The sequence below is a fragment of the Yersinia alsatica genome (genome assembly GCF_902170305.1).
Lineage (GTDB): Bacteria > Pseudomonadota > Gammaproteobacteria > Enterobacterales > Enterobacteriaceae > Yersinia > Yersinia alsatica.
Window position 1 is genome coordinate 115,344 of record NZ_CABHWW010000024.1, and the last position, 57,671, is coordinate 173,014.

Sequence of the window (57,671 nt, forward strand, 5' to 3'; positions counted from 1 at the left end):
ATTATCAGCCCTTAGCCTGCAACATCAACAAGCTGAAATCCTGCTGCAACAATACAATCAGCACCGCCACGCCCTATTTGGCGACGACAATGTGACCGAGGCACGTCAGCGACTACGCCAGCAACAGCAGCAAGTAGAATTAGCACAACAGAATGCAGCGACGGCCCTGCAACAAGCTCAATCCCAACTTCACCTGATATCCGGTGAACTGGCAGGTTTAGAGCAGCAGCAGCAGCAAAATCAGCAGCGCGCCGCCACCGCCCAAACTGAATTACAGCAAGCACTGGCAAACAGTGAGTTCATTGATGAAGCAGCCTTAACCGCAGCATTACTAAGCGAAGAAGAAAGGCAACGTTTGCAGCAATGGCAGCAACAATTGAGCGAGCGCCAGCAACAAGCCAATATCCGACTACAACAAGCCAATGAAGCATTGGAGCAATATCTCCAAGCTTGCCCTGCCGGTGTGTCTCAAACCTCTGAATTGACACTATTACAGCAGCAGTCAGAGCAACTACTGGCACAGTTAAAAGCCAATACATTGCGTCAAGGTGAATTACGCAATCAGCTAGAGAGCGACGCCGTTCGTCGTAGCAATCAGCACGCGCTGTTTGAGCAAATTGAACGTAGCCAACAACAATATGATGATTGGAGCTATCTCAATCACTTAATTGGCTCCAAAGAAGGCGATAAATTCCGCAAGTTCGCGCAGGGTCTAACACTCGACCATTTGGTCTATCTGGCAAATAACCAGCTTAGTCGTTTGCATGGCCGCTATCAGCTGCAACGAAAAACCAGTGATGCACTAGAGCTGCAAGTAGTGGATACCTGGCAGGCAGATGCTATACGTGATACCCGCACACTATCTGGGGGAGAGAGCTTTTTGGTCAGTTTGGCCTTAGCTCTGGCACTATCAGATTTGGTCAGCCATAAAACCAGTATTGACTCACTGTTCCTTGATGAAGGTTTTGGTACGTTGGATGCTGAGACACTGGATACCGCACTGGATGCTCTGGATAGCCTGAATGCGTCGGGCAAAACCATCGGGGTTATTAGCCATGTTGAGGCAATGAAAGACCGAATCCCAGTGCAAATTAAAGTGAAAAAAATCAACGGGTTGGGTGTTAGCCGCCTGGATAATATTTTTAGGGTAAATCAAGACTAAGCTAATACAGCTCGCCCTTGTTACCGCCTCAAGACCGCAGGACAAAGATAAGTCCCAAAACCATTGAGGCCACAGCCAGGCAGCAAACGAACGCATCCCGATGAGCTTACTCAAGTCAGTGATTCGGGTAAGTGGGCCTAGCTAACACCATCGTGCTCTCAAAATGCAGGGTAAGAAATTACCCAAAGCCATTGGCGTTACAGCTAGGCAGCAAACGAACAAATCCCGATAAACTTACTCAAGTCAGTGATTCAGGTGAGTGGGCCTAGCCAACACTCTCGGGTTCTCAAAACGCAGGGTAAATAAATTACCCAAAGTCATTGGCGTTACAGCTAGGCAGCAAACGAACGCATCCCGATGAGCTTACTCAAGTCAGTGATTCGGGTGAGTGGGCCTAGCTAACACCATCGTGCTCTCAAAACGCAGGGTAAGAAACTACCCAAAGTCATTCAGGCCACAGCCAGGCAGCAAACGAACGCATCCCGATGAACTTACTCAAGTCAGTGATTCGGGTAAGTGGGCCTAGCCAACACTCTCGGGCTCTCAAAACGAAGGGTAAGAAATTACCCAAAGTCATTGGCGTTACAGCTAGGCAGCAAACGAACGCATCCCGATGAGCTTACTCAAGTAAGTGATTCGGGTAAGTGAGTGCAGCTAACAACGCTGTAGCGTCAAGGACGAAGGGTAATTGCAGGCCATAGCCAGGCGGCGCCACGCACCCCACTCGAATCCCCATGCAATGCTTTACGGATTGGCGTTTCGCACTCACCACCAAAGACCCAAGGGCTGATTAACCTCGGTAATGTTTTATACAATCGGTCGACATTACTCATCCCTCCGCCCAATACCACCACATCAGGATCAAACAGATTTATTACATGGGCCAGTGATTTTGCCAACCGCTGTTCATAATTGCTAATAGCTTGTTCAGCTACCGCATCACCTTGCTCAACCAAGGTTATAATTTCATGACCTTTAAGAGGTTTACCACTCAGGCGGAAGTAATCGGTGGCGAAGCCAGTGCCGGAAACGAAGGTTTCAATACAGCCTTTTTTACCGCAATAACAAGCAACTTCTTGCTGATACTGCCGCTCTTCATCATTTTGCCACGGTAACGGATTATGCCCCCACTCACCGGCGATGCCGTTACCACCAGCATGTACGCGCCCATCAATAGCAATACCAGACCCACAGCCGGTGCCAATAATAGCCGCAAACACCAGATGTTTTCCGGCTCCGGCACCATCGGTGGCCTCCGATACAGCCAAACAGTTAGCATCATTTGCCAGACGCACCGGACGAGAGAGTAACTCTGACAAATCTTTATCTAGCACCTGACCATTCAACCATACAGAATTGGCATTTTTTACCTTGCCGGTAAAAGGAGAAAGCGTGCCTGGAATCCCGACACCAACACTGCCCTGCTCCCCAATGGCTTGTTCAGCATCCATAACCAAATCCGCAATCGCCAGTAAAGTTTGTTGATAATCATGGCGCGGAGTATCGACCCGCTTGCGGAAAAGCTCTGTCCCGTCATTAGCTAAAGCAATGACTTCAATTTTGGTGCCACCTAAATCTATACCAATGCGCATAGCGCCTCACCTCATTGACAGGGTTGATCTCTGTTTTATAGACAGAAAATTTATCGGCAAATATATTTTTGACAGAAGATTCTATCAATTAGGGTTTTTGGCACTAATACAAATCCTCTCACTCAGTTTGGACAATACCTCGCTGCGACACAATCTTTGTCACCCGCATTTTTGCATTCTGTGGCGTTTGAATCTCTTCAGATAGCAATAATGTTCAATGAATTGCTAGCTGGCTCCCTTTTTTTCTTATTCTTTTTACTAGGGGCCGACGCCTCAATTCGTTATCATGCCGCCCTGCGTTTGATTAACTCGCGCGCTCCAGGCGCGCCCGAGTCAGGGATAACACTATGCTGTGGTTTAAGAATTTAATGGTTTACCGTTTGAGCCGGGAAGTTTCACTGTCTGCGGACGAAATGGAAAAACAGTTAAGCGCCCTGAGCTTCACGCCATGCGGCAGTCAGGATATGGCTAAAACCGGTTGGGTATCACCGATGGGGTCACACAGCGATGCATTAACTCATACGGTTAATGGTCAAATCGTCATTTGTGCGCGCAAAGAAGAGAAAATCTTGCCATCACCAGTGATTAAGCAAGAATTGCAGGCAAAAATTGAACGGCTGGAAGGTGAACAACATCGCAAGCTGAAAAAAACTGAAAAAGACTCATTAAAAGATGAAGTTCTGCACAGTTTATTGCCACGGGCATTCAGTCGCTTTAATCAGACATTCTTGTGGATTGATACTGTCAACGACCTAATTATGGTCGATGCAGCCAGTGCCAAACGGGCCGAAGATACTTTGGCTTTACTGCGTAAAAGCTTGGGTTCATTGCCAGTTGTGCCGCTGACATTAGAAAATCCTATCGAGCTGACCCTGACCGAGTGGGTACGCAGCAAAGAATTGCCTGCAGGTTTTACCTTAATGGATGAAGCTGAATTAAAGGCCATTCTGGAAGAGGGCGGCGTGATCCGCTGTAAGAAGCAGGATCTGTTCAGCGATGAAATTGCAGTGCACATTGAAGCCGGTAAGTTGGTCACCAAATTAGCGCTGGATTGGCAAGAGCGCATCCAATTAGTGCTGTCCGATGATGGCTCACTGAAACGCCTGAAATTCTCAGACACTCTGCGTGAACAGAATGAAGATATTGATCGGGAAGATTTTGCTCAGCGCTTTGATGCCGATTTTATTCTGATGACCAGTGAATTGGCCGCTCTGATTAAAAACCTGATTGAAGCCTTAGGTGGCGAAGCGCAGCATTAACACACTGTCGCTTAAAGAGATATATCGCCCTCTCTGGCATGGAGAGGGCAAAATTCAAGGAAGCAATTAGCTCAAATATTTACACAAATACGAAGATGCCTCAGCAACTTGCAGGTTAAATTCACTTTCCCCAGGGATGTAGAAAGTTTCGCCTGGCTTAAAGACTTCCCAACCTGATGAACCAGGAATCAGTACTTTTAGGCTACCGGTGATCACTGTCATCTCTTCCGCTTTAGCCGTACTGAATGTGTACTCGCCCTTTTCCATCACCCCAACGCTAGCTTGCCCAATGCTGTCACTGTCAAAACCAATAGATTTCACTTTCCCGGTAAAATACTCATTAAATTTCAGCATAGTTTTTGCACCCGCGTCTTAATCAAGATTGAGCTTTCATATTAGAGTCACTGTAAACGCTCTGTCACTGATTATTATGGTGAATTGGGATCATAACCGGATTCACCGGTAAAGTTGCCGAGAAAGCGTACGATTTTCAGGCAACGGACAGATTTCTCAACCCAGAAAAGAGACTATTCGGGTAAAACCATCAATAGCAAACACCTTCACAACACAGGTGAAGGTTCATGGGCAAGAAGCGAATAAGGGGAATTAGAGGTTACGTAAAATATACAGCGCCAGCGACGTTTCAAAAACCACAATCAAAATTGACCAGAAAGCAGGCATAAAATTGGTGTGTTGGTGGATAAATAATTTGAAGGTTTTCATCGGCCCGCCTTAAATGGCCTTGCCTTGAGGGGCATGAGTCAACGTAAATGATTTACGTCAAAATGATTACGTAGGTTATCATTATACGCTTCGTACAATTATCGGGCAATCAGATGGGCTAATGATTCATCCTACAAATAGAAACACCCCGCTACTTCACTTTCTCATCAGATAAAATCTGCAAAATATGTTCAACCACCTCTTCTGGTGACTGAGTTGCATCCAATACATGGTGAGCAACCTCTTGATATAACGCCTCTCGGCTCGCCAACACGTCCAGCATTTCCTCAACAATAGGTTTGCCAGTAAGGCTTGGCCGCTGGGCATCTTCTGGATCTTCTGCTAACCGCCCAGCCAGCACATTGGCAGAGGCCCGCAGATAAATAACCAGCCCATGATTGCGCATAAAAATACGATTATCTTGAGACAATACTGCGCCACCACCGGTTGCAACCACAGTTTTAGCGGCAGTTACGGTCTGTAGGGCCATACTTTCCCGCAAGCGAAAACCATCCCATCCCTCACGGGCGACAAGCTCAGCAACACTGGACTGCAAGGTTTGCTGCATAAATAGGTCGGTATCAATAAACCGATACCTCAACGCTTGCGCCAACGCTTTCCCTATTGTTGTCTTACCCGCACCGCGCGCACCTACCATGAAGATAGTCTGTGTCATTACTTGAAAGTCCTTTCGCATCAACTTCTGAGGATAAATTCTCGCCATCAAGAAACCGGCCACCCTTGTTGACCGGTTAAACAGGATTAACTTCCAGCTCCAGGCTGTAGATGCAAATCATACCTATAATTGAGAGTAGTGCAAACTTTACAGTTATGTAAAATTAACTATACACCAAGTATGAATGATATTGCATCACCATCCGACTCACGGCATTAATCAGTATCGATTGATAACCCTAATTAGAAATCGACACTAGCCCGCAGAACAAACTGTCGAGGTTCTCCAACAGCAACCCGTAAATTGCCACCACTAGAAGGATAATAGGTTTTATCAAAGATATTTTTCACATTGAGCTGCCATTTTACCCGATAATTATTAATGGGTAATGAATATGAGATGAAAGCATCAGCTACGGTGTAATCATCTAAGGTAAAACTATTAGCAGCATCACCCGCACGCCGCCCGACATATCGTGCACCAGCGCCAACGCGCAAATCATCACCGCCCTGCCACCCCGTAGAGCCCAATGCCTGCGCCAGGAATAATGATGCGCTATTTCGGGCGACATTAGCCATTTGATTACCTTTATTATCAGGATCTTCCGTCACTCTGGCATCGGTATAAGCATAGGTCGCTATTGCACTTAAGCTGTCAGTCAATTGCCCAGCCACATCAAATTCTACCCCTTGCGAACGTACTCGACCCGCAGTTCGAGTCACGGTTTCACCGTTAACTAACTCATTCACCATGACATTACGCTTAGCAATATCAAACAGTGCCAGTGTGCCGGTAACCCCATTGACTAACTCGACCTTACTACCCATTTCCCAAGATTGCCCCTGTTCCGGTGGCAATGAATCTATCTGTGTGGCGATAGAGGAATTAGGTTTGAAGGACTCACTGTAGCTGGCGTAAAGAGAGACTTCTGGCGTCAGTTTATAAACCACGCCAGTTCGTGGAATCAATTTGCTGTCAGAGCTATCGGTATTAGTGATGAAAGGCCGGCCTTTACCCGCGAAAACATCAAAATGATCGTAACGTAAACCTGCCAGTACAATCCATTTATCCGTCAACTCAACAGAATCTTGCATAAACCAGCCATAACTTTTCAGGTTTTCGCGCTGGTCGCTGTCTTTGGCACTGACTGCGGTCGAGGTTGGCATCAAACCGTATATCGGATGGTAGATATTGAAATTTGAGTTCTTTTTACCACGAATCATATCGCCACGATATGTACGGTTATCTTCATAATCGAAACCAAACAGCATCTGATGGCCCATTCCTGCCAAATCAAGGTCGCCATTCAGTGTCATCTGCACCGCCTGGGCCCGGCTAACAGCACTGGCTGTCGAGTCAGCCTGTCGACTCAATACGCCGGTAATGGGATCAAGTAACAACGCGCGGGCCTGATTATCACTATAACGATTGCGGTTGTACGCATAGGTCAGTGAGCTCTTCCAGTTATCGTTAAGTACCTGATCCACTTGCAGCGTGATATTGTCCTGATCACCCCGAGTCGCGTTATAGGGCTCATCGAAACGGCGATCTCGTGGAGTATCAACTGGCTTACCCGTGCGGCTATCAATAATTGTGCCGCGATCGAAGGGAGTGAGATACTCCATATGCTCATAAGCCAGCCGCACAGTGGTCGTTTCACCAAACCACATAACCGAGGGCGCGACTACCGTTTGGCGGTTACGACCAAAGTTGCGCCAGTAATCGGTTTCATCATGATCAACAATCATTCGATAAGCAAAGCCGGATTGGCCGAGCGGGCCGGTGACATCCAACTGACCGCCGCCCCCTTTAAAACTGCTGCCCCAACCTTCAATATGAGTTTGCTGCACTAGCTGTGGTTTCTTGGTAATCATGTTGATTACCCCACCCGGTTCCCCCATGCCATATAGCATCGATGCCGGGCCTTTAAGAACTTCAACCCGCTCCGTGGTTGGCGTAAAATTACGTGCCTGCGCCGAGCGAACACCATCACGCAGAATGGAACCATCGCGGTTATCACCAAATCCACGTTTTATAATGGCATCCTGAGTGCCGCCTAATGTATTCGACTGTGTAATCCCACTGACGTTATATAAGGCTTCGTCAATATTTCTAACCGCCTGATCGCGCAGTACTTGCCGTGGCACAACATTGACTGCCTGCGGTACATTCAACAGATTGGTATTAGTGCGAGTGCCGGTCACCGAAGTTGTCGGCTGATAGCTTTGGGTATCGGCTTCGCGCTGCTGACCCACGACCACGATTTTGGTTTTTTCTTCGCTATTTTTATCTGCTGTAAGATCGTCTGCGCCATGGGCGACCGACCCCATTGCAAGCATAGGCAGGCTGTACCAGTAAGCATGCTGGCGCTTAATTATTTTCATTCTTGAACTGACTCCAATAAATCCCTGAGAAAGGTAACGGCAAAAAATGTTGATATAATTGTTGGAATGTTTGTTGGGGATTGATGTCGGCAAAGAGCTGTGGATAAAACGCCTTGGCAAACATTTCTACTGCTACGACGTGATAAGGGCTAAGGTAAAAGTTGTGCCAAATACTGTAGGCACGCCCTTGAGCCACCGCGTCGAGGTGAGAAAGAATAGGTTGGTCTGATAACAGTTGCTGAAAGCTGCGCTGTGCTTGTTCAGCATTAACTAATGGCCCCAGCTGTAAGCTGGAAAAACGCTTGCCTGTTGGCCCCGCCATGCCAGTGGCAATATAGATATCCGGATTTGCTTGCAGCACGTTTTCAGGATTCAGCTCACCATAAACACTGTTAATACGTGAAGCAGCAATATTATCGCCACCAGCAAAAGCAATTAGATCGCCAAGATTGCCTTTGGAGGCCGTGGTACAGCAGCTCTCCCGTCGCCCAAGGTGTAGATGCAGCATAACGGTCGGTTTTCGCCCTTGATGCTGTGCCAGGCGTTGTTGAATTAGCTGCATATGTTGCTGATAAAAATTAATAAATTGCTCAGCACGATCCTGACGATTAAGCACTTCGCCTAATAGTTTAATACTGGGGACCGTGTGATTTAGCAAATCGATCCGCAGATCCACATAGATAACCGGAATACCCGCTTTAGTTAAACCCGCCAGTGTTCCATCATCCCCTTCAGCACGGGCAAATCGTGGCAAAATAATCAGATCGGGTTGCAACTGGATCAGTCGCTCAACGTTTATCTGACGAATATTTCCACTGCCAATTATTGGGATTTGAGCGATTTCAGGAAATTGCTGTGTATAAAGCTGCCAGCTTTGTGCATCGAAACGCTCAAGATCTGCGGGCCAACCAATCACGCGCTGTGCTGGATTTCCAGGCTCCAATAATGCCAGCGTATATAACATCCGGCTTTCACCCAAAATAATACGTTGTGGGTTATCCGGTACGTTGACCTGACGCCCCAGAATATCGGTAACAGTTTTTGTCAGCCCATCGAATGAGACAATCAGCAGACAGAAAACCAATAGAGCTTGAAAATGGCGCATTCACTTCACACAATCAGAAAAAAACAATCGCGCATGATAATCATTATCATTGGTATTTTCAATTTAATTGGTTATGTGTTTGGATAAGTCAGAAGAATTTCTGAAAGAGGCCGCCAAGCTTGTCTGGGATAGATACTGAGCTAATAAGCCTCTGGTAAACCAGAGGTTATAGCACAGCGAACAGAAGTGTATTGAGCCTTAACGAGGCTGACAAATATAGACTAATGCTGGAGGGAAATTGCGCACCACCCGTATTTTTTTCCATGTAAAATAGCGGGATAATAAGGGTTCGGAAAGGTGGCTGTATTGGAACAGGACCAAAACCCCATGGTTTGCACGTAAGCGCTGCTGGGCCTGTTGTAATATCTTGATGCTGATCTTGGTTGGGATCGACAACAGTGGTAGGCAACAAAATACGGCATCGTAATCTTGATCCAACTGCTCAGCTGACCGGAACGCGACCTGCAAGCGCGAGTCGTTTATCTGGTGTAATGCGTGTGCGAAATGTGGCTGAATCTCATACGCCTGTAAGCGGGAGTTCTCCGACATATGTGACAAAATACGCTTTGTCAGCACCCCATCAGCAGCACCTAACTCAGCAATATTAAGGTCTTGTCTCCAATCGACCTGATTTAACATCGCCTGACACAACCAAGGCGAAGAAGGAGCCAATGTGCCAACAGTACGGGGGGAGGCAATAAAGCGCTGCAAATAAGAGAACTGACTTTTAAAATTACGCCGGACAGTGTTTAGCATAGCCGCTCCTCGGAAACCCGGATGGACTACAATAACACCTTATATTCCTGAAGTTATCATTAAGATTGCTCTAAGAGTTAATTATTTTCGGCAGATAAATAGAAAAAAACTGACTGTATGGATATGAACAATATTGAAATAAGCAAGCGCAATATAACAATGACGCGCTATTGTCATATTGCGCTAGTGATCAATATTAATACTGTATCTAACTATTTCATTAATTATCACTTATTGTGACAAATCAATGATAAATCTCAGCACTGGCACTGTAGTCACTGGAGTCTCCAGGGTTACTCATGCCAATAATCCGGTAGTGGCCTGCGCCATCAGCGGTAGCTTTCGCGTTAAGTGCTGATTCCACATCCATCGGAGAACCACTGATATTGGAAAGAGAAATCACACCCATACTTTGTAACTTAGTTGCTTGTTCTGGGCTGACTTCTTGTGCAGCCATAGTGGCGAATGAAGCAGTAGCAATAAGTGCAGCAGCGATGACAGGTAATAGTTTCATAATGTGCTCCAACTGACAGGTTATATGTAATGTCTTTGTGAAGTTAATTATGGGTGGGGCAATGCAAGGGGACGTAATGCTGTGTAAAGAAAATCAATCATTGTGGATGGAATAAGGAGGAAATAAATATATTTATGTCACAAGAAAAATGAACAGAAAATATTAAAGTGTGGACGGATGTATATTACCAACACCGCCCACATTAATAAATACTCAGTTACGCTTTGCAACAATCATCATAATATCGCTGGTAAATGAACCATCAGCTTGAATCTCATAATGATTAATCACACTATCAGAGGCTAATTTTTGCAGTTCACGGATCGCGATAGCGAAATATTCTGGTGTGCGCATTCTGGCAATCCAACTACTGAACTCCAAATGCAGTCTATCGGAGGTCACTTCATTAATGACCAACCCAGCATCAGTAAACAGCGCTAGCCATTCACCCGGGGCGTAATTTCGTACATGTGAGGTATCACGTAAAACTTCCACCGTCTGTAGATAAATATCTAACACTGGATGACCGGGGGAGACCACATCCATAAAAATAACTTTGCCGCCGGGACGTAATACCCGCTTAACTTCGCGTAAAGCCTGACCAACATCGTGCCAGTGATGAGCAGAGTACCGGCTAATGACAATATCAAAACTCTGATCATCAAACGGCAATGACTCAGCGAGGCCTTGTTTCACCTCTATATTAGTCAGTTTTTTATCCGCTGCCGCTTGGCTAACCACTTGCAGCATTTGCGCTGAAAGATCATAAGAAACTACTGACTTAACCACCGCCGCCGCAGTAAAACTGGCATGTCCGGCACCACATCCGAGATCGAGTAAACGGGCATCGCCATGAGGTTGCAGTAGTGTTGTCAGGCGCTGTAAATCCTTACCCTGAGCATGGACCGCACTGGTTAAATAAGCATTGGCCTGATCACCAAACTGCCTTTCAACTGCATCTTTATGGCTATTTTGTGTTGTCATTACATCCCCGTTTATAGTTAACCTTATGATTTACTTTATGTATCTTATTTCCTGCAAAACGTTAATATGTTTATCTTGAACTCAATTCACTATATACCCAAATTCATTGAAGTTATAGATAGACTGAAATATCTCAATAGTGCAATTTTATTAAGGAAAATATCATGGTAACACTCCGAGCAATGTGTTCTGAGGAGCTCGCCGATTATCGGAATTTATTTATCGCAGAATATGCACAGGATTTATCATCCAATAGTGGTTATAGCCACGAGCAAGCCGAGGAGCATGCGACACACAGCTTTGATGGCTATCTACCGCAAGGTATTAATAGCCCAAATGACCACTTATATTGTATCGAAAATAAAGCCGACTCGGGCCAAGAGCAACGGGTTGGTTATTTATGGTATGGCTTGGCTGAAAATGACAGTGCAGCCTTTATTAAAGATTTCTACGTGTTACCACAGTATCAGCGCAAAGGTTATGGTTCATCCTGTTTACAGGAATTGGAAAAGCGGTTGGTTGAACAGGGTATATTTGAGATAAAACTGCGAGTTGCGGCTGATAATCCACAAGCCAAAAGATTGTATGAGCAAATGGCATTTGTCGTGACGGGGTTTAATATGTCCAAATCGTTCAAGCCGACGGACAAATCATCATAGAGATAAAAGCAATATTCGGAAGGCGCTTACAGAGTTGCAAACGAAAAGAAACAAAAGGCTGAAAATCGGACGAACAGTTCATCAGGTACTATTCCTGCTGTTCCTCTGATAAATCAGGCTAATCGGCGTGTTAGTTTTGGCTTAAACCATTTTATCATCGCCCATCTGTTGCAGTTGATCTTTATAGGATTTCACTTTCTGGCGTTTCTTCATCCAGATAGAAAATGACACCACAAAAATCCCACCAGCCAAGGTTAATACACCCAATTCATGCTGATAAAACAACATAATAACAAAATAGACAGCAGAAATAATTGCTACCCATTTAGCCGTATGACCAATAGAGTTTTTCTCATCAGTCAAACGGCGGATACTCTCTTCTTCGCTGATCCCCATACTTAATCCTCCTTAGTGACAAGCTTATAATATTGGGGCAGTTGCATGATAATTCAACATATTTTTCAGCTTTTATTTTGTTCAGTCCAGATAGCGCTGATTGACTATCCATTTTATTTCACATTGCGGCGATGATCGCCGCTGTAGTAGCAATAATGAGTATCAATAAAATTAGGATATACCTTCAAAGATTACAGGCTGTCTTGAAATTTTCTCGCTTTGGCTGTTTGCTGCTTTTCCAGTTCAAAGATGGCACGCTGCAATCCCTTTTCTTGGATTGGGCTTAAACGAGGAAATTTAAAACTCAAGCGCTGCACGGTAAGCGTTTCACCTTTGTTATTCACAACCTGCTTATCGATCGCCCGGATAAACTGCAAATCCAGTTTAAAAATACCAAAACCACATAAATCAACCGCGACATCACGCAGAATGCCACACCCCTGGACCGGGAATTCACTGCCTTTTACTGCATACAACCCCATTCCGCCCAAAGAGACATCAGCCAAGGTATAGGAAAATTTACTGCCATCTGCGAATTTCCCTGAGCAGTAATAAGCTGGCCACTGAGGGATATTTACGCGGAAATACTCTCGACGTTGGATGAAGTAAAGGTTTTCTGGAATAGCGGTGCTAAAGGCGGGTAATGATAAATATTTTATCTCTTTCAGATGATTACAGGTGAACTCGATTTTTGCACCGGTAGGTTCTGCAATAACAGTCAGTTGGTTGGCAGCAAGAGCCGAGATATTCTCATGAGCTACGCTACCAAAATCAAAAATAAACTGATTAGTTTCAGGTACGACATCCAAGATACGGCTAATAAATTGCCCACGGGCATGAATCACCATCACTGCGGTATCGTTCTTCTTTAAATCACGAAGAATTGCACAGATCGCTAATTTATTGGTTTTTACAAAATTCTCTTTAGACGCTTCGCTCACCTGCCATTCCCCATCTTTAATTTATTGCTCTGGCTAGCCAGACTATTATTAAAAAGCATATAAATATCAGACATTGTTATCGGCAGGTGGCGACAATACTTTAATTATTCTTTTATAAACTGTGCGTCTAACTCACCGCTACAGACCAGAGCGGTGTTTAGTCAAAGCTAGTTCAGCGTCCAATAGGATTTATTAGCCTCGATTAGATCATCTAAAATCAACTTTGCAACTTTTGCACTCGGAATGGTTTTAGATAATGTCAGTGCTTGCCACAGCTTTTGGTAAGATTTTTCAACCCAAGCATCAACAACCAACTTTTCTACCGCATGTTGCTGATACAGCAACCCACGCTGGAAGGTAGGAATATCGCCAATAGCTAATGGCTCAACCCCTTCAGTTCCAACCAAACAAGGCACTTCAACCATAGCATCGTCATCAAAGTTACTGATAGCGCCTTTATTAGGCACAATCAGCAACATACGGCGCTTAGTATTAAATGCAATGGCCTGTGCTAAATCAACAATATAAGACGCATGCTCATCAATCTTAAGTTGAGTATTTACCGCACTGCCCTCCGCAATAATTTTACGACACTCATCAAAAACAAATTTTTCCCGGCCTTCCATCACTTCATTTGCTCGTGAGTGATCCGGTGAGGCATGCGCCACCATATCATCGCCATACAGATAATATTGCAAATAGGTATTCGGGAAGCTACTGGGATCTAATGCGAAGCTATCACGGGCTTTGGCAAAAGTTTCACTCCAGCTTATTTCCTCTTTACCTTCACCTTGCTCATCAGCATAACCATATTGCCGTACATGTTCTGCCAGTCGCGGCATTAAATCCTCGCCGGTGACCTTATCACGCACAGAATTCCACCAACCAAAATGGTTAAGGCCGTAATAGCGGGTTTCCAAATCTGCCGCCGAAGGATAGTGCAGTATTTTTGCCATTGCCTCTTCAATACTGATAGGCATATCACAAATATGATAAATACGTGCTGTTGGCCGTAAGCGCCGTGTTGCTTCAGCAACAATAGCCGCCGGGTTAGAGTAATTTAGCATCCAAGCCTTTGGCGAATATTCCGTCATATAATCAAGAATCTCCAGCACTCCGCCAATGGATCGCATGCCATAAGCAATCCCACCAGCCCCACAGGTTTCCTGCCCAACACAGCCATATTTCATTGGGATTTTTTCGTCTTTTTCACGCATCGGCAGTTTACCTTGCCGAATATGCGCCATCACGAAATCAACACCACTAAAAGCGACTTTAGGGTCTGTGGTATAGGAGAATTTTATTCCGCTGGATTGTTCACGCAGAATAATTTCACAGGCTTTAGCCACAACTTCCTGTCGCGGCCCGTCATTGTCATACAGTTTTATTTCCGAAATAGGGAAACGATGTAAATTATCCAACAGCATAAGAATAATGCCATGGGTATAGGTTGAACCACCACCAGCAATCAAAATGGATGATTTCTTCATCTAAAAAACTCCTTAATTCATCAACTCTGCAAATTGTTCATAAATATGCGTCACATTGTTGCCAACAATCACCTGCACATCATTGCCATTTTTATAAACTTCAATCGCGGAATAGGCCTTAAATGCTGTGCTCGGTTGAACTCGGCTAATATCTTTTACAACTAATCTTAAGCGGGTAAAGCAGTGGGTGAAGCTGGCGATATTGTCTTTCCCACCAGCAGCCTCTAAATAAGCGCTGGCGCGTTGTTGGAATTCATTCCCTTGATTGTCACCTTTTTGTTTGTAGTCTTGCTTTGAATAAAGCTTGAGATCGCTATCTTCGCGGCCCAAGGTTTTGAAGTTAAATTTGAGAATTAAAATACGGAATATCAGGAAATAGACACCACTGAATATGAGACCGACAATAATCTGAGTAATCATCACATTGGCATGGTTACTGAACATTGGAATCCAGTTTTGCGTCGCCCACTCAAGAATCCCGGAACCAAAGTTCCCCACCACACCCAAGCTATACATGACGACTGTCATGGTGGCGGAAAGCATGGCATGAACCACAAACAGTGCCGGAGCAATAAATAGGAAGGTGAAATCTAGCGGCTCAGTAATACCGATAAACATGCTGGTAATGGTTGCAGGGATCAGTAACCCGGCAACTTTGGCTTTATTTTCCGGTTTCGCCGTACTGTATATCGCCAAGGCCATACCTAAACCACCAAATACCGCCCCATTCCCCTGCATAGCAAAACCACCGGCTGGGAAAAGTTGTTTTAGCGGCTCAGTGGATTGACTAAATTCTTGTAAATGAGTCAACCAGTACAATGTAGTGCCGCCGGGTACCGCAACATCGGTATATTGGAAAGGACTATAAACAAAATGGTGCAGACCTGTAGGTAATAAGATCTTTTCCAAGAAGATATAGCACCAGATACCCAAATTACCGGCATGCAAAATAAAGCCTTGTAATGAAATCATACCTAACTGCACTTTTGGCCATAACATCAGTGTAATGAAGGCCAGCGGCAACATAACAATGAAGCCGAGGATATTAACGAAAGCGGCTCCCTGAAAAATACTAATATAGTCAGGTAGTTTGGTGGAGTAATAGCGGTTGTGTATCCAAGTGACCAAACTGCCACATAAGATGGCGCCAATCACACTGGTATCCAGTGTCTTAATCCCGCCAATGGTTGCCAACCCGCTGGTACCACCAGTTTCTTGCGCAAAATTAACGCCCCAATGTGCACCCCATACTTCACACATTGCACCAAGAAAGGCATTAAAGGTCAGGTAAGTAATTAAAGAAACCAGACAAGCAGAAGCCGGTGCTTTATTGGCTAATTTTATCGGTAAGCCGACAGCAAATAGTAGTCCCATATTGTTAAATACAGTCCAACCGCCGGATTCAATAATTTTCATTAATTGGAAAAATAAACTATCTGGACTGGCAAAGGTGGGATTTTGCAACACCAGCGATATGCCAACGACCATCCCAGCAAAAGGGAAAAGTAGCACCGCACCGAGCATTGCCCCGCCAAATCTATTAAACGAACTAAACATGATCGTTTCCCTCGTGAGTATCAACAATCATCACTCTATGGAATCGCCCGTTTATGACCTGACGATTGATAAAAATTTGTGATCGGGACTGCATTAAATCGCCAAACAGATTTGTATATTATTCAGGCAAAAATTAGACATTTAAGCTATTTTTTATACTAGGCAAATTTTAACAATTAATTATCAATAGATTAAAAAATTGTTCGTGATAAACATCACTCTCAAAATAGGTATAAAAATGGTATATAAAAATCTAGTCACCAATATCCGAAAGTTAATAAATCATCAGGATATTTCTGTTGGTGACTGCTTACCGTCTGAAATTCAGCTAGCTGAGCGTTTTGGCGCATCACGAATGACGGTCAGAAAAGCATTGGATGTCTTAATTCAGGATGGCTTACTGGAACGACAGCAAGGTCGGGGAACATTTATTATCGGAAAAGATCTTAAACATGATAATAATCATCTGAACAGTTTTACCGAACATATGAAAATGCTGGGTAAAACCCCTCATACTGAAGTATCTGAATTCAAAATTATCAGAGCACCGCAAGCGATAGCCAGCCAGTTGAATATTCAACCAGATGACAAAACTTATTATATCAAGCGATTACGCTACGCTGATAAACAGATTATTCAGATAGAGGAGAGTTATCTACCGGTCGCTCTGATGCCCGATTTAACTTACCATCACCTTGAATCATCAAAGTATGACTTTATTGAGAAACACGCTCATTACCAAATAGAAGGTTGCCGACAGACATTTTTACCTATTGTGGCCAGCCAAGAGTTCGCCCTACAACTTCATTGCGACCCGCGTACCCTATTGCTGCAATTATTAGCCGTATCCAATACAACTGATGGGGTGATTGTGGATTTTTCGGTGATTACCTTTAATCCGGTAGATTACAAAATTAGTTACTATCTTAAGCGCCACCCTCTCGATTAAATGATGGGGTGGTGCATTAATCTCTATCTCGCCGGATTAATGCACCAGAGCTATATTGTACTGATTAAATTGCTATTAATCCTAGCCAGGCAGTAAGCTCCCTAAGCCAATAAACAGACCAGCAATAGTGGCGCTCATCAGATTAGATAATGTTGCCGCCAGTAATGCACGGAACCCTAAGCGAGCAATTTCAGATGCCCTTTCTGGTGCCACAGCACTGAATGCCCCGACCACAACAGCAATTGAGCCAAAGTTGGCAAAACCGCACAGTGCAAAAGAGATAACTGCAATGGTTTTGACATCCAATGTGCCAATTGTCTCTTTCAAATAAGGGGAGAAACTCAGATAAGCGACGAATTCATTAATGGCTAGCTTCTGGCCGATAAAGCCGCCTGCCAGTGAGGCATGCTCCCAAGACACGCCCATAATATAAGCCAGAGGTGAGAACACATAACCAAGGATGCTTTCCAGACTCAGATGCTCAAAACCAAATAGGCCGCCGATGCCACCAATAATACCGTTAATTAATGCAATTAATGCCACAAAGGCCATCACTACAGTGGCTACCCCTACCGCTATTTTCAACCCCAACATCGCGCCATTCGCCGCCGCTTCGATAATACTGGCAGGACGTTTATCACTGAAGGTCATTTCATTAAATTCTACTTTTGACTCTTCCGTTGCAGGGCTGATAATTCGCGCAAATAGTATCCCGCCAGGGATCGCCATCAATGACGCGGCCAACAAATATTCAATAGGCACCCCAAGGCCAGCATATCCCACTAGCATAGAGCCGGCGATGGATGCCATACCGCTACAAATCACGGTGAATAACTCATTGCTGTTCATCTTATTAATAAAGGGCTTTACCACTGCGGGTATTTCATTCTGACCCAGAAAAATGGTTGTTACTGCCGCAAATGATTCTACCTTGCTGATACCCAGTAATTTTTGAAATATAGAACCAAGAATATTTATCAACCAGCCCATAATGCCAAGATAATAAAGAATAGAAATTAGCGAAGTGATGAAAATAATGGCAGGTAATACATGGAAAGCGAAAACAAATCCTGCACCATCAAATAGCTCATTCATTTTTGGGCTAACTAAGCCACCAAAAATAAATGCGCTACCTGCATCACTATAAGAAATAACTCGATTCACAGCATTAGCAATAGATGAGATAAACCACTTGCCCGCAGGGACATAGAGCATGACCGCACCTAGAGTGATTTGCAGCAATAACGCTGCCCCTACCGTTCTTAATCTTATTTTTCTTTTGTTTACCGAGAAAATATAGGCGATAAGCAATAAAATGCACATCCCCGCCAAACTACGCAATAAATCCATAAATCCCCCGAAGTATTTATAATAAGCCCATGCTCGAAAAGGTGCCCCTTGGACAACAAATGTGTCAGGGCACCTCAAGGATATGAGCTATTATTTAGCAACTGTAATAAGGACACTATTTAAGGCGTATTACCGTTCTACAAATTAAATAATACTCTGGTATGAACAGGCGATTTTCGCTGCTAATTTCGCATTATTAAATACCAGTTGGATATTGGCATTTAAACTGTCGCCACCGGTTAATTCAGCAACTCGGGCCAGCAAGAATGGTGTACTTTCCTTGCCGATAATCCCTTGCTCTTCTGATTCTCTAACTGCCTGTTCAATAGCGGCATTGATCATATTTTCTGATAGTGCATATTGTTCAGGAATTGGGTTGGCAACCACCATTCCTCCGCGTAGCCCCATACCCCATTTGGCATTCATTGCCGCCGCAATTTGTTCAGCACTGTCTAATGTAATACTGACCTCAAATGGACTGGTTCGGCAAAAGAATGCCGGTAGTGAGCGAGTTTGATAGCCAATGACTGGAACACCGTTGGTTTCCAGATATTCAGTGGTTAAGCCTAAATCTAGAATAGATTTCGCGCCCGCACATACGACGGTGACATTGGTTTTTGCCAGTTCCTGTAGATCCGCGGAAATATCAAAGGTGGTTGCTGCACCACGGTGCACCCCGCCAATACCGCCGGTGGCAAAGACCTTAATCTTGGCCATTTCCGCAATAATCATGGTAGAAGCCACTGTTGTTGCACCATGCTGTCCATTAGCAACCACAAAAGGTAAATCGCGGCGGCTAACTTTCATAATGCTGTGGCCTTCTTTGCCCAGCAATTCTATTTCATCTCTCGATAAGCCCGCTTTCATCCGGCCATTTATAACCGCAATAGTGGCAGGAACTGCGCCATTTTCACGAATTTTCTGTTCAACCAGTAAGGCTGTTTCTACGTTTTGTGGATAAGGCATCCCATGAGAAATAATGGTAGATTCCAATGCCACCACGGCTTTATTTTGCGCCAAGGCCTGCGCAACTTCCGGTGAAATATCTAAGTAAGATTGTGCCATTGCATTATTTGTCATGGTTGTAATTCCAATAGTTTTTTAACACTGCCATTTGACAGATTAGGGTTATTGGTCAGTTCCGAAGAGAGTGTTAATGCTGAACAGCCTTGAGCAAAACGAATACTCTCAGCAAATTCCATATCATCCAGCCAGCAACTTGCCAGCCCTGACATCATGGCGTCTCCGGCACCGGTCACATTTACAATGTTGATATTCAGTGGCAGCGACCAGCCAGTCTGTCCGTCAACTTCGCTGAAATAAACGCCATCTTTCCCCATACTTAGCGCCAGGCGTTGGACACCCTGCTGATGGAACCAGCTCGCGACTGCCGGAATATCATCGTGGCTGTTAATCTTCATGCCACTGAGTATTTCCGCCTCCAGACGATTAGGTTTCAAGGTATGAATATGAGATAGCCAATTTTTAATTCTGGGGGCTTTAAATGCTGAGACAGTATCTACGAATACCGGGACATTACCGGCATTGGTAAATATCCATGAAAGGGACTCTTCCGTTAAATTACAATCAACCACTAATATTCCAGCGTGCTGAATTAATTCCTTGGTGGTGGCCAATAATGAGGGTGTGAGTTTTTCTAAAATGCGCATGTCATTAATTGCCACCAACATTTCACCACTATTATCCAGTAATGAAACATAGGTTGAGGTGTTTTCCCCATGCAGGCTGTGGCAGTTACTGACATTGACACCAGCCCGCTTGGCTTCATCAATCAGGGTAGCACCATAAAAATCATCACCGACAACAGAGATCAAATGACATTCTTTGCCCAATAACGCGATATTCTCGGCAATATTTCGCCCTACACCACCCGGCGTACATTTTATTTTTCCCGGATTAGAGTCTTCATAAATAAGCTTACTGGCGGCATAACCACAAACATCCATATTGACCGAACCAATCACCACCACGTAGCTGTGCTCAGATAATATATATCCTTTCCCTTTGATATAGCCTTTCTGCATCAGATTCATAATGTGACCGGCAACACCCGAGCGACTAATGCCTAGAATATCGGCAATTTCTTGCTGGGGGATCAATGGATCTCGTCTCAGAAGCTGCAATATTTGTTTTTCTCGGCTGGTCATAATGGACACTTGTTTGTTTTTAAACATGTGTCTGTTTTATTATTTTGATTAAATAGAGTAAAGCGTATTTTATTAATCTGTTTCAAAGTTGGGATAGCGATCGTAAGCGTGTTTTCAAGCAGTTACAGTGCATTTTTTGTGAGGTCACTCAAGGAATCTCTCTAATTAAAATGTGTTTAAATAGTAAGATTCCTAATGGCAAGATATTGAGCTAAAAATAAAGATAGAGAATCAACGAGATAACAGTCTAGAAGGAAATAACCAAACAAGTGTTGGGTTGTCTATTTTTCAGGAACTAAAATGATGAATGAGGATAAAGGCGTTTCATCGAATAATGATCTATTTCACACTTAATTAGATTTATTTCATTACTTTTTATGTGGGAAAGTGATGCATAAAAAAAATAAAGCGACATTAGCGCAGAGCCAATGTCGCTTTAATATGCCTATTTCGATACCCAGTAGGTATTTCAATAAGGTGGGTTAGCTAGCTGCGCACTAAATCATCGCCATAGCCAATCCACTTATAAGTCGTCAATGCATCTAGCCCCATTGGGCCACGGGCATGGAGTTTTTGCGTACTGACCGCCACTTCTGCACCCAAGCCAAATTGGCCGCCATCGGTGAAACGCGTGCTGGCATTAACATAAACCGCCGACGAATCAACCGCGCGGACAAAATGCTCGGCGCTACTGAGTGAGCGAGTCAGAATGGCGTCAGAATGGCTGGTACTATGTGCGCGGATATGACCAATGGCGGCATCAATATCGGCAACAATATCTACATTAAGATCCAGCGATAGCCATTCATCATCATAATCAGCCGCTTCTACTGCCACGACTTTAGCTTTACCTTCCGCTAAGTACGGCATCGCTTGTGGGCTGGCATGCAGTGTCACACCAAGGGCGTACATTTTAGCACTCAACACGGGCAAGAACTGCTCGGCGATGGCCTGATGAACCAGTAATGTTTCCAGTGAGTTACAGGCACTTGGCCGCTGAACTTTAGCATTTTCAATGACCAATAGTGCCTTTTCAAAATCAGCACTTTCATCGACAAAAGTATGACAAACACCGATACCGCCAGTAATGACCGGGATCGTTGATTGCTCGCGACACAGTTTATGTAAGCCAGCTCCGCCCCGGGGAATCAACATATCAACGTAGTTGTCCATCCGCAGTAATTGATTCACCAACTCGCGATCCGGGCTTTCAATCGCCTGCACTGCCGCTGCGGGTAAACCGCACTGTTCCAGTGCCTGTTGAATCACTTTCACTGTTGCCTGATTGGTATGGTGAGTCTCTTTACCACCACGCAAAATAACGGCGTTGCCGGTCTTAAGACATAGGCTAGCCACATCAATCGTTACATTAGGGCGGGCTTCATAAATGACACCAATCACTCCCAAGGGAACACGGCGGCGTTCCAATTTTAAGCCGCTGTCGAGCAGGCTCCCATCAATCACCCGGCCTACCGGGTCATTCAGGCGGCATACCTGACGCACATCATGAGCAATCGCCGCCAGACGTGCCGGGCTAAGCAACAGCCGATCAAGCAGCGCTTCACTCATACCACTGTCACGCGCGACCTTCATATCTTGTTCATTAGCCTGCAAAATAGTCTGACTTTCAGACTCCAGCAGATTAGCCATCACGGCCAGCGCCTGATTTTTCTTCGCGGTGCTCAGCATCGCCAATTGCCAGGAAGCCTGTTTGGCGGCTTTCCCCATCTGTTCCAACATGTTCATGCTTGCTCCTTAGCTGACAATCATATCGTCACGATGGACTGCCACCGGGCCATATTCATATCCGAGGATTTCACTGATTTGTTGCGAATGGTGCCCCGCCAGCAGGCGTAAGGCATCACTATTGTAGCGCGACACACCATGGGCCAGGTCGCGCCCACTGAGATTGCGAATACGGATCACTTCGCCGCGCGAGAAATTCCCTTTTACATCACGGATGCCTTTTGGCAACAGCGAGCTACCCCGCTCCATAATAGCGGCAACCGCACCATCATCGACGGTAATTTCACCGGCTGGCGGAGCACCGAAAATCCAGCGTTTGCGGTTTTCTAGTGGTGTTTCCAGTGCATGGAATCGAGTGCCTACTGGCGTTCCCTCAATGACATCAGCAATGACACCCACTTGACTGCCTGCGGCGATGACCACATCAATACCCGCACGGCACGCGACATCCGCGGCTTGCAATTTGGTCGCCATGCCGCCAGTACCAAGGCCAGAAACACTGTCGCCCGCAATCTCGCGCAAAGCATCATCAATACCATGCACTTCACGGATTAATTCAGCTTCAGGATTATTTCGCGGATCGGCGGTGTATAAACCCGCCTGATCAGTCAGTAATAGCAGCTTATCAGCACCGGCAAGGATCGCCGCCAGTGCCGAAAGATTATCGTTATCGCCGACTTTTATTTCGGCGGTAGCCACAGCATCATTTTCATTGATAACCGGGACGATGCGGTTATCCAACAAAGCATTCATAGTGTCGCGGGCGTTGAGGAACCGTTCACGATCTTCTAAATCAGCGCGAGTCAGCAGCATCTGCCCCACATGGATGCCATAGATAGAAAACAGTTGTTCCCAAAGCTGAATCAGCCGACTTTGCCCGACTGCCGCTAATAGCTGCTTCGAGGCTATGGTGGCGGGTAATTCAGGGTAACCCAAGTGTTCACGCCCAGCGGCAATCGCCCCGGAGGTAACAATAACAATACGATGACCTTTTGCGTGTTGCTGGGCACATTGACGCACCAGTTCAACAATATGGGCACGGTTAAGACGACGGGAGCCGCCAGTCAGAACACTCGTTCCCAATTTCACAACCAATGTCTGGCTGCCACTCATAATTTTTCTGCCATTGAGATGAATAAAAGAAATGATTCAGGGATCGTTTTAGCAGGCGCGAGGCATTATGCCAACAGGCATGACAAGAAATTCCCCTTTTTATTGTGCTAAAGGGGAATTTCTCTTCTTATATTGCTTATTAATAAATATATTTTAGGCGGATAGCTTAACAGGTTGGTCGCTAAAGTCCTGCGCGGGCTCCAGCCTCATTTCGATCGATGTCAGCATATCGGCAAGGCGCTTATGGAAACCACGCAAAGTGGTCTCCAGCTTCTCTTGTACTTCAGGATCTTTAATCTTTTCCGCTTTCCAGTTGCCATCTTTATTAAACAGGCCGAGCTGGTAAACATAGGTGAAATGGTCAGTCGCTGGTTCCAGCTCTATCCACCATCCCCAGAACTCACGCTTCTCTGGAGCCAGCTTCACATTGACGCACACAGCTAAACAATCAAAAAAGAACCGGTCGTTCTGGCACTGCCCTTCACGCAGGTATGGCCCTAAAGCTGCAAAACGTTTCATAAGCTTGCTTTTAGGATGAGCACTGGTTGACGTCATTCTTAAATCTCCTTATGTAGACGCACCTTTTTAGCAAACTGTTAAAAATTAGCAACTCATTAACGCATTTTATCTTCTAACCACTGGCTGGTTTGCAATAATGCACGATGGAAATTGTCATACAGTGGTGTTGATGGTATAGCCAACAGTTTGCCGTCAGCAGAAGAAGAAGAAATCAGCTTGGATTCTTCTTTCGGGCTAAAAGGATCATTTTCCCAGAAACCTGCCAGCATCGGTGTTTGGCAACGCCGCCCCAACAACCCCTGAGTTTTCAGCGAGTAACGGTTCATTTCTGCTCTAAGGATTTCATCTGATGCATCTGCCATACCCAAGCGACTAGCCATCACATCCATATACATATCCGGCACTTTGCGCTGGCTATCTGCATTACACAAAAGATGATGAACAATCGGCCCAAGGCAAGCAACAGCTCGCACACGCTGCGGCTCCAGATACCCCAAACGTACCGCAACATTGGCACCAAAACGGAAACCAAACGCACTGACGCGTTGATGGTCTACCCACGGAATATCCGGCAGCGCATGTAGCACCTGCTGATGGAGGAAGCTGGTGTCCTGGGTGAGTTTCCAACGAGAAGAGGCCCCAACAGAGGGCATGTCGATGGTCAACATAGCTATCCCTTTAGGTGCCAGATAGTCACGGAACAGACGATGATAATCACTTTGTAAGGTATCCAGCCCACCGCAAATCAGTACCGTTGGGAACGGTGCACTGCCCTCTGTTGGCATATGCAGGAACCCCGAGAGAGTACCGCCATCTGAAAGAGTAAAATTCAGTTCTTTTAAGGTATAAGCCAGATGATGAGCAGCCTCTTCATAAGCCCGGTTAGACAACACCTCGACTTGCTCGGCCAACTCATCCCCTTTTAGGTGTGGGTAGCCAGCAATACTGTATAAATTGGCCGCATTCAGCCAATACTGACCGGCATTCATTGGGTCGGCTTCTTCCATGGCTTTTTTCTGCCATTGCATCCCCTGCTGGGCCCACTCATAAATCCAGTTACCATTGCGGTAGCCCACCACGGTATCCAGCAATTCGTTATCACTATGTTCTGCTTTCGAGCAGGCAATACGTGACAATACCTCTTCGATTTCCAATGGATCGACACCGCGCCAAGTCCAGATTAAGCGGTTGATCATACGATACCAATGGCTGGCGGTGTCGCCATCCAGTGCCGAGTGAACACTCATAGGATGGTTACAATGAGCATGCCGCACTAAAGTTGAGGTTTCAGGGTGCTTGAATTTTGGTTTAAACAGAATTTCAGAAAGGTTGGCTTGTGCCATGATAACAATAGCCTCCATAAGCCGTCGGGCCCGTCAAGGGCTGATCAGATGGGGACAAGTGTACTCATACTGCGGGGAAAATGAAACGCCCGGTGTCATTGAGGTACATCGGGCGCTCTAAAGTTTGCTAGATTACTTGCTGCTCAGTGGGGCAACGAAAGTTACCGCCATATCCCATGGCTGTTCAATCCATGTGTTCTGAGGAATATCAACTACATAGTCATCAACTAATGGGCGACCAGCAGGTTTAGCAAAAATTGTGACAAAATGTGCTTTCGGATACATATCGCGAATCGCTTTCGCGGTGCCACCGGTATCAACCAGATCATCAATCACGATAAAACCTTCACCGTCGCCTTCTGCGCGCTTTAAGACTTTAAGATCACGTTGATTATCATGGTCATAGCTAGAGATGCAAACGGTGTCTACATAACGAATACCCAGCTCACGCGCCAGAATACCAGCCGGTACCAACCCACCACGGCTCACCGCGATGATACCTTTCCATTGCTCGGCTGGCAGTAAACGCTGTGCCAGTTTGCGGGCGTGAATTTGCAACATATCCCAGGTAACGACGTATTTTTCGCTCATAAAGTGTAATCCCAGCCAGTATAGAAGTGGCTTGCCATGTATCAGAAGGGGAAAAAAGGTTGCGCGAGATTATAGAGAGCCAGCCGGATAAAAACCAGCAATTATCTGGCTAATTAATCAGGTTAGACGCAGTAATTGTGCTGCGGTACGCGCGTAACGCTAATGAAAGTGATATTCTCAAACTATCTCGCCATCTTGATGGCGGTTTGTCACTACCCCTAAAATCTTTAGTCATCAACCCAATAGCATCTTTGACAGCTCATTTGTGAGTTGCCGGTATAGGAATGCTATTACAGGAGACTTACAGTGTCTGAACTGTCTCAACTTTCGCCTCAGCCGTTGTGGGATATTTTCGCAAAAATCTGCTCTATCCCTCATCCGTCTTACCATGAAGAAGCGCTAGCACAACATATTATGACGTGGGCCAAAGAAAAAGGCCTGCATGCCGAGCGTGACCAGGTCGGTAATATCCTGCTGCGTAAGCCTGCTACCAAGGGGATGGAAAACCGTAAGCCCGTGGCACTGCAAGCCCATCTGGATATGGTTCCGCAGAAGAATAATGATACGGTACATGACTTTACCAAAGATCCGATTCAACCATATATCGATGGTGAATGGGTTAAAGCCCGTGGCACCACATTAGGTGCGGATAACGGCATTGGTATGGCTTCCGCGCTGGCAGTGTTGTCTGACGATAGCGTCGAGCACGGCCCGTTGGAAGTGCTGCTGACCATGACCGAAGAAGCGGGCATGGACGGCGCATTCGGCCTGCAACCTAATTGGTTAAAAGCCGATATTCTGATTAACACCGACTCCGAGCAGGAGGGTGAGATCTATATGGGTTGTGCCGGTGGTATTGATTTTATCACCCGTATGGCACTGCAGCGGGAAGCTATCCCTGCGGGTTACCAGACGTTGAAACTGACCATTAAAGGCCTGAAAGGCGGTCACTCTGGTGCTGATATTCATCTGGGATTAGGCAATGCCAATAAACTGCTGGCCCGCTTCCTGTTTGAACAAGCCAAAGATTTAGACCTGCGGGTATTGGATCTGAATGGCGGTACGCTGCGTAATGCTATCCCACGCGAAGGTTCGGTTACTCTGGCGATTGCCGCAGATAAAGTCGATCAGTTGAAAAGCTTGAGCCAAGATTATCTGGCAACACTGAAAAACGAACTGTCCGCCGTCGAAAAGAATCTGACCATCGTGCTTGAGCCTGTTTCTACCGAAGCAAAAGCACTGACCAAAGAGACTCAGCAGCGCTTGGTAGCATTATTGAATGCGACGCCAAATGGCGTGATCCGCATGAGCGATGCAGTAAAAGGCGTGGTTGAAACCTCACTGAATGTGGGTGTGGTTACCATGAATGAAAACGAAGCAGAAATCATTTGCCTGATTCGTTCTCTGATCGACAGCGGTAAAGATTACGTGGTGAGCATGCTGACAGCGATTGGTCAGTTGGCTGGCGCTGAAACTTCACCCAAAGGCGGCTACCCAGGCTGGCAACCGGACCCTAGCTCACCCGTGATGGCGCTAGTGCGGGAAACCTACGAGAAGTTATTTAACAAAACGCCAAATATCATGGTTATCCATGCCGGTCTGGAATGTGGTTTGTTCAAAAAACCTTATCCAGATATGGATATGGTCTCCATTGGGCCAACCATGACCGGGCCACATTCACCGGATGAACAAGTTCATATCGAGAGTGTGGGTCAATATTGGCAGTTGCTGACCGCGCTGCTGAAAGCGATTCCTGAGCGTCAATAATACTCGTCATACTTCCAGCCGCTCGAATGATTTAGAGTATGGCCGTAGTAATGATGGTGGGTCTGACTGACCCACCATTTTTTATCTCATTGTGCGGCTATTCCCAACTCAGCAGCAATTGCCGCTCAAGTTGTGGGTCGAGCAAAGTGACATGCAGCCCTACTAGCCGCACACCTCGCCCGGCGCGCCGCTCATTCCATGCCGTGCGTGCAACTTGCAGTAAATCGTCTTTATTCAGCTTCGGCCAAACATGCTCTTGTGTGGTTTGCTGGAAGTCATGAAATTTCAGTTTTACCCCCTGCCGGGCAATATGCAGATCGGGCCTTACCTTGCGCAAGCGGGTTTCCAGCTCCGTGTATAGCTGCTCAATCAAGGATTCACAGCTTTGCCAATCATGAATATCCTCGGCCAAGGTTCTCTCGACGCCCACTGATTTGCGCAAACGATCTGGCGAAACCTCGCGCTCATCAATACCGTGGCTACGCTCCCACAGCACATGGCCAAACTTACCAAAACGCTTTAATAGTTCAGCCTGTGAGAAATTTTGTACATCACTACAGGTTAGCAATCCTAACTCTTGCAGTTTGCTGGCGGTCACTTTACCCACCCCCGGAATTTTACTCAGCGGCAAATCGTGCAGGAAGGGCAAAACCTTGTCTGGGGTTATCACATACTGACCATTGGGCTTATTTAAATCAGAGGCTATCTTGGCCAAAAACTTGATGGGGGCAACACCGGCAGAGGCCGTTAAATTAAGCTCAGTAGCAATGGATTGGCGGATTTCCTGTGCAATTAAGGTGGCAGAGCCACTGCATGCCGGACAGTCAGACACATCCAGATAAGCTTCATCTAGCGACAGCGGTTCAATCAAAGGAGTATAGCGAGCAAAGATCTCGCGGATATGCAGCGAAGCTTCTTTATAGGCCGCCATTCGCCCGGGGATCACTTTTAGCTGTGGACACAGTTTAAGCGCCATGGCTGTCGGCATCGCGCTGCGCACACCATAGCGCCGCGCCGGATAGTTCGCCGTGCTGATCACTCCACGCCGATCCCGGCTCCCGCCAATCGCAATGGGAATATCACGCAAGCTGGGATCGTCGCGCATTTCGACTGCCGCGAAGAAGCAGTCCATATCGACATGAATAATTTTTCGCATATTCCCCCCAACCAACCACTGTATAAGTATACAGTCTGATTGGAGGAATTCAAGATTATCCTAATTTGTAGCTATGGTCATGTCGCTATATCGAAAAGCTAAGCGGATAACAGAGCCACAGCTTCAATTTCTAAGGCTAAACCATAATGCAAGGCAGGCACTGGCACCACGCAACGTGCCGGTTGGTGTGGCCCCAGCCAGTCAGCATAAAGCGCATTAAAATCTGGCCATAATGCCACATCACATAAATAGACCCGCACCTGAATCAAGCTGGTTTTACTGCACCCACAGTCAGCCAAAACGCCCTCGATATTGGCAAAAACCTGCCGCGCCTGAATATCAAAAGGCTGGTTTGATAATACCTCCCCTTGCATGGTCACGGGCAACTGGCCGGAAAGATAAACCATTCCGCCCGCACAAACTGCATGACTATAATGGCCCGCTGGAGGCTGGCCCTGGGTCGCATTAACCAACACCATCTCTGGCATCAGCAAGCCTCACCAATAAAAGTGGCTAAACGGGCTAAATCAACATTGCCGCCAGAAATAATCACGCCGACCCGTTTACCACGCAAATCAAGTTCAGCGCCAAAAGCGACCGCCGCCCCTAGGCACCCCGTGGGTTCAACCACGATTTTCATTCGGCTGGTGAAAAATTTCATTGCCGAGATAAGCTGCTCATCAGTTGCAGTCAGAATATTATCAACCCGCTCCTGAATCACCGGGAAGGTATAGTGGCCCAGAGCTTGGGTTTGAGCACCGTCAGCAATCGTGGTGGGCGTGGCTATTTTAACCACTTTGCCGCTACGGAAACTGAGTTGACCATCATTGCCAGCCGCAGGTTCTACCCCAATAACCTGGCAATTTGGGTAGAGCGCTTTGGCAACCGTGGCACAACCAGAGAGCAATCCCCCGCCCCCTAGTGGCACCAGCAGCACATCCAACTCACCGACTTCATCAAATAACTCTTGTGCTGCGGTGCCTTGCCCCGCCATCACATCTGGATAGTCATAAGGCGGAATTAAGGTTAGCCCCTGTTCCTGCGCGAGTTTATTGCTAATGGCTTCTCGATCCTCGCGATAGCGGTCATACAGCACCACCTCGCCACCATAGCCTCGCGTGGCGGCAATTTTGGCCGCAGGCGCATCCTCTGGCATAACAATAATGGCGCGGATCCCCAGTTTGCGAGCAGACAAAGCAATAGCTTGCGCATGATTTCCCGAGGAGAAAGCCACCACCCCTTTAGCTTTCTGTTCCGGCGATAATTTCACTAACGCGTTATAGGCTCCGCGGAATTTGAATGCCCCCATATGCTGGAAATTTTCGCATTTAAAAAACAGCTGTGCGCCCGTTAGCTCATCTGCAGTGGATGAGGTCAAAACCGGTGTTTTTAGCGCAAAACCAGCAAGCCGCTGATGTGCTTGAACAATATCGTCATAACAGATTGCTAATGGGGCCATCTTCAGCTTCCTTCAGTCGGGAGATAGGTATAGACCGTAGAACGGGCGACACCCAGATTATTGGCAACGATAGTCTGCGCATTTTTCAGGTCCATCAGACCCGCTTGGGCCAGTTGGCGCACAATCTCACGCCGCTGTGCCGGGTTTAGTGCGCGTGGAGTGGTGTTGTGAGCGGCAGCAAACTGCTCCAGTTCAGTACGCAACATCTCAAGGCGAGGTGATGCCAGAGACTCCTGAACCTCTGTTGGCGTGGTTTGTGTCAATTGAGACAAACTGGCACTAACAGCCGAAAACAGCGAGATATCCATATTGAGGCAAAGTGCCCCAATGAACTCTCCTTTACTATTTTTCAGGCCAATTGAGGTACTTTTCGCCGGGCGACCATCAGGAAACTGGTTCGGATAATTGAGGATCACCTCGGGAAAATTGGGATCAGCAATGCGGCTCAAACCCAGTTCAGTCGCAGGTTCACCCACTTCTCGACCGGATAAATTGTTGGAAATAGCCGCAATGGCATGCTCTGGTTGCGTGAGATCGTGCAAAACAAATTCCACCAAAGGTGCAAAAGTTTTGCCCAGTGCCTCAACGATTTTTTTGCTCTCCCGTAACAGGAGTTGGTCTTCTGTAAGTTTCATAAATGAAGTATTGTCACTTTATGACATTTTGTCAATCAAGTTATCTGCAAATAAAGGCAATAAAAAAAGCTGCGCACGGCAGCTATTTTTTGATCGAAATGACAGCAGGGAGCGTTATTGAAGAATGGAGCTTTTCAGCCCTTTATCTTGCTGATGGCGCTCTAAAGCCAGTTCAATAAGCCGGGTGATCAGCTCGGTTGAACCCACCCCAGTGGCGCGCCATAATTTGGGATACATGCTGATATTAGTAAAGCCGGGTAAGGTATTTATTTCATTGATAACTATCTGGTTATCAGGCGTTAAGAAGACATCAACTCGCGCCATACCACAGCATTCAAGGGCACGAAAAGCGGCTAATGCCACCGCACGGATTTGATCGCTGACATCGGTGTCTATCGCCGCCGGAATAATGACCTGTGCGCCAGTTTCATTAATGTATTTAGTATCATAGGAATAAAACTCATCACTAATGACCACTTCACCACACAAACTGGCTTGTGGATTGTCATTCCCCATAACGGCACATTCTATCTCGCGCCCAACAATAGCCGATTCCACCAGCACTTTGTGGTCAAAATCAAACGCTAACGTAACTGCCTGCTGATATTCAGCCTCATTACGAACTTTGCTCACGCCAACTGAAGAGCCTTGGTTCGCGGGCTTAATAAAGAGTGGCAAGCCAAGTTTTGCCGTGACCTGCTCAAAACCGTAATGGTCTTTGTTAGCCCGTGTCAGTGTAATAAATGGCGCAATATTCAGCCCAGCATCCCGCAGTAAACGCTTAGTAATATCTTTATCCATACTGACCGCGGAACCGACCACACCCGAACCAACAAAAGGAATATTTGCCATACGCAGCAAGCCCTGCAAGGAGCCATCCTCGCCTAATGTACCGTGTACAATAGGGAAAATAACATCCAACTGAGCCAGCGCAGAGGCATTATCGGTAGTAATGAGCTGTTGACTGGCTTGACCGGGGATCAAGGCAACATTTCGGTTTGAATGATTTAGAGAGATTAATGCAGGATTTTCTGCATTTAACAGATAACTGGATGCATCATTAACATGCCATTGCCCTTGTTTATCAATACCCAACAGCGTCACATCAAATTTTTCTTTATCAATCGCCTCTACGATATTTTTTGCTGACTGCAAGGACACCTCATGTTCAGCCGACTTACCACCAAAAATCACTCCAACCCGCAATTTCGACACACTGTATTCCTTCTTAAGACCCGGTACTTAGGGCAACCAATACCCATAACACTAATACAATTTTTGTCTGTTTAACTAATGCTTTTTAAGATTCCTAAAGAATTTTCTCAACCCTAAGCGACAACAGGTAAAGATCGTAATTATCCTAATCAAAATGCAATACAATTTTCGAAATAACAGAACTGAATTCTGTTGTTAGTATATTTATACTTTTTGTCATTTATTTTTAATAAAAAATCATTAAATTCGACAAAGCAGAAGAACATTATCTATATGATTAACACGCCCTAGAAAAATTCATTATCAATCAATGGATGGAAACCAAATATCATGCGAAATTATATAATGGCTACTATATTACTCTCTACTAGTTTTGTAACAAATGCTAATTCGACCACATCAACCACCGCTATCGATCCGCCACAGATTATTGCCCATCGCGGTGGAACTGCCGACGCCCCTGAAAATACACTGCCTGCCATCAAAAAAGCATTGGATAATGGCGCGAATGCAATTTGGGTCACATTACAGCTATCAAAAGATAATGTTCTGGTGCTGTATCGTCCTTCAGATCTCAAAGTGTTAACGAATAAGACCGGGAAGATTTCGGCCTATACAGCAAAACAACTTGCTCAAGTTGATGCCAGTGTCGATTATAATAAAAATCATAATATTCATCCTGAACCAGGTTCACGAGTTGGTATTCCTACCCTTGATGAAACATTGATAGCATTCCCTACCACAACCTTTTACCTCGATATTAAATCACCAGATGCCAACCCTGCAGTATTCGCCAAAGCCTTGCAAAAAACGCTAGCAACAACCACTAAAGGCGAAGACAATCGATTAGCCCGAACCCGTGTCTACTCAACCGATGATAATTATTTAAATGCGCTGGATGTGGTAAATCAAGACCTTGATAACACACATAAAATAAAACGTTTCGAAAGCCGCGATTTTACCCGCACACAGTTGCTCAACATTACTATGGATCATAAATGTGAATTACCGGCCGATGATATAGAGCGCTGGTATGGTTTGGAATTACACCGTAAAGTCGAAGTGATAGAACAATACACCCTAGGCGAAGGGAGATCTCAGGCCATATTAAGCTGGGATAAGGAAGCGGTTGATTGTTTCCGTAAAAATAAAAATGCACATATTATCTTCTTTGGCATTAACAAAATTGAAGATTATGATGAAGCCAAAAAATTAGGTGCTAATGGTGTAATGGTTGATTCTCCGGCATTATTCAAAAAAATCATTAAATAACAGCAAGTGAAAATATATAGATAACTTATAGCTAAGCTCATTATAGCAACAATAAGTTCAAAAAAGATAAAACCCCAGTCAACAGATAATTGGCTGGGGCTTTAACAATTATTCATTATCTATACCATGAAACAATCTAGATTATGGTTATAGAATACGATACTGATCCAGAGCCTTCTGCCGTGCAGCCTCTTTCGCCAACCGCTTCTTGCGCGAATCACAAGGTTCTGGGCAATCACATACTTTCTCCATTCCCAAAGCCCCAATTCCGCCGCAACTACCCTGCAAGGTTTTACGTTTGACGATATACCCCAGCGACATCCCTACGATGACCAAGAGAAAAAAGACAAAGGACGCGATAAAAACAGTCAACATATTCTCTCCTACTAAGGCCGCTGATGTAGATAAGGCTTGAACGACTCAGAATACTGTTCCTCAAAACCTTTATCGGTTTTGACTATCATAAATACCGGAATACCCAATAAATTAGCCAGTGCCATACCCCGCTCAGGCCCAAGTACGCCTAGCCCGGTAGATAACCCATCCGCCGTCATACAGCTCGGATCTAACACGGTAATTGACACTAACCGATGGTTGATTGGCCGACCAGTCTCAGGGTCAATGGTATGAGAGTAACGGACACCATCCTGCTCAAAGTAATTACGATAATCCCCTGAAGTGGCAACGGCCAGGCGGCCAGGTTCGATAATTTGTTGCGCGCTTTGCGCTGAACCCACCACTGGCTTTTCTATCGCAATACGCCAAGGTTTATTTTTACCATTGTTGCCACGAGTTCGAACTTCGCCACCAATATCGACCATATAATTGTCAATATTTTGCGCTTCCAAATATTCAGCAATAACATCGACACCATAACCTTTAGCTATAGCAGAAAGATCGACATACAGCTCAGGAATATGCTTAATTAAAGCGCCCTTTTTTACGGCCAGTTTGTCAATACCAACCCACTCCTGGCGCTGAGCAATCTCTGCCTCGGTAGGGGTAACATTTGGCCGACCTTCAGGGCCAAAACCCCATAAGTTAACCAAAGGCCCGACAGTCACATCCAAGGCACCGTCTGTCAGGCGGTTAATACGAATAGCCTCGCGGACCACTTTGGCTGTAGCCACTGAAACAGGAAAAGGCGTATCCACTTTCTGACTTTTGTTAAAGCGACTTAATTCGGAGTTTGGTCGATAAGTCGACATCTGGTCATTAACCTGCTCCAGCTCGCGGTCTATTTCCTGCTGTAATTTTTCAGGACTGGGGGTTGATGAGTCACTCACATACTTAATTGAGTATGAGGTGCCCATGGTTTTACCTTCGAGATTGATTTGCTCAGGACCACATCCTGTAAGCAGTAAAAAACCTACCGCCGCCATCATCCAATGCATTATATGTCTGTGCACGATATCCTCAATTTTTTTGTCCCTATGGCACTTAGAGTTACAGCGCTATTAGCTGCAACTCCAAGCCCTTTGCGGATATTTTCACTCACGGCAAAAGCTTGAGTGACGACTCATCAGCCACCGAAATCATCGAGCATGATATTTTCGTCTTCCACACCAAGATCTTTCAGCATCTTGATCACTGCCGCATTCATCATCGGTGGACCACACATATAGAATTCACAATCTTCAGGTGCAGGATGATTCTTAAGATAATTCTCTAATAAAACGTTATGAATGAAGCCGGTATAGCCCGTCCAGTTATCCTCAGGTTGCGGATCAGACAGAGCAACATGCCAACGGAAATTCTCATTTTCAGCTTGTAGCTGGTCAAAATCCTCTTCATAGAACATTTCACGCCGTGAGCGAGCGCCATACCAGAAGCTGATTTTGCGTTTTGAATGCAGCCGTTTAAGCTGATCAAAGATGTGCGAGCGCATAGGTGCCATACCCGCGCCACCGCCAATAAAGACCATTTCTGCGTCGGTATCTTTGGCAAAAAACTCACCAAATGGCCCTGAAATCACTACCTTATCGCCGGGTTTCAGCGACCAGATATAGGACGACATAATCCCAGGTGGCGCATCAGGCACTGAAGGTGGTGGCGTGGCAATACGCACGTTCAGCATGATAATACCGCGCTCTTCCGGGTAGTTTGCCATGGAGTAAGCCCGCACGGTTGGCTCGGTCACCACTGACTCAAACCGGAACAGATTGAATTTATCCCAATCACCGCGATATTCCGCTGGCACATCAAAATCAGCGTATTTCACTGTATGCGGTTCGGCTTCAATTTGAATAAACCCACCCGCGCGGAATGGCACCACTTCACCGTCAGGAATTTTCAGCTTCAATTCTTTGATAAATGTGGCTTTATTATCATTAGAGATAACTTCACATTCCCACTTCTTCACTCCAAAGATTTCTTCCGGCAACTCAATTTTCAGATTCTGCTTCACGCTTACCTGACAAGCCAGCCGGCAGCCCTCTTTGGCTTCGTGCTTAGAAATATGAGACAACTCGGTCGGCAGAATATCTCCACCACCTTCTTTAATCTTTACACGGCACTGCCCACAAGAACCACCGCCGCCACAAGCTGAAGAAACGAAAATACCGTGGCTGGAGAGCATGTTGAGCAACTTATCCCCAGCTGGCGCGGTAAAGCTTTTATCCGCGTCATCATTGATTTCAATGGTAATATCACCCGTATTCACCAACTTTGACTTGGCGAATAAAATCATCACCGTCAATGCCAGCACGATAAGGGTGAACATCACTACGCCCAGAATTATTTCCATCAATTATTCCTGCCTTTATAAGTTCACACCGGAGAAAGACATAAACCCTAATGCCATTAATCCGGTGGTGATAAAGGTGATGCCTAACCCCTGTAAGCCCGCAGGCACATTGGCATATTTCATTTTTTCGCGAATACCCGCCAGCGCGACAATTGCCAGCATCCAACCGATGCCGGAACCAAAACCATAAACAATGGATTCTGGGAAATTGTAGTCACGTTGCACCATAAACGACACGCCGCCAAAGATGGCGCAGTTCACCGTGATCAGTGGCAGATAGATACCAAGGGCGTTGTAGAGTGCCGGGAAATATCGATCAAGGATCATTTCCAGTACCTGCACAATGGCCGCGATAACACCGATAAAGGTAATAAAGTTCAGGAAACTCAGGTCCACACCTTCGACCAAAGCGTTGTCGCGTAACACCAGGTTATAAACCAGATTGTTCGCAGGAACTGAAATACCTAATACCACGGTTACCGCAATGCCCAGACCAAAGGCTGTCGCTACTTTCTTGGAGACTGCTAGGAAAGTACACATTCCCAGAAAGAAGGCTAACGCCATATTCTCGACAAACACTGCGCGGACAAACAGACTGATGTAATGTTCCATCGTCAATTACTCCTTCTCAATCTGCGCAGGCTTCAGGGTTCGCAGACCCCAAATCAGCAAACCGATGATAAAGAATGCACTAGGTGCCAGCAGGAACAATCCGTTTGGCTGATACCACCCGCCATTCTGAACCGTTTCCAATACCGGCACGCCGAACAATTTCCCTGAGCCCACCAGTTCACGGACAAAGCCCACCAGTACCAGCACCACGCCATAGCCTAAGCCATTGCCGATACCATCCATGAAACTTTCAATCGGTGGGGATTTCATTGCATAAGCTTCGGCACGCCCCATCACAATACAGTTGGTAATAATCAGGCCGACAAATACTGATAACTGTTTGGATATCTCATAGGCATAAGCGCGTAGGATCTGGTCCACTACAATAACCAGTGAGGCGATAATCACCATTTGAACAATGATTCGTACACTGTTTGGAATATGGTGACGAATCAGTGAGATGAAGAAACTGGAAAACGCGGTCACCAAGGTTACCGCCAGTGTCATCACTAAAGCCGTTTCCAGTTTGGTGGTGACAGCCAGTGCTGAACACACCCCAAGGATCTGTAACGCAATCGGGTTGTTATCAAATAACGGCCCGAATAAAACCCGTTTAATCTCTTTGCTATCAGCCATTTTTTAACGCCCCTTCGCGCACTTTTTTCAGGAACGGGCCAAAGCCGTTTTCACCAAGCCAAAAATCAAAGCTATTTTGTACCCCGTTGGAGGTCAGTGTCGCCCCTGATAAACCATCTACTGCATGGGGATCGTTAGCAGGCGCACGTCCTTTAACAACACGGATAGCCGGCTGCCCCTGATCATCGAATAATCGCTTACCAATCCACTGGTTACGCCAAATCGGGTTTTCAACTTCGCCACCTAGCCCCGGCGTTTCGCCCTGATCATAATAGGTGATACCACGAACCGTCTTACCGTCAGTATCAATGGCAACAAAGGCATACATCATTGACCACAAACCAGAGCCATAAATCGGTAACACGATTTTATTGATCTGCCCACTTTCAGCGCGCACCAGATAAATTTCAACGATATTAGCCCGGCGACGAATACGGGCAATATCCTGCGCAGGTGTCAGCGCGATACTCATTTGGTTATCACGCAATGCTGCCGTACGGTCAAATGTTGCTGGATCTTGTTGAATAAACTCGCCACTTTGTAAATCCAGCAAGCGCGGTTCAATGCGCTCAGCAAACTCACGTTGGACTTCTTCCGCGGGCATTCTTGGTTGCAGCAAACCTACCACTGCCAGAATATTACGTTGCTTGTCCAACAGGCGCTGCTCTTGCTGTTTGGCTTTCAATCCTACCGCCGCACCCGCGACCACAACAGAACACACCAGACACAGCACAATCACCACCAGCAGTGTTTTGCCGATGCTATCATTATTTCTTGGTTTATCATTTGCCACGGGCTTTCCTCCGCTTGATGTTGGCCTGAACAACCACATAGTCGAACAGTGGCGCAAACAGGTTGGCAAATAGGATTGCCAGCATCATTCCCTCCGGATAAGCCGGATTTGCTACGCGGATTAAGACACACATCGCGCCAATCAAACCGCCATACCACCACTTCCCTTTATTGGTAAAGGAAGCTGAAACCGGGTCCGTCGCCATAAAGATCATGCCGAAAGCAAAACCGCCGAGCACTAAATGCCAGTACCACGGCATAGCAAATAGCGGGTTTGTTGTGGAGCCGATCCAGTTAAACAGATAGGCCGTCGCCATCATGCCGATCATGACCCCAGCAACAATGCGCCAGGATGCCACGCGGCCAAAGAGGATAATGGCACCGCCAATCAGGATCATTAGCGTGGAAACTTCACCAATAGAGCCGGGAATATTACCGAGGAAAGCATCCATCCAAGTGATGGGTTGGCCGCTAATCGTATTGACCAAACTGTGGCTACCATTAACACTCCACTGCGATAAAGGCGTCGCACCAGAGAAACCGTCAGCTGCAGTCCAAACCAGGTCACCCGATATCTGAGCCGGGTAAGCAAAGAACAGGAAAGCACGACCCGCCAGAGCAGGGTTGAGGAAGTTACGCCCGGTACCACCAAAGATCTCTTTACCAATCACCACCCCAAAAGAGATCCCCAGTGCCGCTTGCCATAATGGCAACGTTGGCGGAACAATCAGGGAAAACAGAATCGAGGTAACAAAGAAACCTTCGTTGATTTCATGTTTGCGGACAATGGAAAAGACCACTTCCCAAAAACCACCCACCACGAATACCACGGCATAAATCGGTAGGAAATAGGCAGCACCGAGCACCATCTTGCTGACCCAACCGGCATCGGGTGCCAATGATGCCCCCAAGATTTGTGCCAACCGATAGTGCCAGTCACCGGCAATAATCTGTTGCAGTTCTGCACCACTGTAGAGTTGATTCAAGGCCGGAATCGCCTGTCCCCCTACGTTGTACATACCCCAGAACATCGCGGGGAATACCGCCAGCCATACCAAAATCATCATACGTTTTAGGTCGATGGCATCTCGAACATGAGAGGCACCCGGAGTCACTTTACCTTGCGTATAGAAAATGGTGGCAGCAGCTTCATACAGTGGATAATACTTTTCTAGTTTTCCACCCGCTTCAAAGTGATGTTCTATTTTCTCAAGAAAACTTTTCAGGCCCATCAGTTATCCTTCCTGCTCAATCTTGGTCAGTATGTCGCGCAATACTGGCCCGTATTCGTACTTACCGGGGCAGACAAATGTACACAGAGCCAAATCTTCTTCATCCAACTCCAGACACCCCAGAGCTTGTGCGCTGTCGGTATCCCCGGATAGCAAATCACGCAGCAGGTGCGTCGCCAGAATATCCAGTGGCATAACACGTTCATAGTTACCAATCGGCACCATGGCGCGCTCCCCACCATTCATATCGGTCGAGAAAGCAAACAATTTGTGTTTGAAGAAATGCCCCAGTGTGGTGCGGGTAATCGAATATTTATCGCGCCCTGGCATCACCCAGCCGAATAGCTCTTTTTCTCGCCCTTCGCGGATAACCGACACTTGTTGATGGAAGCGCCCCAGATAGCCATGAGTGGCTGAGAAAGCCGTGCCGCTAAGCACTGAGCCTGAAATAATGCGGTTATCGCCCTCTTTCAATCGGCCAGCCGTCAGTTCGGATAAACTGGCTCCGACCCGGGTGCGCAGTAACATCGGCTGATTCACTTGTGGGCCAGCCAGCGCGACGACACGATCAGTCCACAGCTCACCACAGGTAAATAATTTGCCGATGGCAATAACATCCTGATAGCCCACGTGCCAAACAATTTTGTTCAGGCTCACTGGCTCAAGGAAATGGATGTGAGTCCCCACCAGACCTGCTGGATGCGGGCCGGAGAACTCATTATAAGTAACCTGCGCATTCTGATGGCTGGCCACGACTTGCCCAGGTGCATGACAAACATGCACTTTACCTTCCGTCAGGCGGCTCAATACCGTTAAGCCTTGGTTGAAAGCCTCGGGTTCAGTCGCAATAATCACTTGAGGGTCAGCAGCCAAAGGTTGGGTATCCATCGCGCTGACGAAAATAGCGCGAGGGCTGCTACCTGGAACCGGAGTTTTGCTGAAAGGGCGAGTGCGCAGTGCAGTCCATAAGCCGGACGCCAGCAAGTGGCGCTGGACTTGTTCATTGCTCAGTTGATTGAGATCTGCTTCGGCATAATGTTCGAAAGGGATTTGTTCATCTCCTTCGATTTCAATCACGACAGATTGTAGCACCCGACGCTCACCACGATTGATCGCACTGACCTTGCCACTGGCAGGGGCGGTGAACAGCACCCCCGGATTTTTTTTATCTTCAAACAGCGGCTGGCCTTTCTTAACCCAATCACCTTCGTGGACCAACATTGAGGGGCGCATGCCCACATACTCTTCACCGAGCAAAGCTACATGATGAATAGCAGGACCATCCTCTATCACTTGTGCAGGTACTCCAGCGATAGGAAGGTCTAGACCTTTCTTTATTTTAATCATAGAGTTGAACAACTTTATTGGTTATATCAAATGCTGTACTTAGCCCAGAGAGTACAGCCACGCAAAGAGAATATACTTTCATGGTTCTGTTAAGCGACGATTAAATACTCAGCTAGTTAGGCACATAAATACCGACTGAGAAAGCCCAGTAATTAATGCTGATATCATATTGAATGTCACTAAGGCCAACAATGGAAAGAATAACCATTAATTGAGCAGGTCATCAGCCGCCGGCAATTTTAGCATTTCCATCCCTCACTGTCTGACAAATGCAGTGACTTACGTCAAGCAAACACAAATAATTTACTGCTAAATTTTGTATATATTCGGTAAAATCGTTCTCTTAATTCATCTTTACCGATTTTGTATTTATTTTATACAAAACATATATTGCTAAAAATTTTCTGACTGATAATCTGCGCCTATAAATCAGAAAAGTCAGTGGCATCTATAAATATAAGTGGGAATAATAAATGCGCAAAATCACGCCATTTTTTGCGGTGATAATGTTTGCGATGATAATTTGTTTGCCTGTAGTCTCCTTCACCACCGCAGCCAGTGAGCCTGTGGCGGTATCCAAAGAGCTAAAACAGCAATTACTAGGGTCATCGGTCTATATTCAGATTTTCAAAGAAGAACGTACTCTGGAATTATATGCCAGATTACAAGGTGAGTATCGTTTGGTACAAAGCTATCGCATCTGCGAATTCTCAGGTGGCCTTGGCCCGAAACGCCGTGAAGGGGATTTTAAGAGCCCAGAAGGTTTTTACACTATTGATATGCGCCATTTAAAACCTGACAGTAAGTTTTACCGGGCAATCAATATTGGCTTCCCAAATGATTATGATAAGTCGCAAGGTTATTCAGGGAAATATCTGATGATCCATGGCGCTTGCAAATCAATCGGCTGTTATGCGATGACAGATGCCTATATGGACGAGATATTTAACTACGTGCAAACTGCATTTATCTTCGGGCAGGAAAAAGTGGATATCAGTATCTATCCATTCCGCATGACTGAACAAAATATGCAGCGCCACCGTAACTCTTCAGATTACAACTTCTGGCGTCAGTTGCAGCCGGGCTATGCTTACTTTGCCAAGAACCGGATGCCACCATCTGTTTCTGTGATAAACGGGCAGTATGTATTGAGCCGCCCACCTGTTTCTAGTGAGCCGGCGTCGCAGTATGCCTCGACCAAACCGAGTTCAATGCTTCAATCAAATACGCTCGCCAAAACAGAATAATGCAAATTCGCCTGGTGCAATTTTGTGCCAGGTTTCATTGCCTGTCAGGGGCTGAGTCGCAATCACCGTGACCACATCTTTGGGGGTGGTCTGGCGCTGAAAATCAATTTCAACATCCTGATCCAACAGCGTGGCTTTGCCAAAAGGCGCACGGCGGGTTATCCAATATAAATTGGTCGAACAGAACGCCATCACAAAACGCCCATCCGACAGCAACATATTAAACACCCCCTTGGCACGCAGTTGCTCACATAAGGTGCCAATATAGCGAAATACCGCAGGCCAGTTGCTTGGTGTGCGAGGGTAGCGTTTTGCCAATTGATTCAGCAGCCAGCAGAAAGCATATTCGCTATCAGTCTGACCAATGGGACGAAAAGTGCCGGTCTCTAACTGGCGGTAGCCCTTAAGCTGACCGTTATGAGCATAAGTCCAGTTGCGCCCCCACATTTCGCGGGTAAATGGATGAGTATTTTCTAATGCGACTTCACCGCGGTTCGCCTGGCGAATATGGGACACCACCGCGCAGGATTTGATCGGATAATCTTGCACCAGCCGAGCAATGGGAGAATTAAAGCTGGGTTGAGGATCTTTAAACGTGCGGCAGCCATTACCTTCATAGAAAGTAATTCCCCAGCCATCTTTATGTGGCCCAGTTCCCCCGCCTCGTTGCACCAGGCCGGTAAAGCTAAAGCAAATATCCGTAGGAACATTTGCGCTCATCCCGAGCAATTCGCACATACCTGCCTCCCGAATATACCCTTCATTTTGCAATGATGAAGGGTATAAATAAATACACCACCGGCCAATAACTAACTCGACCTAACTCAAGCTTTTACCATCTCTTTTTCAATCAACTGAATCAAGATGTGAATCGCTTTGATATGAATTTCCTGAATACGATCAGCATAACCGAAATGAGGAACCCGGATTTCTATATCCGCAGAGCCCGCCATTTTACCGCCGTCTTTGCCGGTCAGAGTGATAACTTTCATGCCTTTGGCGCGAGCCGCTGCAATCGCCTTGATGATATTACCTGAATTACCTGAAGTAGAAATGCCCAACAGCACATCCCCTTCACGGCCTACGGCCTCAACATAGCGAGAGAAAACATAGTCATAACCAAAATCATTACTGACACAAGAGAGATGGCTAACATCGGAAATAGCAATCGCCGGATAACCTGGGCGGTTTTCACGATAGCGGCCGGTTAACTCTTCGGCAAAATGCATGGCATCACAATGGGAGCCGCCATTGCCGCATGACAAGACTTTACCGCCAGCTTTAAAAGAGTCAGCCAGTAATACGGCTGCGCGCTGGATGGCATCAATATTGGCATCATCTTTGAGAAAGTTGGCCAGCGTGTCTGCTGCTTCGTTCAGTTCACTGCGGATTAAATCGTGGTACATGGGAGCCTCTTTAATAGTCCTATGGCATCAATGTTCTTCCTGCGCCAGTGTACCGGATAGCATAAACTGCGAGAAGTACTGTGATGCATTAGCGAGATCACTATGAATTCGACAATGCGGTTTTAGCCCTTAATGCAAACAATTTGTGAGGTGAGTTGTAAATGACATGTAATGGTATTGATAAATAGAATGAGATGAACTACAACAAATGTATCACTCAACAGGTCAGACCTCCTACATCTCAGGAGCTTCATTATGATGGTTCTTAGCATTGTTGCCTTGCTGGTTCTTATTGGTGTGTTGTTCTATCACCGGGTGAACCTGTATCTCAGTAGTTTGATCCTCGTGGTTTATACCGCCGCCATGGGGGCAGCACAGTTATGGTCATACTGGGCATTATTGCCGCTGGTGATTGTTCTGCTGCCACTAACACTAACGCCGCTGCGCCAATCTCTGTTTTCTGCTCCGGCATTGCGCATGTTCCGCAAAGTCATGCCAGCGATGTCACGCACCGAAAAAGAAGCGATTGATGCAGGTACCACCTGGTGGGAAGGCGATTTATTCCAGGGCCAACCAGACTGGAAAAAATTGCACAACTATCCAAAACCGCAATTAACCGCGGAAGAACAGGCCTTTATTGATGGGCCGGTTGAAGAAGCTTGCCGCATGGCTAACGACTTCCAGATTACCCATGAGCTGGCAGACTTGCCGCCAGAACTCTGGGCATATCTAAAAGAGAATCGCTTCTTTGCGATGATCATTAAGAAAGAGTATGGCGGCCTTGAATTCTCTGCTTATGCTCAGGCACGGGTGCTGCAAAAACTGTCTGGTGTCTCTGGCATATTGGCCATCACCGTGGGTGTACCTAACTCCCTCGGCCCCGGTGAATTGCTGCAACATTACGGCACTGAAGAGCAAAAAAATCATTATCTGCCGGGATTGGCCCGTGGCGACGAAATTCCTTGCTTCGCCCTGACCAGCCCGGAAGCTGGTTCTGATGCCGGTGCAATTCCAGATACCGGTACTGTTTGTATGGGTGAATGGCAAGGCAAACAGGTCTTGGGCATGCGCCTGACCTGGAACAAACGCTATATTACTCTGGCGCCGATCGCCACAGTGCTCGGGCTGGCATTTAAGCTGTCTGACCCTGAGCATCTGCTGGGTGAGACCGTTGATCTCGGCATTACCTGTGCGCTGATCCCAACCAACACCCCAGGGGTAGAAATTGGTCACCGCCACTTTCCGCTGAACGTGCCATTCCAAAATGGCCCGACACGCGGCAACGATATTTTTGTGCCGATTGATTACATTATCGGCGGGCCAAAAATGGCCGGTCAGGGCTGGCGGATGCTGGTGGAATGCCTGTCGGTTGGCCGTGGCATTACCTTGCCATCCAACGCTACGGGTAGCCTGAAAAGTGTGGCGATGGGTATCGGTGCTTATGCCTATATTCGCCGGCAGTTCAAAATCTCAATCGGTAAAATGGAAGGGATTGAAGAGCCATTAGCCCGCATTGCCGGTAACGCTTATGTGATGGATGCTGCGGCGACCTTGATTACCAGCGGTATCATGCTGGGCGAGAAACCTGCGGTGTTATCCGCCATTGTGAAATATCACTGTACTCACCGTGGTCAGCGCGCCGTAATGGATGCGATGGATATCGCCGGGGGTAAAGGTATCTGTCTTGGCCCAACCAACTTTGTCGCCCGCAGCTACCAAGGTGCGCCTATTGGTATCACCGTGGAAGGCGCTAACATCCTGACGCGTAGCATGATTATCTTCGGTCAGGGTGCTATTCGCTGCCATCCATTTGTGTTAGATGAAATGGCTGCTGCGCAATCCAATGATGTCCCTGCATTTGATAAAGCACTGTTTGGTCATTTGGGCCATGTGGGCAGCAGCAAAGTGCGCAGCTTCTGGTTGGGGCTAACTAATGGCCGCACCAGCGCCACTCCAGTAAAAGACAGTACACGCCGCTATTACCAGCACCTGAATCGCCTGAGTGCTAACCTGGCATTGATGTCTGATGTCTCAATGGGGGTACTGGGTGGTAGCCTGAAACGTCGCGAACGAATTTCTGCCCGCTTGGGGGATATTCTCAGCCAAATGTATCTGGCATCTGCCACGTTGAAACGCTATGAAGATGAAGGCCGTCAGAAAGAAGATTTACCGCTGGTGCATTGGGGCGTGCAAGATGCCCTGAATCAGGCAGAAATTGCGCTGGATGATTTGCTGCGTAACTTCCCGAACAAATTTATTGCTGGCATCATGCGGTTTGGCATCTTCCCACTGGGCCGTGCACATACAGCACCGTCGGACCGACTGGATCACCAGTTAGCCCAATTGCTACAAGTGCCATCAGCTACCCGCAGCCGCATTGGCCGTGGTCAGTATCTGACACCGAGCGAGTTTAACCCGGTTGGTTTGCTGGAAGCTGCATTGCAGGACGTGATTGCCGCTGAGCCGATTCATAAACGCCTAAGTAAAGAAGCAGGTAAGAGCCTGCCATTTACCCGGCTGGATCAGTTGGCGAAACGTGCCTTGGCTGAAGGTAAAATCAATGCTGAAGAGGCCGCAATACTGACCAAAGCAGAAGAGAGCCGTCTGCGCTCTATTAATGTTGATGAATTTGATGCTGATGCACTGGCCACCAAGCCAGCAGTAAAGCCGGTAGCCAAACCACGGCATACTGAAGCCGCTTAATATTTTGCCTTATTGATGTAAGTGTCTAACCCCCCAAGCCTCCAATTACTGGAGGCTTTTTTTATCCGCCAACAAGCGGCGAACAATCACGCCAAACTGCTCAGGCTTGCCCGTAAACAAGACATTATCAGGTTGAGTCTGTAGTAGTTGGCGACGCAAACTATCACGCCACTTTTTATCGTCAATCAGCCGAACTGTCACCGCGATATATTCAGCCAAATTATACGCAATCAGCTCTTCAGCCAATCCCAAGCGGCGAAACAGCCCTTCATCAATATGTTCATGGACTTCTGCCCCACTCAGGCACACACCGGGCAGCCCCTGACGCACTGTGTCTACGATGCCATTGGTATTGCCGAAAGGAAACGGATTGATGAATAGGTCACATTGATTAATAACCTGTAAATATTCCAGATAGCCCAAATGTTCATAGATTTTGGCTTGGGCTATGCAGTCATTGACCGCTTTTTCCATTACTCGGTGGGTGATACCCCAGCAAAAACCGACCAGAAAATGAAATACCACCGGTGTCGACGCCCGTTGAGCTATTTCAGCGCAGGTAGTGAGAAAGCGCGGATTGATCTTCATTGCTGATGCGCAGACAGCAATATGCACCGCTGGCCGCTCATCAAAATGCAATATAGGTTCCGGTTGACTGATATTGGCGGGGGGGACATAGGGCAGACAGTCTTTGGGTAATGAAACCACCTGCTCGGAAAAACATGCAATATTCCCCAAGTAATCCTCTTCCACCAAAACCGCATCAATATAATCTGAGTGCGTCGTCGCCGGATGGCCTAATGCCATTATCTGTAGCGGAGCCAAACGCAAGTTGGTCAGCGCGATGGTCAGTGGGAACATGCCAACACTGGGGAAATAAATCACATCGGGAAGCAGTTGCTGAGCTAACGTCACGATCGCCTCGACAGCTCCGGTGCGATTAACCGCGGTGAAATCGTCAAATACCTCGCGCGTTATTGCATCAGTTGCTTCAATAATCGTGACGCCATGGGTAGAAAAATGCTCACGCGCTGCGCGCAATGTGCTGGAGTGGGTGCGATAAATAGAATGGCCACTGTTAAACCACTCAAGGATAACCAGCATCAATGGTTTATGGCGTGGCGGCGCGGGCAAGTGGTTATCAGATAATCCATTGTGCAGCAGAGTCTTGCGCAGGTGAAAGTTAATGCTGCGCTTTATGGCATGTTTTTGTGTCATATCGGCATAACTGCAATGCATATAAACATCGTGCAGAATTCGTTCCGGTAAGTGTTCAAGACTATCCAGCGTTAACAGCTTTTCTGGTAACCACGCCAAGAGCAGTTCACGTTTTGCGTGCCCGACTGCGCTGGGTAAAATCCGCGGTGATAATAAAGCCAAAAATAGTGCCGCTGCAGTATACGGATTAAATTGCCACAATATATCTGGCTGAAGAGGAATCGCTGATTCAGGCAAATACATGACACAGAATTTAAGAAAATTATTTCGCTCAAATCGCAGAGGATGGGCACAACCCTCCCCAGCCTGGTTGAGGTTAGTAATAACATGATCGGCATGACCAAAAGGTGAGGCGGCAAAGATCAAAGCGATCCAGCGATGGAAATTGATTAACTGCAAAAATCCTTTTTCCGAGAGCACAAATCCGGGATCGGAGAATAGATTCCCAATGGCGGCAGCCAACCTATTACAATAATGTTCTTGCTGCCGTATTGACGGTTTATTCAGTGAAAAAACATCCCAACGACCATAGTGGGTATCTAATTGTTCCAGCATGAGTATTAATATGCGCCCCGCTTCCTCATAACGACGGGTACAGACTAAAAACTCAAAATAAGGCAGTGAAAATACCGTGGCATCCTCGGCTCGCGGTGTTATTTCAATCGTTTTTTCCACCATCACCTGCTCTCCCTGGCAATTGACTCTTTTTACTGCTCGGTTTGAGTCGCTGGCGCCCATCGCCCCAAAAGATGCTTATCACAAAGTTGCTGCCCAGGAGAAACATCCTGCGGTATACAAAGCGAGATACTGATATTGGCGGTCATAGCTTTTTCTGACTCGGCCACGATAGATGGGGCTAATAGATATTCTTCAAGGGAGCTGAGAATTTGTTCACGTTTAATCAACAGCGACTCCGGCGCTCTACTAGGTGGCGGAACGGTTGTTATTTTTCCACCTGATATAGGGTCTGGTCTGGTTTTCGTGGTATTTGTATTTTCGTCGTCACGTCCCCGAAGGTTTAAAGGTGTGTTTTTATCGACCAATTTACCGTTAATCGTGACATTCTCACGGATAAGTTCTGGTGATGTTATATGCACCAGCGCTTTACCTGCGCCAATAACCGCAAGCTCGGCCAGTTCCGCATCATCATCGAGGAAAACACCGTGGTTATTGCCGGAAGTGCCGTTTATCGCACCGCCCGTGACCGGACCATCAACATGCACCCCATAACCATTGTTAGAGGCATTGCCCGTAATGGTGCTATTACCCTTATTGGTCACTGGCCCAGTAATCTCTACGCCATGCCCATCGGTAGAATTGCCCGCTAACGCAGTGTTATCGAGGGTATTATTGCCTTCCAGTTGTATACCGGTGCCTTTATCTCCGCTGGCATTGCCGCTGATTGCCAGTGGATCGCCAGCCCCGCCACCAATGAGAGAGACGTCATTATTAATCATCACGGCTATGCCATTAACTGAATCACCCCGCACCTGGCTGGTCTGGTTACCAGTCAGATTACCTGCAATTTCCACCCCTTTACCGTCAGTGCTATTACCCACCAGTGCGGTATTATTGAGAATCGTATCCCCATCGACTTTCACACCATTGCCGCTAGCTGAAGTTCCATAAATACGGCTATCGATAAGCGAGCCATTAATATTCACACCAATGCCACTGGCTGAAGTGCCATTAACCACATAGTTATTTAGCGCCCCGTTAATATACACACCAGTACCGATACCGGAAGCTGTGCCATTTAATGCTGTATAACCACTGTTGGTCAGTGGGCCACCGATATCTAATGCAATACCATCTACAGCAGAACCATTTAAGCTAGTATTGCTTAAGTCATTATTGCCATTCAGTTTTATACCCGTACCTGCCCCGGTCGTCGCGGCACCTTTTAGGGTAAGTAAATCAGTTTCACTGGTGCCCGTCACATTTACATTTTCAGCGATATCAAGAGCATAACCAGTACCATTAATTGTTCCATTGATGGTGCTGTGGTGAATGCCCTTCACCTCACTGGTTATTTCTACCCCTTTGCCATTAGTGCTGATGCCACTGAGTGTTGCATTATCCAATACCGTACGGGTGGCAACATTAGAGCTGGGGAGTGAATCAATCTTCACACCACTGCCATTAATTGAGCTGCCATTAAGCTTGGTATCCGTAATTGTCGCATTACCACTAATTCTCAGCCCCTCGGCGTGGGTAGAATTCCCAGTAATACTAATGTTATTAATTTGATGTTCAGCGCTGAAAAGGTGAACCCCAGAACCATCACTGCTAATACCTTCTATTGTGACTGGGCCGGTACTGTTATTTACCACCCCGGAAATAGCCACGCCACTGCCAGTGGTACTGCTGCCTTTAATCAGCGTGTCACCTTCACCCTTTAATATTACTGTATTATTACCACTTGGGAAGTTAATTCCCGAACCACTGGTTGAACGACCCTCCATTATTAAAGAGCCATTATTATTAATAGCGAGATTTACCGGCCCTGAGTGGGTGATACCATTGCCACCAGCGGTATCTTGCGCACCTTTATTTTCGCCAACTAAAGAGAGTTGGCTTCCTTTGGCGATATTAAGTGTATTTACACCATAAAAATCAATACCTTTTCTGGTAACTCCTGTACCTTCCGTTTCACCCTGAAAAGCAATATTACCTTCAACGGATAAAATATTATTTGCTCTAAAACCAATACCCGCACCTTGGGTGGTATTTAACGCTTTACCAACCACCATGCCTTTCTGCGCCTTTATGGTATTATTCCCCCCCAGACTTAATGCTGAGCTTGCCGCTGAAGTTAAAGCTGCGGCTGTCTCAGCATAGACAGCCATATTACCCGCAGTAGCATTTAGCTCAACGTTAGTAAAGTTCACATTTCCCAACCCAGTGCCATTAATGGCAATGTCACCAGTTTCTGATTCTAGATTAACATTACTTAAATTAATTGATGGGTCCTGAGCACTAACATTACTATTATTGCCTTTTAAGGTAATATTCCGTTTGGCTGTAATAATATTGCGGGAAGAATTTGAAACACCTTGAATAACAACCCCCTCTCCTGCACTATTTACCTCCCCATTCAATGTAATATCTCGGTTAGAATTCAATGATGAGTTGGCTTTAATCCAAATCCCTTTATTTTTCGCTATTGTATTAATATTAACATCGCCAACAGTCGAGGTTACATTAGCCCCTGATAACACCACTCCGCCCAAGCCAGCAGGATCTGAAGTCATTTCAATATCATTTGCAGTGATATTTGTATTGGTAAACCATGTACTTTTAAGTCCGCTTGTATTGGTGTTAAAGCTTCCGTTATTCGCTTTGATATCGACACTTTCAATGTTAATATTAGTCCCTGCTGCGGTAGCATTATTATTTGCAGTTATAAATATATTATTCCCCGCCATGATATTAATTCTATTATCTCCTGAAATTCCACTCATTTTTATAGCATCAATCCCCCCACTGGTACTGGCTGTTGTACTTTTGGTGCTGTTACCATGCAAAATAATATTCTGGCTTGCCGTCATTCCACTGCTACCTTTGAACCACAGACTTTTATACACCGAGCTTAAGTTAGCGCTTATATTCCCTGATTTAGCAGCTAAAAACACATTGGTTAATATTAAAGCATCACTAGCAGTAATATTTCCATCGAGAATAATGTTATTAGCACTAATGTTTGAGTTGGTAATATTGCTTGTTTTGGTCCCAGTGATATTTAAATTATAATCGCCATTTAGGCTTTCTATCTTGGCATAATCAACAATGATGCTCATTCCAGCTTCTTTACCTAAATGACGCCCATTCATTGAGATATTGCCACCCGCAGTAATATTGGCATAATCAGTGGAATTACCACTAATTTTAATACCATCAGCTCCCGCAAGTGCCCCAGTTGTGACTCCCTGCAAGACAACATTGCCGCTGGCATTTAAACTGCTATTTCCTGAGATCCACATCCCCTTATTGGTTGTAGTACTATTAGCATTTATATCACCCGCAGTGGCGACAATACGGCTGTTAGCCAATAAAAAACTATCAGCACCAGTAATATGACTTTCAACATTAACATGTTGTCCACTGACCAGTGAGCCATTATTAAAATTAACACCTTGACTTGATGCCGTAATAATAGTGCCATTTAAGTTAATAGCGACATTACCTGATGATGAGGTTAATTTACTCGAATTAAAAGCCAGCCCGCCCGATGCCGTACCATTAGCTTGGAATAATATATTGTTATCACTGGTAATTATTGTATTCGAGAAAGATCCCATCCATGCAGTCTTAGAGTTAGAAATCAGAGTAAAGGTTATATTTCCCTTTCCGACAAGGGTTGAATTACCGGAAATTTCAATACTACGCCACCCTTGCCCATTAGAATTACTGCTCTCACCAGATATACGAGTTTCACCTGCTACTGTTATATTGGCAGCATTACTGATATTTACCCCTACCAGTGAAGCAACTCCCGTATTACCTTCCAATGTTAGATTGCCAACATTGTAGCGCCCCCCAATTATACTGATACGCGCTGTATTATTCTCATTTGCATGTCTTGCAACTAAATCCCCACCATTTAATAGCACCTCACTGTTATTTAAAGTAATAACTGAATCTACCGTTAGATTACCCGACAATAAATTAAGATTCAGTTTTCCGGCATTGGCTGTAATATTATTGTTAGCGACAATATTGCCATCAGCATGCAATGTCAGAGTTGCATCTGCCCCTGCCGTTTTATTGATATCGGCTTGCAGTGTAATATTGCACCACCGGCAACTCAATAAACTACTATTGCTGGTAGTAATAGTCACATTTGTGCCGCTATCAAGCTGGGAATTGATACTGCTATTTAATATTTGTGCAATATTGGCTGTTGGAATAAAAATCTGTGCATTGGTTACATATCCAGCGGGGATATCCCCCGTTTGAAGCATTGAATCACGTCCATCACCACTGCCAACAATATTTACCTCTGCCGGATCCAGTAGCCATACCCCAGGATCTCCACCAATAGCGGTAGCATCAACCTGACCAAAAGCTTGTAAATTGCGCTTACTGGATGTTTCAACTTTTCCGCCACTCCCTGACTCTGGCCCTCCTCTGGTTTTAATATCACCATAGAAACCGGTGTAATTTTCCGACCACAGCACCACGCTACCACCATGCCCTTTGCCGGTAGCGGACGCATCAATCTCAGCACCTTTATCCATAACAACTGAATGGGTATTTCTTATCTGCTTATTTTTACCCTGCCAGCCGCCACCGACCAATATTTGGCCGCCACTGTCAGCGCCGCGCGCATCTATTTTACTGCCTGCAACCAAATGAATATTTTTACCTTGGAGGGTAACATCCCCGCCACGTCCCTGTGGATGAGCAACATTAACCACTCCTTGCTGTCTTATAACACCTTCATCACCACCATCAAGCTGGATAACACCATTCTTTTCCGACAGCCCGTTAGCCTGCAAAATACCGGTATTATCAATTACGGTATTCATCAACATATCTTTGCCACGAACCGTCAATTGGATAACGCCACCGTCAGCCTGAATCAGGCCACCATTTTGTATTAGGGCAGCAACCTGCTCCCCACGAACTTGCACACCTAGCAATTGTCCGTGATCTAAATTAAGTGTGACACGTTGCCCACCCGCTAATATTACCCTCCCCTTAGGGGCGTTAATGGCACCAGAATTCTGGTTATTAACCTGCTGCCCCACTAGCGCAATATAACCTCCCGGAGCAGCACGTAAATTGGCCTGATTAATTACGCGACCTTCCTGTTTCGGGCTTGTCAGTGTATAGCGCCCATTAAAAAAGTCCTGATCAGACATTGATTTAGTGGTGGCCACCAATCCCCCGACATTAACCTCTGCCCCTCGACCAAACAGAACACCATTCGGATTAAGCAGGAATATCTGACCGTTTGCCTTGAGGCTGCCATATATTTCAGATGCATTACGCCCTAACACACGATTCAGTGCGATGCTTTGGGTTCCGGGCTGGTTATAAATAACACTACTCCCCTGTGCGATATCAAAACTACGCCAATTTATCGCTAATTTATCGCTTTGCTGTGTCACCGTCAGAGTGGTGTTATTGATATCCAGCGCACCTTGGCCGATCACAATTTTGCCGTTAACCGGTAATGAAGGATGGGCTAAGACTAATAACGGGAGAGTGCCAAGAGCTAACCCAGTCATAATGACTAGACAATTTAATACTCTAGCAGGGTTCCCTTTAATTATTTTCCGACCGGTAGTTGAACAGGATTTACCATAGGCTCGGGTAAATTCTCCCACAGCAATCAAGCATCCCAACCGATGACAAAAAACAAGTTTGTATAATTTACTGTTCATTATTCACGTCCATTAAATCTAACAAATATGTCGGAAAGAGCTAAAACATCTTATAAGCGCTGAGCCACAGTTGATCGTTATTCTGATTGCGCGTTATTGTCTGACCAGTACGATGTGCCCAAGTCATATTTAAGGAGTAATCTGCCGGACGAGCGAATGTGATATAAGCGCCAAAGCCAGATGTATTGATATTATTTCCCGACATTCCCTCAATCGGCTGGCGAGAATAAGCACCCCATCCTTGATCAAAGAATGCAGCTACCGTGATTTGATTCCCCACGCCTATCCATGCAGGAAATATCGGCTGCCAATGAGTACGTAACTCCGAGGTAAAAATGGTGCCTTTATCCACCGCACCATCACCGATGCCATAAGCGCGAACCGCCAACGGCCCTCCCAGTAATAACTTTTGCGAACTATCAAGATTCTTACTGGCCATTTGACCAGTAAATTGATTAAAGAATGAAAAATAGGGGCCAATACCCTGATCATGACCAGCACGATAGTTAAAGCGGGCAAAAGAGCCGCTAATTCCAGTAAGAGTATTGATGCTTTGACTAAATTCATCATCCAGCGAGAGATGCCCCGCAGTGCCGAGAAAATTGAAATGACTAAGCCCGCCAGGTAATGCGCTAAACCCACCATCAATGCCCAATTCAGCAGCATCCAGATTTCTCTTTTGCTTTGGCAACATAATGAGGGAATCACGCATTCTGGCCTGATAATAGCCAGTATTAGCATTAATCCGAACCTGAGAATTACGTATCCACGGATGACGTAAATTAATGCCCCAAGTGTCAGAATGCCCATGGGCATCCAGCACCTCAAATGGACCAGTCAAGGTATAATTCAAGTGGCTATAATTAATTGCTGCACGAGTAGCATAGCTGTTAATTGGAAAGCTGTAATCGAGTAGGCCACTAAAAACATCTGTCGAGCTGGATAAAATTAAATCTGCTCGTAATTGATCGCCCCAGCCCGCCAGGTTATTAAGTGTACCACCCGCTAATAGCCTATTATGCCCAGAGTAATCATTACCTTGGTTATCAACACCGAGATACCCTGTTGCTAACTGCCCCGGTGTTATATCAGCATAAATCCGCGTCATTCCTGTTTGGGAACCTGGCTTTAATGCCAGAGAAGCGTCAATACCAGGAATTTCATTAAGAATAAGAGCAGTACGTTCCAAACGAGATAACTCCGCTGGGGAAGCAGAACACTCTTTTCCCCCGAAGATCCCAACTTCTTTACTACAACTATTACTTTCAATCATAGCTGTCGCGAATTGAGTATTCAGCCGACTCTGGTTATTGACTTCTGGTTTATCTAATCTGCCAGCAATAACCTTAATTAGAATAATTCCATCATGAACAGTTTGCGGTGGTAATATTGCCTGAGCAGCTACCCATCCTTGGTTTCGATAGAAACGTGTTATCGCCAGCGTCATATTCTGCAAATCAGAAAATGTTAATGACCGGTCGAGCCAAGGATTTAAAATAGCTTGCAGATCCTTATTATTGCTATTCAGGATGCTGTTTTCCCCCTCGAGCTTCACTTCTCGTAAGGTAATATAACCCGATGCGACCGAGCGTTCTGACGCTGGCGGGGCTAATTTGGGTAGTTGAATTTCTGCTTCACGCGGTACAAACTGCGGCTCTATTATTGTTTGCCTAATTTCATTACCAATAGCACCGGCATTGGGTACATTCTTTATTTTAGGCGCTGCAATAAGGGGTGAAATGTAAAACAGTACGGAGTAAGAACAAGCAATAAACAAGGTTGAATTTATCTTTGATTGGCCTAATGATGCTACTAAATAATAAAAATGTCGCATAAAGTATGCCCATTTAAATAGGGATGACTCCAGCAAAAAATAACAACAATGCTCATTATTTAAAACTGGATCGCAGGGTTAATTATTTTCATCATCACGTAACTTATTATTCACTAGTAACAGTTAAAGAAAAATAGAAAACATAAGCAATAACCAAAACGTATGTTTGTTACCAGAACACTATCCACACATTATTGAAACAGCCTAGTAGGAGCGATATCTTTCTCACAAATAGTTTTTTTTGCTAAAATGGTGATATTCAACTCAAAATAATAGTAAGTTATAAAAAATAATAATTTTTATATGTTATATATAAATATATAAATAACAAAGTAAACCCATAACAACATGAAAAATATAAATTAAAAAAACAAACCAATTAAAGTAAGACTAGGAATATTATTCCAATATACAAATAAGTAATTAAAAAAAACAAAAACAGATTAAATTACACTAACAGAAACAACTCTATTTATATAAAAGTAAATATCATATTAGCATCAATTATATTTTAAATAAGATAAAACCCCGCATAACTCTGCGGGGTTTCTATTTTTTGATGGGAATGATTAAAATGCAGATCCGAGAATAACTTTAATTATCCATTTTGTCTGATACGAGCAATCAAATCATCAACCGTACCAATGTGTGGTGCTGCCAATATCAATGTTTGTCCTAAACTCAACGCATGGCGCTGACATGCTCTACGCATCTCATCATCAGTAATGCTATCCAGATCAGCAACATGTGCTAAACCAATGGTGCGCCGGATTAACTCACTGCCGCAATAACCGATGGCATCTTGCCAAACATGTTGTAGAAACAGCTGCGCGTAACCCTCAGTTGCCAGAACGGAGTCTTGCGTTTTTTCCAGGCTTAATGCCAAGAAGCGCTTGGCGAAAGTTTCCCAGAGAACATGGATATCATTCAGTCGCAGCTCCCGACCGGCAGCAGCATCTCGCGGACCTGCCAACCCCGGTAAACCGCAATAGTTCAGCAGTAAATTGCCCAGTGCAGTTCCTATATCAAAGCCAATCGGGCCATAGAAGCCAAATTCCGCATCAATAGCTTTCAAGCGACCATCAGCGACAAAAATTGAGCCGCTATGAATATCGCCATGAAGTAATGCCTCTGCTTTACTCAGAAAGCCGTGCTTCAGTGAAGCCACCGCCAGTTTAAGTGCATTATCTTGGCGTAGTGCCAGCACATCCGATAATAGCGCCGGATCAAAATTGTTACGCTCATGGTCGATATAAGGATCAGTAAAGAATAAATCTTCCGTTATTTGGCATAATTCCGGATTGGTATATTGGCTTACTGCCGCTTTTTTAGCTTGTGCTGACTGATAAAAATCTGAAGTGTGGAATAAGGTTTGCGCCAAATATTCAGCCAGTTGTCCTGCAGCCTGCGGATAGTATTTTCCTGCCAGCAACTCACTGCGCCAAATATGGTGATCAGATAAATCCTCTTGCACCATTACTGCCAGCTCTGCATCGTGGTGCAATATCTTGACAGTATGCTGTGGGCAGAATTGACTGTGTGTCAGCAGAGTTTCAGCTTCAATTCTGGCACGATCCAAGGTTAAGGGCCAAGACTCTCCGACACACCGCACATAAGGTAGCGCTTGTTTGACAATCACCCGGCTAACGCCCGCTGCATCACGGATTTTAAATACCAGATTGAGATTTCCATCACCAATTTCATCCGCTGATACTAATGTCAGTGGGTCGGCCACCTGGCCAAATTGGCGAGCATATTCAACAGCATCCGCAGCAGTAAATGTATGGTAGCGCGACATCTTCAACCTCTTTATTCTTTATCTGATTCTGATTCACTCACCGCCAACCATTTGCTTAGCTGTGAAATTATTCCCTGTTAGAGCAAAAAAATTCCGTATTTAGGCGTAAAACCATATAGACGTCTACACATCCGTAAGATATGTTGGCAGAATAAGAAACCAGATGCAATAACGCAACATGGATTTAACTGACAATGCAGACCTTTAACACGCTCGACTTACAAACC

Annotated in this window: 48 protein-coding genes (2 of these 48 cut by a window edge); 9 read left to right on the plus strand and 39 right to left on the minus strand. The window is 45.8% G+C overall.

Going from position 1 to position 57,671, the window contains the following annotated elements; all coding sequences use genetic code 11:
* On the plus strand, positions 1–1,162 hold the end of the coding sequence (locus FTA96_RS13570; RefSeq protein ID WP_134957187.1) for an AAA family ATPase. 2,528 nt of this gene lie to the left of the window's left edge; the window shows 1,162 of its 3,690 coding nt (coding positions 2,529–3,690); its start codon lies beyond the left edge, outside the window; it ends in the stop codon at positions 1,160–1,162.
* Positions 1,163–1,833: 671 nt separating this feature from the next.
* Here the strand turns inward: FTA96_RS13570 and mak are convergent.
* Positions 1,834–2,754 (minus strand): fructokinase, encoded by a 921-nt coding sequence (gene mak / locus FTA96_RS13575; RefSeq protein WP_050110036.1) that lies wholly within the window; start codon positions 2,752–2,754, stop codon positions 1,834–1,836.
* Positions 2,755–3,101: 347 nt separating this feature from the next.
* On the opposite strand from mak, the gene rdgC reads away from it, so the two are divergent.
* Entirely contained in the window at positions 3,102–4,013 is a 912-nt protein-coding gene (rdgC, locus tag FTA96_RS13580) for a recombination-associated protein RdgC (RefSeq protein ID WP_050110037.1), read from the plus strand.
* 66 nt (positions 4,014–4,079) lie between these two features.
* Here rdgC and ppnP read toward each other — a convergent pair whose 3' ends face one another.
* The 7 genes from ppnP to FTA96_RS13615 all read right to left on the minus strand — a co-directional run bounded on the left by ppnP (position 4,080) and on the right by FTA96_RS13615 (position 11,155).
* Positions 4,080–4,367 carry a pyrimidine/purine nucleoside phosphorylase gene (gene ppnP, locus FTA96_RS13585; protein WP_050110038.1) on the minus strand — a complete coding sequence of 96 codons (288 nt, stop codon included), beginning with the start codon at positions 4,365–4,367 and terminating at the stop codon, positions 4,080–4,082.
* Between the two features lie 520 nt (positions 4,368–4,887).
* A complete protein-coding gene (gene aroL / locus FTA96_RS13590) occupies positions 4,888–5,412 on the minus strand; it encodes a shikimate kinase AroL (RefSeq protein WP_050110039.1) in 525 nt (174 codons plus the stop codon).
* Positions 5,413–5,654: 242 nt separating this feature from the next.
* Positions 5,655–7,796, minus strand: coding sequence for a TonB-dependent siderophore receptor (locus FTA96_RS13595; RefSeq protein ID WP_145538558.1), 2,142 nt, complete (start codon positions 7,794–7,796; stop codon positions 5,655–5,657).
* On the minus strand, positions 7,783–8,901 hold the full coding sequence (locus FTA96_RS13600; RefSeq protein WP_145508309.1) for an ABC transporter substrate-binding protein: 1,119 nt from the start codon (positions 8,899–8,901) through the stop codon (positions 7,783–7,785). Before FTA96_RS13600 ends, FTA96_RS13595 begins: the two co-directional genes overlap by 14 nt.
* Before the next feature lie 198 nt (positions 8,902–9,099).
* Positions 9,100–9,657 (minus strand): class I SAM-dependent methyltransferase, encoded by a 558-nt coding sequence (locus FTA96_RS13605; protein ID WP_050110042.1) that lies wholly within the window; start codon positions 9,655–9,657, stop codon positions 9,100–9,102.
* A gap of 244 nt (positions 9,658–9,901) precedes the next feature.
* The gene (locus FTA96_RS13610) at positions 9,902–10,171 is read right to left on the minus strand and encodes a YdgH/BhsA/McbA-like domain containing protein (protein ID WP_050110043.1); all 270 of its coding nucleotides are present in this window, start codon (positions 10,169–10,171) and stop codon (positions 9,902–9,904) included.
* 213 nt (positions 10,172–10,384) lie between these two features.
* A complete protein-coding gene (locus FTA96_RS13615) occupies positions 10,385–11,155 on the minus strand; it encodes a class I SAM-dependent methyltransferase (RefSeq protein ID WP_145574051.1) in 771 nt (256 codons plus the stop codon).
* Between the two features lie 164 nt (positions 11,156–11,319).
* On the opposite strand from FTA96_RS13615, the gene FTA96_RS13620 reads away from it, so the two are divergent.
* Entirely contained in the window at positions 11,320–11,814 is a 495-nt protein-coding gene (locus FTA96_RS13620; protein WP_050144889.1) for a GNAT family N-acetyltransferase, read from the plus strand.
* Between the two features lie 141 nt (positions 11,815–11,955).
* On the opposite strand, the gene FTA96_RS13625 is transcribed toward FTA96_RS13620, so the two are convergent.
* The 4 genes from FTA96_RS13625 to FTA96_RS13640 form a co-directional block, all read right to left on the minus strand.
* Positions 11,956–12,210, minus strand: a complete 255-nt coding sequence (locus FTA96_RS13625) for a hypothetical protein (RefSeq protein WP_050110046.1) — start codon at positions 12,208–12,210, stop codon at positions 11,956–11,958.
* 191 nt (positions 12,211–12,401) lie between these two features.
* On the minus strand, positions 12,402–13,151 hold the full coding sequence (locus tag FTA96_RS13630) for a flagellar brake protein (protein WP_050110047.1): 750 nt from the start codon (positions 13,149–13,151) through the stop codon (positions 12,402–12,404).
* Between the two features lie 167 nt (positions 13,152–13,318).
* Positions 13,319–14,641 carry a 6-phospho-alpha-glucosidase gene (locus tag FTA96_RS13635; protein ID WP_050122609.1) on the minus strand — a complete coding sequence of 441 codons (1,323 nt, stop codon included), beginning with the start codon at positions 14,639–14,641 and terminating at the stop codon, positions 13,319–13,321.
* A gap of 12 nt (positions 14,642–14,653) precedes the next feature.
* The gene (locus FTA96_RS13640; protein ID WP_050110049.1) at positions 14,654–16,198 is read right to left on the minus strand and encodes an alpha-glucoside-specific PTS transporter subunit IIBC; all 1,545 of its coding nucleotides are present in this window, start codon (positions 16,196–16,198) and stop codon (positions 14,654–14,656) included.
* 238 nt (positions 16,199–16,436) lie between these two features.
* On the opposite strand from FTA96_RS13640, the gene FTA96_RS13645 reads away from it, so the two are divergent.
* A complete protein-coding gene (locus tag FTA96_RS13645; protein ID WP_050110050.1) occupies positions 16,437–17,147 on the plus strand; it encodes a GntR family transcriptional regulator in 711 nt (236 codons plus the stop codon).
* Between the two features lie 81 nt (positions 17,148–17,228).
* On the opposite strand, the gene FTA96_RS13650 is transcribed toward FTA96_RS13645, so the two are convergent.
* From FTA96_RS13650 to gpt, 8 genes are all read right to left on the minus strand, one after another.
* Positions 17,229–18,497, minus strand: a complete 1,269-nt coding sequence (locus tag FTA96_RS13650) for a NupC/NupG family nucleoside CNT transporter (RefSeq protein ID WP_050110051.1) — start codon at positions 18,495–18,497, stop codon at positions 17,229–17,231.
* Positions 18,498–18,641: 144 nt separating this feature from the next.
* The gene (locus FTA96_RS13655; protein WP_050110052.1) at positions 18,642–19,577 is read right to left on the minus strand and encodes a pseudouridine-5'-phosphate glycosidase; all 936 of its coding nucleotides are present in this window, start codon (positions 19,575–19,577) and stop codon (positions 18,642–18,644) included.
* Complete coding sequence (locus tag FTA96_RS13660) at positions 19,574–20,665, minus strand: PfkB family carbohydrate kinase (protein ID WP_235895656.1); 1,092 nt, start codon at positions 20,663–20,665, stop codon at positions 19,574–19,576. The genes FTA96_RS13655 and FTA96_RS13660 overlap by 4 nt, the downstream gene beginning before the upstream one ends.
* A gap of 486 nt (positions 20,666–21,151) precedes the next feature.
* Positions 21,152–22,405, minus strand: coding sequence for a glutamate-5-semialdehyde dehydrogenase (proA, locus tag FTA96_RS13665; protein ID WP_186372877.1), 1,254 nt, complete (start codon positions 22,403–22,405; stop codon positions 21,152–21,154).
* A gap of 15 nt (positions 22,406–22,420) precedes the next feature.
* The gene (proB, locus tag FTA96_RS13670; RefSeq protein ID WP_050101676.1) at positions 22,421–23,524 is read right to left on the minus strand and encodes a glutamate 5-kinase; all 1,104 of its coding nucleotides are present in this window, start codon (positions 23,522–23,524) and stop codon (positions 22,421–22,423) included.
* Positions 23,525–23,677: 153 nt separating this feature from the next.
* On the minus strand, positions 23,678–24,079 hold the full coding sequence (gene crl / locus FTA96_RS13675) for a sigma factor-binding protein Crl (protein WP_050110054.1): 402 nt from the start codon (positions 24,077–24,079) through the stop codon (positions 23,678–23,680).
* 59 nt (positions 24,080–24,138) lie between these two features.
* A complete protein-coding gene (gene frsA, locus FTA96_RS13680) occupies positions 24,139–25,386 on the minus strand; it encodes an esterase FrsA (protein ID WP_145533043.1) in 1,248 nt (415 codons plus the stop codon).
* Positions 25,387–25,518: 132 nt separating this feature from the next.
* Entirely contained in the window at positions 25,519–25,977 is a 459-nt protein-coding gene (gpt, locus tag FTA96_RS13685; protein WP_004707460.1) for a xanthine phosphoribosyltransferase, read from the minus strand.
* Positions 25,978–26,283: 306 nt separating this feature from the next.
* On the opposite strand from gpt, the gene pepD reads away from it, so the two are divergent.
* On the plus strand, positions 26,284–27,744 hold the full coding sequence (gene pepD / locus FTA96_RS13690) for a beta-Ala-His dipeptidase (protein ID WP_050122606.1): 1,461 nt from the start codon (positions 26,284–26,286) through the stop codon (positions 27,742–27,744).
* A 97-nt stretch (positions 27,745–27,841) separates the two neighbouring features.
* Here the strand turns inward: pepD and dinB are convergent, their stop codons facing one another.
* The 5 genes from dinB to ddlA form a co-directional block, all read right to left on the minus strand.
* Positions 27,842–28,900, minus strand: coding sequence for a DNA polymerase IV (dinB, locus tag FTA96_RS13695; RefSeq protein ID WP_050110057.1), 1,059 nt, complete (start codon positions 28,898–28,900; stop codon positions 27,842–27,844).
* Between the two features lie 98 nt (positions 28,901–28,998).
* Positions 28,999–29,388 (minus strand): RidA family protein, encoded by a 390-nt coding sequence (locus FTA96_RS13700; protein ID WP_050110058.1) that lies wholly within the window; start codon positions 29,386–29,388, stop codon positions 28,999–29,001.
* Positions 29,388–30,359, minus strand: a complete 972-nt coding sequence (locus FTA96_RS13705) for a threo-3-hydroxy-L-aspartate ammonia-lyase (protein ID WP_050110059.1) — start codon at positions 30,357–30,359, stop codon at positions 29,388–29,390. Before FTA96_RS13705 ends, FTA96_RS13700 begins: the two co-directional genes overlap by 1 nt.
* Positions 30,360–30,361: 2 nt before the next feature.
* Positions 30,362–30,994, minus strand: a complete 633-nt coding sequence (locus tag FTA96_RS13710) for a helix-turn-helix transcriptional regulator (protein ID WP_050110060.1) — start codon at positions 30,992–30,994, stop codon at positions 30,362–30,364.
* Between the two features lie 114 nt (positions 30,995–31,108).
* Complete coding sequence (ddlA, locus tag FTA96_RS13715) at positions 31,109–32,209, minus strand: D-alanine--D-alanine ligase (RefSeq protein WP_145574055.1); 1,101 nt, start codon at positions 32,207–32,209, stop codon at positions 31,109–31,111.
* 330 nt (positions 32,210–32,539) lie between these two features.
* On the opposite strand from ddlA, the gene FTA96_RS13720 reads away from it, so the two are divergent.
* A complete protein-coding gene (locus tag FTA96_RS13720) occupies positions 32,540–33,481 on the plus strand; it encodes a glycerophosphodiester phosphodiesterase family protein (protein WP_145574057.1) in 942 nt (313 codons plus the stop codon).
* Positions 33,482–33,628: 147 nt separating this feature from the next.
* On the opposite strand, the gene nqrM is transcribed toward FTA96_RS13720, so the two are convergent.
* From nqrM to FTA96_RS13760, 8 genes are all read right to left on the minus strand, one after another.
* Positions 33,629–33,856 carry a (Na+)-NQR maturation NqrM gene (nqrM, locus tag FTA96_RS13725; protein WP_050101622.1) on the minus strand — a complete coding sequence of 76 codons (228 nt, stop codon included), beginning with the start codon at positions 33,854–33,856 and terminating at the stop codon, positions 33,629–33,631.
* 11 nt (positions 33,857–33,867) lie between these two features.
* Positions 33,868–34,875, minus strand: coding sequence for an FAD:protein FMN transferase (locus FTA96_RS13730; protein ID WP_050110063.1), 1,008 nt, complete (start codon positions 34,873–34,875; stop codon positions 33,868–33,870).
* Between the two features lie 128 nt (positions 34,876–35,003).
* A complete protein-coding gene (nqrF, locus tag FTA96_RS13735; RefSeq protein WP_050144880.1) occupies positions 35,004–36,227 on the minus strand; it encodes an NADH:ubiquinone reductase (Na(+)-transporting) subunit F in 1,224 nt (407 codons plus the stop codon).
* Positions 36,228–36,242: 15 nt separating this feature from the next.
* Complete coding sequence (gene nqrE, locus FTA96_RS13740; RefSeq protein ID WP_050110065.1) at positions 36,243–36,839, minus strand: NADH:ubiquinone reductase (Na(+)-transporting) subunit E; 597 nt, start codon at positions 36,837–36,839, stop codon at positions 36,243–36,245.
* Positions 36,840–36,845: 6 nt separating this feature from the next.
* Complete coding sequence (locus FTA96_RS13745) at positions 36,846–37,475, minus strand: NADH:ubiquinone reductase (Na(+)-transporting) subunit D (protein WP_050110066.1); 630 nt, start codon at positions 37,473–37,475, stop codon at positions 36,846–36,848.
* On the minus strand, positions 37,468–38,268 hold the full coding sequence (locus FTA96_RS13750; protein WP_050110067.1) for a Na(+)-translocating NADH-quinone reductase subunit C: 801 nt from the start codon (positions 38,266–38,268) through the stop codon (positions 37,468–37,470). Before FTA96_RS13750 ends, FTA96_RS13745 begins: the two co-directional genes overlap by 8 nt.
* Positions 38,258–39,499, minus strand: coding sequence for an NADH:ubiquinone reductase (Na(+)-transporting) subunit B (locus FTA96_RS13755; protein ID WP_145507505.1), 1,242 nt, complete (start codon positions 39,497–39,499; stop codon positions 38,258–38,260). Before FTA96_RS13755 ends, FTA96_RS13750 begins: the two co-directional genes overlap by 11 nt.
* A 3-nt stretch (positions 39,500–39,502) precedes the next feature.
* Positions 39,503–40,846, minus strand: a complete 1,344-nt coding sequence (locus FTA96_RS13760; RefSeq protein ID WP_145530681.1) for a Na(+)-translocating NADH-quinone reductase subunit A — start codon at positions 40,844–40,846, stop codon at positions 39,503–39,505.
* A 473-nt stretch (positions 40,847–41,319) separates the two neighbouring features.
* Between FTA96_RS13760 and dpaA the strand changes: the two genes are divergently transcribed.
* A complete protein-coding gene (dpaA, locus tag FTA96_RS13765) occupies positions 41,320–42,093 on the plus strand; it encodes a peptidoglycan meso-diaminopimelic acid protein amidase (protein ID WP_050110070.1) in 774 nt (257 codons plus the stop codon).
* Here the strand turns inward: dpaA and FTA96_RS13770 are convergent.
* Entirely contained in the window at positions 42,067–42,831 is a 765-nt protein-coding gene (locus FTA96_RS13770) for a class II glutamine amidotransferase (RefSeq protein WP_050110071.1), read from the minus strand. The two genes, dpaA and FTA96_RS13770, sit on opposite strands and share 27 nt — an antisense overlap.
* A gap of 86 nt (positions 42,832–42,917) precedes the next feature.
* Positions 42,918–43,499 (minus strand): D-sedoheptulose 7-phosphate isomerase, encoded by a 582-nt coding sequence (gene lpcA, locus FTA96_RS13775; protein ID WP_049617167.1) that lies wholly within the window; start codon positions 43,497–43,499, stop codon positions 42,918–42,920.
* 255 nt (positions 43,500–43,754) lie between these two features.
* On the opposite strand from lpcA, the gene fadE reads away from it, so the two are divergent.
* Complete coding sequence (fadE, locus tag FTA96_RS13780; RefSeq protein ID WP_145574059.1) at positions 43,755–46,202, plus strand: acyl-CoA dehydrogenase FadE; 2,448 nt, start codon at positions 43,755–43,757, stop codon at positions 46,200–46,202.
* A 45-nt stretch (positions 46,203–46,247) separates the two neighbouring features.
* Here fadE and FTA96_RS13785 read toward each other — a convergent pair whose 3' ends face one another.
* The 4 genes from FTA96_RS13785 to mtnK all read right to left on the minus strand — a co-directional run bounded on the left by FTA96_RS13785 (position 46,248) and on the right by mtnK (position 57,444).
* Entirely contained in the window at positions 46,248–48,098 is a 1,851-nt protein-coding gene (locus FTA96_RS13785) for a glycosyltransferase (RefSeq protein ID WP_145574061.1), read from the minus strand.
* 29 nt (positions 48,099–48,127) lie between these two features.
* On the minus strand, positions 48,128–53,812 hold the full coding sequence (locus FTA96_RS13790) for a two-partner secretion domain-containing protein (RefSeq protein ID WP_145574063.1): 5,685 nt from the start codon (positions 53,810–53,812) through the stop codon (positions 48,128–48,130).
* Positions 53,813–53,852: 40 nt separating this feature from the next.
* Entirely contained in the window at positions 53,853–55,646 is a 1,794-nt protein-coding gene (locus tag FTA96_RS13795) for a ShlB/FhaC/HecB family hemolysin secretion/activation protein (RefSeq protein WP_145574065.1), read from the minus strand.
* A gap of 598 nt (positions 55,647–56,244) precedes the next feature.
* The gene (gene mtnK, locus FTA96_RS13800; RefSeq protein ID WP_050110075.1) at positions 56,245–57,444 is read right to left on the minus strand and encodes an S-methyl-5-thioribose kinase; all 1,200 of its coding nucleotides are present in this window, start codon (positions 57,442–57,444) and stop codon (positions 56,245–56,247) included.
* Between the two features lie 194 nt (positions 57,445–57,638).
* Between mtnK and mtnA the strand changes: the two genes are divergently transcribed.
* Positions 57,639–57,671, plus strand: partial view of an S-methyl-5-thioribose-1-phosphate isomerase gene (mtnA, locus tag FTA96_RS13805; protein WP_145574066.1) — the 5' end (the start) only. It continues 1,008 nt past the right edge of the window; the window shows 33 of its 1,041 coding nt (coding positions 1–33); the start codon lies at positions 57,639–57,641; its stop codon lies off the right edge, out of view.

What these genes read in the sequence shown, in the direction of transcription:
- mak (WP_050110036.1), bottom strand. Translation starts at nt 2,754, where the DNA reads ATGCGCATTGGTATAGATTTAGGTGGCACCAAAATTGAAGTCATTGCT.
- rdgC (WP_050110037.1), top strand. Translation starts at nt 3,102, where the DNA reads ATGCTGTGGTTTAAGAATTTAATGGTTTACCGTTTGAGCCGGGAAGTT.
- ppnP (WP_050110038.1), bottom strand. Translation starts at nt 4,367, where the DNA reads ATGCTGAAATTTAATGAGTATTTTACCGGGAAAGTGAAATCTATTGGT.
- aroL (WP_050110039.1), bottom strand. Translation starts at nt 5,412, where the DNA reads ATGACACAGACTATCTTCATGGTAGGTGCGCGCGGTGCGGGTAAGACA.
- FTA96_RS13595 (WP_145538558.1), bottom strand. Translation starts at nt 7,796, where the DNA reads ATGAAAATAATTAAGCGCCAGCATGCTTACTGGTACAGCCTGCCTATG.
- FTA96_RS13600 (WP_145508309.1), bottom strand. Translation starts at nt 8,901, where the DNA reads ATGCGCCATTTTCAAGCTCTATTGGTTTTCTGTCTGCTGATTGTCTCA.
- FTA96_RS13605 (WP_050110042.1), bottom strand. Translation starts at nt 9,657, where the DNA reads ATGCTAAACACTGTCCGGCGTAATTTTAAAAGTCAGTTCTCTTATTTG.
- FTA96_RS13610 (WP_050110043.1), bottom strand. Translation starts at nt 10,171, where the DNA reads ATGAAACTATTACCTGTCATCGCTGCTGCACTTATTGCTACTGCTTCA.
- FTA96_RS13615 (WP_145574051.1), bottom strand. Translation starts at nt 11,155, where the DNA reads ATGACAACACAAAATAGCCATAAAGATGCAGTTGAAAGGCAGTTTGGT.
- FTA96_RS13620 (WP_050144889.1), top strand. Translation starts at nt 11,320, where the DNA reads ATGGTAACACTCCGAGCAATGTGTTCTGAGGAGCTCGCCGATTATCGG.
- FTA96_RS13625 (WP_050110046.1), bottom strand. Translation starts at nt 12,210, where the DNA reads ATGGGGATCAGCGAAGAAGAGAGTATCCGCCGTTTGACTGATGAGAAA.
- FTA96_RS13635 (WP_050122609.1), bottom strand. Translation starts at nt 14,641, where the DNA reads ATGAAGAAATCATCCATTTTGATTGCTGGTGGTGGTTCAACCTATACC.
- FTA96_RS13640 (WP_050110049.1), bottom strand. Translation starts at nt 16,198, where the DNA reads ATGTTTAGTTCGTTTAATAGATTTGGCGGGGCAATGCTCGGTGCGGTG.
- FTA96_RS13645 (WP_050110050.1), top strand. Translation starts at nt 16,437, where the DNA reads ATGGTATATAAAAATCTAGTCACCAATATCCGAAAGTTAATAAATCAT.
- FTA96_RS13650 (WP_050110051.1), bottom strand. Translation starts at nt 18,497, where the DNA reads ATGGATTTATTGCGTAGTTTGGCGGGGATGTGCATTTTATTGCTTATC.
- FTA96_RS13655 (WP_050110052.1), bottom strand. Translation starts at nt 19,577, where the DNA reads ATGACAAATAATGCAATGGCACAATCTTACTTAGATATTTCACCGGAA.
- FTA96_RS13660 (WP_235895656.1), bottom strand. Translation starts at nt 20,665, where the DNA reads ATGACCAGCCGAGAAAAACAAATATTGCAGCTTCTGAGACGAGATCCA.
- proA (WP_186372877.1), bottom strand. Translation starts at nt 22,405, where the DNA reads ATGTTGGAACAGATGGGGAAAGCCGCCAAACAGGCTTCCTGGCAATTG.
- proB (WP_050101676.1), bottom strand. Translation starts at nt 23,524, where the DNA reads ATGAGTGGCAGCCAGACATTGGTTGTGAAATTGGGAACGAGTGTTCTG.
- crl (WP_050110054.1), bottom strand. Translation starts at nt 24,079, where the DNA reads ATGACGTCAACCAGTGCTCATCCTAAAAGCAAGCTTATGAAACGTTTT.
- frsA (WP_145533043.1), bottom strand. Translation starts at nt 25,386, where the DNA reads ATGGCACAAGCCAACCTTTCTGAAATTCTGTTTAAACCAAAATTCAAG.
- gpt (WP_004707460.1), bottom strand. Translation starts at nt 25,977, where the DNA reads ATGAGCGAAAAATACGTCGTTACCTGGGATATGTTGCAAATTCACGCC.
- dinB (WP_050110057.1), bottom strand. Translation starts at nt 28,900, where the DNA reads ATGCGAAAAATTATTCATGTCGATATGGACTGCTTCTTCGCGGCAGTC.
- FTA96_RS13700 (WP_050110058.1), bottom strand. Translation starts at nt 29,388, where the DNA reads ATGCCAGAGATGGTGTTGGTTAATGCGACCCAGGGCCAGCCTCCAGCG.
- FTA96_RS13705 (WP_050110059.1), bottom strand. Translation starts at nt 30,359, where the DNA reads ATGGCCCCATTAGCAATCTGTTATGACGATATTGTTCAAGCACATCAG.
- FTA96_RS13710 (WP_050110060.1), bottom strand. Translation starts at nt 30,994, where the DNA reads ATGAAACTTACAGAAGACCAACTCCTGTTACGGGAGAGCAAAAAAATC.
- FTA96_RS13720 (WP_145574057.1), top strand. Translation starts at nt 32,540, where the DNA reads ATGCGAAATTATATAATGGCTACTATATTACTCTCTACTAGTTTTGTA.
- nqrM (WP_050101622.1), bottom strand. Translation starts at nt 33,856, where the DNA reads ATGTTGACTGTTTTTATCGCGTCCTTTGTCTTTTTTCTCTTGGTCATC.
- FTA96_RS13730 (WP_050110063.1), bottom strand. Translation starts at nt 34,875, where the DNA reads ATGCATTGGATGATGGCGGCGGTAGGTTTTTTACTGCTTACAGGATGT.
- nqrF (WP_050144880.1), bottom strand. Translation starts at nt 36,227, where the DNA reads ATGGAAATAATTCTGGGCGTAGTGATGTTCACCCTTATCGTGCTGGCA.
- nqrE (WP_050110065.1), bottom strand. Translation starts at nt 36,839, where the DNA reads ATGGAACATTACATCAGTCTGTTTGTCCGCGCAGTGTTTGTCGAGAAT.
- FTA96_RS13745 (WP_050110066.1), bottom strand. Translation starts at nt 37,475, where the DNA reads ATGGCTGATAGCAAAGAGATTAAACGGGTTTTATTCGGGCCGTTATTT.
- FTA96_RS13755 (WP_145507505.1), bottom strand. Translation starts at nt 39,499, where the DNA reads ATGGGCCTGAAAAGTTTTCTTGAGAAAATAGAACATCACTTTGAAGCG.
- FTA96_RS13760 (WP_145530681.1), bottom strand. Translation starts at nt 40,846, where the DNA reads ATGATTAAAATAAAGAAAGGTCTAGACCTTCCTATCGCTGGAGTACCT.
- dpaA (WP_050110070.1), top strand. Translation starts at nt 41,320, where the DNA reads ATGCGCAAAATCACGCCATTTTTTGCGGTGATAATGTTTGCGATGATA.
- FTA96_RS13770 (WP_050110071.1), bottom strand. Translation starts at nt 42,831, where the DNA reads ATGTGCGAATTGCTCGGGATGAGCGCAAATGTTCCTACGGATATTTGC.
- lpcA (WP_049617167.1), bottom strand. Translation starts at nt 43,499, where the DNA reads ATGTACCACGATTTAATCCGCAGTGAACTGAACGAAGCAGCAGACACG.
- fadE (WP_145574059.1), top strand. Translation starts at nt 43,755, where the DNA reads ATGATGGTTCTTAGCATTGTTGCCTTGCTGGTTCTTATTGGTGTGTTG.
- FTA96_RS13785 (WP_145574061.1), bottom strand. Translation starts at nt 48,098, where the DNA reads ATGGTGGAAAAAACGATTGAAATAACACCGCGAGCCGAGGATGCCACG.
- FTA96_RS13790 (WP_145574063.1), bottom strand. Translation starts at nt 53,812, where the DNA reads ATGAACAGTAAATTATACAAACTTGTTTTTTGTCATCGGTTGGGATGC.
- FTA96_RS13795 (WP_145574065.1), bottom strand. Translation starts at nt 55,646, where the DNA reads ATGCGACATTTTTATTATTTAGTAGCATCATTAGGCCAATCAAAGATA.
- mtnK (WP_050110075.1), bottom strand. Translation starts at nt 57,444, where the DNA reads ATGTCGCGCTACCATACATTTACTGCTGCGGATGCTGTTGAATATGCT.